The organism is Nonomuraea harbinensis (assembly GCF_019396385.1).
Classification (GTDB): Bacteria; Actinomycetota; Actinomycetes; order Streptosporangiales; family Streptosporangiaceae; genus Nonomuraea; species Nonomuraea ferruginea.
On the sequence record NZ_JAHKRN010000020.1, the window covers coordinates 1 to 55,634 of the forward strand.

At 70.7% G+C, this 55,634-nt stretch carries 54 protein-coding genes and 1 pseudogene (1 of these 55 running past the window's edge); 26 read left to right on the forward strand and 29 right to left on the reverse strand.

Annotated features, from left to right (window positions below):
- The first annotated feature begins 763 nt into the window (after window positions 1-763).
- From KME79_RS21165 to KME79_RS21185, 5 genes are all read left to right on the forward strand, one after another.
- Window positions 764-1,144, forward strand: a complete 381-nt coding sequence (locus tag KME79_RS21165) for a hypothetical protein (RefSeq protein WP_219545913.1) — start codon at window positions 764-766, stop codon at window positions 1,142-1,144.
- A 1,205-nt stretch (window positions 1,145-2,349) separates the two neighbouring features.
- A complete protein-coding gene (lanL, locus tag KME79_RS21170; protein ID WP_219545914.1) occupies window positions 2,350-5,154 on the forward strand; it encodes a class IV lanthionine synthetase LanL in 2,805 nt (934 codons plus the stop codon).
- Window positions 5,151-6,941 carry an alpha/beta hydrolase family protein gene (locus tag KME79_RS21175; RefSeq protein ID WP_219545915.1) on the forward strand — a complete coding sequence of 597 codons (1,791 nt, stop codon included), beginning with the start codon at window positions 5,151-5,153 and terminating at the stop codon, window positions 6,939-6,941. The genes lanL and KME79_RS21175 overlap by 4 nt, the downstream gene beginning before the upstream one ends.
- A 93-nt stretch (window positions 6,942-7,034) precedes the next feature.
- Window positions 7,035-7,151 carry an ALQxL family class IV lanthipeptide gene (locus KME79_RS21180; RefSeq protein ID WP_219545916.1) on the forward strand — a complete coding sequence of 39 codons (117 nt, stop codon included), beginning with the start codon at window positions 7,035-7,037 and terminating at the stop codon, window positions 7,149-7,151.
- Between the two features lie 160 nt (window positions 7,152-7,311).
- Window positions 7,312-8,400 (forward strand): radical SAM protein, encoded by a 1,089-nt coding sequence (locus KME79_RS21185; protein ID WP_219545917.1) that lies wholly within the window; start codon window positions 7,312-7,314, stop codon window positions 8,398-8,400.
- Between the two features lie 9 nt (window positions 8,401-8,409).
- Here the strand turns inward: KME79_RS21185 and KME79_RS21190 are convergent, their stop codons facing one another.
- Together KME79_RS21190 and KME79_RS21195 are read right to left on the reverse strand one after the other, a co-directional pair.
- Complete coding sequence (locus KME79_RS21190) at window positions 8,410-10,083, reverse strand: DUF2075 domain-containing protein (RefSeq protein WP_219545918.1); 1,674 nt, start codon at window positions 10,081-10,083, stop codon at window positions 8,410-8,412.
- Between the two features lie 87 nt (window positions 10,084-10,170).
- The gene (locus KME79_RS21195) at window positions 10,171-11,379 is read right to left on the reverse strand and encodes an ISAs1 family transposase (RefSeq protein WP_219545919.1); all 1,209 of its coding nucleotides are present in this window, start codon (window positions 11,377-11,379) and stop codon (window positions 10,171-10,173) included.
- A gap of 619 nt (window positions 11,380-11,998) precedes the next feature.
- Between KME79_RS21195 and KME79_RS21200 the strand changes: the two genes are divergently transcribed.
- From KME79_RS21200 to KME79_RS21210, 3 genes are all read left to right on the forward strand, one after another.
- Window positions 11,999-12,232, forward strand: coding sequence for a hypothetical protein (locus tag KME79_RS21200; protein ID WP_148028993.1), 234 nt, complete (start codon window positions 11,999-12,001; stop codon window positions 12,230-12,232).
- Entirely contained in the window at window positions 12,229-14,289 is a 2,061-nt protein-coding gene (locus tag KME79_RS21205) for a hypothetical protein (RefSeq protein ID WP_219545920.1), read from the forward strand. The genes KME79_RS21200 and KME79_RS21205 overlap by 4 nt, the downstream gene beginning before the upstream one ends.
- A 187-nt stretch (window positions 14,290-14,476) precedes the next feature.
- A complete protein-coding gene (locus KME79_RS21210) occupies window positions 14,477-14,872 on the forward strand; it encodes a hypothetical protein (RefSeq protein WP_219545921.1) in 396 nt (131 codons plus the stop codon).
- Between the two features lie 64 nt (window positions 14,873-14,936).
- Here the strand turns inward: KME79_RS21210 and KME79_RS21215 are convergent, their stop codons facing one another.
- Entirely contained in the window at window positions 14,937-15,890 is a 954-nt protein-coding gene (locus KME79_RS21215; RefSeq protein ID WP_219545922.1) for an HD domain-containing protein, read from the reverse strand.
- Complete coding sequence (locus KME79_RS21220) at window positions 15,887-16,180, reverse strand: PadR family transcriptional regulator (RefSeq protein ID WP_246640188.1); 294 nt, start codon at window positions 16,178-16,180, stop codon at window positions 15,887-15,889. The genes KME79_RS21215 and KME79_RS21220 overlap by 4 nt, the downstream gene beginning before the upstream one ends.
- A 571-nt stretch (window positions 16,181-16,751) precedes the next feature.
- Between KME79_RS21220 and KME79_RS21225 the strand changes: the two genes are divergently transcribed.
- A complete protein-coding gene (locus KME79_RS21225; RefSeq protein WP_219545924.1) occupies window positions 16,752-17,027 on the forward strand; it encodes a hypothetical protein in 276 nt (91 codons plus the stop codon).
- 39 nt (window positions 17,028-17,066) lie between these two features.
- On the opposite strand, the gene KME79_RS21230 is transcribed toward KME79_RS21225, so the two are convergent.
- Window positions 17,067-18,047, reverse strand: coding sequence for a hypothetical protein (locus KME79_RS21230; RefSeq protein ID WP_219545925.1), 981 nt, complete (start codon window positions 18,045-18,047; stop codon window positions 17,067-17,069).
- A gap of 178 nt (window positions 18,048-18,225) precedes the next feature.
- On the opposite strand from KME79_RS21230, the gene KME79_RS21235 reads away from it, so the two are divergent.
- Window positions 18,226-18,819: a carboxymuconolactone decarboxylase family protein gene (locus KME79_RS21235; protein WP_219545926.1), complete on the forward strand. Its 594-nt coding sequence runs from the start codon at window positions 18,226-18,228 to the stop codon at window positions 18,817-18,819.
- 3 nt (window positions 18,820-18,822) lie between these two features.
- A complete protein-coding gene (locus KME79_RS21240; RefSeq protein ID WP_219545927.1) occupies window positions 18,823-18,981 on the forward strand; it encodes a hypothetical protein in 159 nt (52 codons plus the stop codon).
- A gap of 64 nt (window positions 18,982-19,045) precedes the next feature.
- Here KME79_RS21240 and KME79_RS21245 read toward each other — a convergent pair whose 3' ends face one another.
- Entirely contained in the window at window positions 19,046-19,810 is a 765-nt protein-coding gene (locus KME79_RS21245) for a CPBP family intramembrane glutamic endopeptidase (RefSeq protein WP_219545928.1), read from the reverse strand.
- Between the two features lie 31 nt (window positions 19,811-19,841).
- On the opposite strand from KME79_RS21245, the gene KME79_RS21250 reads away from it, so the two are divergent.
- Entirely contained in the window at window positions 19,842-20,675 is an 834-nt protein-coding gene (locus KME79_RS21250; protein ID WP_246640189.1) for a TetR/AcrR family transcriptional regulator, read from the forward strand.
- On the opposite strand, the gene KME79_RS21255 is transcribed toward KME79_RS21250, so the two are convergent.
- Window positions 20,592-21,311, reverse strand: a complete 720-nt coding sequence (locus tag KME79_RS21255; RefSeq protein ID WP_219545929.1) for a hypothetical protein — start codon at window positions 21,309-21,311, stop codon at window positions 20,592-20,594. The genes KME79_RS21250 and KME79_RS21255 overlap by 84 nt on opposite strands.
- 163 nt (window positions 21,312-21,474) lie before the next feature.
- On the opposite strand from KME79_RS21255, the gene KME79_RS21260 reads away from it, so the two are divergent.
- On the forward strand, window positions 21,475-23,004 hold the full coding sequence (locus KME79_RS21260) for an FAD-dependent oxidoreductase (RefSeq protein WP_219545930.1): 1,530 nt from the start codon (window positions 21,475-21,477) through the stop codon (window positions 23,002-23,004).
- Between the two features lie 27 nt (window positions 23,005-23,031).
- On the opposite strand, the gene KME79_RS21265 is transcribed toward KME79_RS21260, so the two are convergent.
- Window positions 23,032-25,026, reverse strand: a complete 1,995-nt coding sequence (locus tag KME79_RS21265) for a hypothetical protein (protein WP_219545931.1) — start codon at window positions 25,024-25,026, stop codon at window positions 23,032-23,034.
- Between the two features lie 105 nt (window positions 25,027-25,131).
- Between KME79_RS21265 and KME79_RS21270 the strand changes: the two genes are divergently transcribed.
- The 3 genes from KME79_RS21270 to KME79_RS21280 are packed head-to-tail and all read left to right on the forward strand — an operon-like array spanning window position 25,132 to window position 27,827.
- Complete coding sequence (locus KME79_RS21270; RefSeq protein WP_219545932.1) at window positions 25,132-25,656, forward strand: ArsR/SmtB family transcription factor; 525 nt, start codon at window positions 25,132-25,134, stop codon at window positions 25,654-25,656.
- Between the two features lie 25 nt (window positions 25,657-25,681).
- Window positions 25,682-26,629, forward strand: coding sequence for an MFS transporter (locus tag KME79_RS45065; protein ID WP_219545933.1), 948 nt, complete (start codon window positions 25,682-25,684; stop codon window positions 26,627-26,629).
- Window positions 26,610-27,827 (forward strand): aminopeptidase, encoded by a 1,218-nt coding sequence (locus KME79_RS21280; RefSeq protein WP_219545934.1) that lies wholly within the window; start codon window positions 26,610-26,612, stop codon window positions 27,825-27,827. Before KME79_RS45065 ends, KME79_RS21280 begins: the two co-directional genes overlap by 20 nt.
- A gap of 103 nt (window positions 27,828-27,930) precedes the next feature.
- On the opposite strand, the gene KME79_RS21285 is transcribed toward KME79_RS21280, so the two are convergent.
- Window positions 27,931-28,803, reverse strand: a complete 873-nt coding sequence (locus KME79_RS21285; RefSeq protein WP_219545935.1) for a hypothetical protein — start codon at window positions 28,801-28,803, stop codon at window positions 27,931-27,933.
- A 351-nt stretch (window positions 28,804-29,154) separates the two neighbouring features.
- Here KME79_RS21285 and KME79_RS45070 point away from each other — a divergent pair, with 351 nt between their 5' ends.
- A complete protein-coding gene (locus KME79_RS45070) occupies window positions 29,155-29,613 on the forward strand; it encodes a hypothetical protein (RefSeq protein WP_246640190.1) in 459 nt (152 codons plus the stop codon).
- Between the two features lie 130 nt (window positions 29,614-29,743).
- Here KME79_RS45070 and KME79_RS46435 read toward each other — a convergent pair whose 3' ends face one another.
- The gene (locus KME79_RS46435; RefSeq protein WP_281429451.1) at window positions 29,744-29,872 is read right to left on the reverse strand and encodes a hypothetical protein; all 129 of its coding nucleotides are present in this window, start codon (window positions 29,870-29,872) and stop codon (window positions 29,744-29,746) included.
- Between the two features lie 49 nt (window positions 29,873-29,921).
- Window positions 29,922-30,041, reverse strand: a pseudogene (locus KME79_RS47440) (hypothetical protein); the annotation flags it as partial.
- A 248-nt stretch (window positions 30,042-30,289) separates the two neighbouring features.
- Between KME79_RS47440 and KME79_RS21295 the strand changes: the two are divergent.
- Complete coding sequence (locus KME79_RS21295) at window positions 30,290-31,027, forward strand: SDR family NAD(P)-dependent oxidoreductase (protein WP_219545937.1); 738 nt, start codon at window positions 30,290-30,292, stop codon at window positions 31,025-31,027.
- 3 nt (window positions 31,028-31,030) lie between these two features.
- Here KME79_RS21295 and hpnH read toward each other — a convergent pair whose 3' ends face one another.
- From hpnH to KME79_RS21330, 7 genes are all read right to left on the reverse strand, one after another.
- Window positions 31,031-32,035, reverse strand: coding sequence for an adenosyl-hopene transferase HpnH (hpnH, locus tag KME79_RS21300; protein ID WP_148034968.1), 1,005 nt, complete (start codon window positions 32,033-32,035; stop codon window positions 31,031-31,033).
- Window positions 32,032-32,928, reverse strand: coding sequence for a phosphorylase family protein (locus KME79_RS21305; RefSeq protein WP_219545938.1), 897 nt, complete (start codon window positions 32,926-32,928; stop codon window positions 32,032-32,034). The genes hpnH and KME79_RS21305 overlap by 4 nt, the downstream gene beginning before the upstream one ends.
- The gene (gene shc, locus KME79_RS21310; RefSeq protein ID WP_219545939.1) at window positions 32,925-34,793 is read right to left on the reverse strand and encodes a squalene--hopene cyclase; all 1,869 of its coding nucleotides are present in this window, start codon (window positions 34,791-34,793) and stop codon (window positions 32,925-32,927) included. Before shc ends, KME79_RS21305 begins: the two co-directional genes overlap by 4 nt.
- Complete coding sequence (gene hpnE / locus KME79_RS21315) at window positions 34,790-36,133, reverse strand: hydroxysqualene dehydroxylase HpnE (RefSeq protein ID WP_219545940.1); 1,344 nt, start codon at window positions 36,131-36,133, stop codon at window positions 34,790-34,792. The genes shc and hpnE overlap by 4 nt, the downstream gene beginning before the upstream one ends.
- Window positions 36,130-36,987 carry a presqualene diphosphate synthase HpnD gene (hpnD, locus tag KME79_RS21320; RefSeq protein WP_219545941.1) on the reverse strand — a complete coding sequence of 286 codons (858 nt, stop codon included), beginning with the start codon at window positions 36,985-36,987 and terminating at the stop codon, window positions 36,130-36,132. The genes hpnE and hpnD overlap by 4 nt, the downstream gene beginning before the upstream one ends.
- Before the next feature lie 8 nt (window positions 36,988-36,995).
- Window positions 36,996-37,838: a squalene synthase HpnC gene (gene hpnC / locus KME79_RS21325; protein ID WP_219545942.1), complete on the reverse strand. Its 843-nt coding sequence runs from the start codon at window positions 37,836-37,838 to the stop codon at window positions 36,996-36,998.
- A 216-nt stretch (window positions 37,839-38,054) separates the two neighbouring features.
- Entirely contained in the window at window positions 38,055-38,795 is a 741-nt protein-coding gene (locus KME79_RS21330) for a polysaccharide deacetylase family protein (RefSeq protein WP_219545943.1), read from the reverse strand.
- 23 nt (window positions 38,796-38,818) lie between these two features.
- Here KME79_RS21330 and KME79_RS21335 point away from each other — a divergent pair, with 23 nt between their 5' ends.
- Window positions 38,819-39,898 (forward strand): MGDG synthase family glycosyltransferase, encoded by a 1,080-nt coding sequence (locus KME79_RS21335; protein WP_246640191.1) that lies wholly within the window; start codon window positions 38,819-38,821, stop codon window positions 39,896-39,898.
- On the opposite strand, the gene KME79_RS21340 is transcribed toward KME79_RS21335, so the two are convergent.
- The 6 genes from KME79_RS21340 to KME79_RS21365 form a co-directional block, all read right to left on the reverse strand.
- The gene (locus tag KME79_RS21340; protein WP_219545944.1) at window positions 39,890-40,741 is read right to left on the reverse strand and encodes a DMT family transporter; all 852 of its coding nucleotides are present in this window, start codon (window positions 40,739-40,741) and stop codon (window positions 39,890-39,892) included. The genes KME79_RS21335 and KME79_RS21340 overlap by 9 nt on opposite strands.
- Before the next feature lie 113 nt (window positions 40,742-40,854).
- A complete protein-coding gene (locus KME79_RS21345; protein WP_219545945.1) occupies window positions 40,855-41,919 on the reverse strand; it encodes a vWA domain-containing protein in 1,065 nt (354 codons plus the stop codon).
- Window positions 41,920-42,870, reverse strand: coding sequence for a VWA domain-containing protein (locus tag KME79_RS21350; RefSeq protein ID WP_219545946.1), 951 nt, complete (start codon window positions 42,868-42,870; stop codon window positions 41,920-41,922).
- A complete protein-coding gene (locus tag KME79_RS21355; protein WP_219545947.1) occupies window positions 42,867-43,751 on the reverse strand; it encodes a DUF58 domain-containing protein in 885 nt (294 codons plus the stop codon). The genes KME79_RS21350 and KME79_RS21355 overlap by 4 nt, the downstream gene beginning before the upstream one ends.
- A complete protein-coding gene (locus KME79_RS21360) occupies window positions 43,751-44,734 on the reverse strand; it encodes an AAA family ATPase (RefSeq protein ID WP_246640192.1) in 984 nt (327 codons plus the stop codon). Before KME79_RS21360 ends, KME79_RS21355 begins: the two co-directional genes overlap by 1 nt.
- Before the next feature lie 13 nt (window positions 44,735-44,747).
- Window positions 44,748-45,488 carry a S1C family serine protease gene (locus tag KME79_RS21365; protein ID WP_246640193.1) on the reverse strand — a complete coding sequence of 247 codons (741 nt, stop codon included), beginning with the start codon at window positions 45,486-45,488 and terminating at the stop codon, window positions 44,748-44,750.
- A 207-nt stretch (window positions 45,489-45,695) separates the two neighbouring features.
- On the opposite strand from KME79_RS21365, the gene KME79_RS21370 reads away from it, so the two are divergent.
- From KME79_RS21370 to KME79_RS21395, 6 genes are all read left to right on the forward strand, one after another.
- Complete coding sequence (locus tag KME79_RS21370) at window positions 45,696-46,436, forward strand: hypothetical protein (RefSeq protein WP_219545949.1); 741 nt, start codon at window positions 45,696-45,698, stop codon at window positions 46,434-46,436.
- Between the two features lie 115 nt (window positions 46,437-46,551).
- Window positions 46,552-47,676 (forward strand): RNA ligase RtcB family protein, encoded by a 1,125-nt coding sequence (locus KME79_RS21375; RefSeq protein ID WP_246640194.1) that lies wholly within the window; start codon window positions 46,552-46,554, stop codon window positions 47,674-47,676.
- On the forward strand, window positions 47,673-48,281 hold the full coding sequence (gene prfH, locus KME79_RS21380; protein WP_219545950.1) for a peptide chain release factor H: 609 nt from the start codon (window positions 47,673-47,675) through the stop codon (window positions 48,279-48,281). The genes KME79_RS21375 and prfH overlap by 4 nt, the downstream gene beginning before the upstream one ends.
- A gap of 69 nt (window positions 48,282-48,350) precedes the next feature.
- Window positions 48,351-49,295: an RNA polymerase sigma-70 factor gene (locus KME79_RS21385; protein WP_148034984.1), complete on the forward strand. Its 945-nt coding sequence runs from the start codon at window positions 48,351-48,353 to the stop codon at window positions 49,293-49,295.
- An 82-nt stretch (window positions 49,296-49,377) separates the two neighbouring features.
- Entirely contained in the window at window positions 49,378-50,574 is a 1,197-nt protein-coding gene (locus KME79_RS21390) for an NAD(P)/FAD-dependent oxidoreductase (protein ID WP_219545951.1), read from the forward strand.
- 127 nt (window positions 50,575-50,701) lie between these two features.
- Window positions 50,702-51,331, forward strand: a complete 630-nt coding sequence (locus KME79_RS21395) for a TetR/AcrR family transcriptional regulator (protein ID WP_308248996.1) — start codon at window positions 50,702-50,704, stop codon at window positions 51,329-51,331.
- A gap of 12 nt (window positions 51,332-51,343) precedes the next feature.
- On the opposite strand, the gene paaE is transcribed toward KME79_RS21395, so the two are convergent.
- Genes paaE through paaA form a run of 5 tightly spaced genes read right to left on the reverse strand, consistent with a single transcriptional unit; the run spans window position 51,344 to window position 55,139 of the window.
- A complete protein-coding gene (paaE, locus tag KME79_RS21400) occupies window positions 51,344-52,429 on the reverse strand; it encodes a 1,2-phenylacetyl-CoA epoxidase subunit PaaE (protein WP_219545952.1) in 1,086 nt (361 codons plus the stop codon).
- Window positions 52,430-52,431: 2 nt separating this feature from the next.
- Window positions 52,432-52,977 carry a 1,2-phenylacetyl-CoA epoxidase subunit PaaD gene (paaD, locus tag KME79_RS21405; RefSeq protein WP_372452452.1) on the reverse strand — a complete coding sequence of 182 codons (546 nt, stop codon included), beginning with the start codon at window positions 52,975-52,977 and terminating at the stop codon, window positions 52,432-52,434.
- On the reverse strand, window positions 52,971-53,888 hold the full coding sequence (paaC, locus tag KME79_RS21410; protein WP_219545953.1) for a 1,2-phenylacetyl-CoA epoxidase subunit PaaC: 918 nt from the start codon (window positions 53,886-53,888) through the stop codon (window positions 52,971-52,973). The genes paaD and paaC overlap by 7 nt, the downstream gene beginning before the upstream one ends.
- Before the next feature lie 7 nt (window positions 53,889-53,895).
- Window positions 53,896-54,189 (reverse strand): 1,2-phenylacetyl-CoA epoxidase subunit PaaB, encoded by a 294-nt coding sequence (paaB, locus tag KME79_RS21415; protein ID WP_219545954.1) that lies wholly within the window; start codon window positions 54,187-54,189, stop codon window positions 53,896-53,898.
- A complete protein-coding gene (gene paaA / locus KME79_RS21420) occupies window positions 54,186-55,139 on the reverse strand; it encodes a 1,2-phenylacetyl-CoA epoxidase subunit PaaA (protein WP_148034991.1) in 954 nt (317 codons plus the stop codon). The genes paaB and paaA overlap by 4 nt, the downstream gene beginning before the upstream one ends.
- Window positions 55,140-55,235: 96 nt before the next feature.
- Between paaA and paaZ the strand changes: the two genes are divergently transcribed.
- Window positions 55,236-55,634 carry the 5' portion of a phenylacetic acid degradation bifunctional protein PaaZ gene (gene paaZ / locus KME79_RS21425; RefSeq protein ID WP_219545955.1) on the forward strand. It continues 1,647 nt past the right edge of the window, so the window shows 399 of its 2,046 coding nt (coding positions 1-399); its start codon is at window positions 55,236-55,238; the stop codon falls past the right edge of the window.

Sequence of the window (55,634 nt, forward strand, 5' to 3'; positions counted from 1 at the left end):
CAGGCGGCGTAGTTCGTGTTCGAAGGCGTTGCGGCCGCCGCGGCCGCCGGCCAGCCGGGTGGTGAAGACCATCCCGTTGTCGGTCAGTGTGGAGGCAGGAACGCCGTGAACCTTGACCGCGTGGCGGTTTTCGCCCGTTGACCTGCGGTTTTTCAGCCGCAGGTCTTTTGCGTTCCTAATCCTTCATAGGCCGCCGAAAGCACCCGTATGCAGCCGTAGGACCTTGTTGATTCCGTCGCCCCTCTCAATTCTTTCGGGGGCGCCGCCCCAGGCGTTCGACCAGATGCCGAGCACGACGCAGGCCAGGAACCCTGCGGTCAGCACAAGTCTGGCCCGACGGTCCGAGCCGTTCAATGTCGATCTCGTCGGCGACGCCGGAGTCACGGACCGCCTCCACCGGAGATCGGCACCGGCATCGACGGGGTGGACTCGCTTCCGAAGCGACATGCCGTACGGAGGTCGTCGGCGCGCACGCACAGGTGACCGAACAGCCCGCCCGGCACCGATACCGGTCTCCGTGTTCACATCGACGGAATCCCTGCGCGATCCACGCACATGGGGCCAGAATGACGGGCATGGAAACAAGATCTCATTAGAGGGGGTCTCATCTGGCGGCCGGAAGATCAGCAGCTATTGGCACTCATGGACCAGGTCGTCGCCGCCCTGGCTGTGGGCCTGGTGCTCGACGTACGCCGCTTGCTGTGCGACGTACCCGCGACGGAAGGCTTCGCAGCTTGATCAATTCGAAACGGGGAGTGGGCGCATGGCGGATGGCGCCGGCGAAAATTTAGATGAAAGCAAAAACGGTGTCCTGGACGTGATCTGGATGATCCTAGGGGCTATCGTCGGGGTGGTCCTGGTGACAAAATACGTGCAATACGCCCGGCTTGCCCATGGGGAGAAAGTGTCGGTTGAGCAGGGCATATTTGCTTTGGGAATATTTGTGGCTCCTTGCATTCTTTCCACTCGGATCGCAGAGATCTTTCGCATCGAAGCACTGCGAGGGAGAATGTCTTGGGGGACATATTGGACCGTGTTGTCTGGCATGGCGGCGTCCATATTCACATTCTTGGGCGTCACAGGCATCGATGACATTGTTCAAGTACTCGAGTACTGGTCCTCGCTGCCGAAGGGATCACCGTGAACCCGGCCGGGATGGGCTGCGACCGACGTAGAAGGGGACGCATTTAATCCGTCGCGAGCACGGAACCACTTCCGCCTGTGGCGGAGCCCTGTGGCCGGAGGCTCCGGCCGCCAGAAAGTCGATGGGGATGGACGGATCCGAACCGTCACCGCCGCCCCATTTCGCCCCGGAGGCCAAGCCGAGGGTGCTCGGGGGAAGAGTGCTGCTGCCTCACCCCACCCCCAGGGCCCTGCTGACCGCACGCCTGAGTGCTCACAGGCTTCCCGGGAAGCAATGAGTGCCGTAGCGGCGGCAGCTCGCGCTCCACTCCACTGCACAGCCGTGCGGCCTTCGCTCCCGGCCCACGTGATCGGCCGCACTTCGAGATCACGATCATGTTGAACCGGATGCGGGCCGGTGCAGGTGTCGGGACGCTGCTCTGTGTCGATCACGGAGCTGTTGGCGGTCGTGTTTCCGCATCTTGCCGCCGTTCGTGTCTAGCGGGTGCGTCGGATAGGCCGCCTGGGCCAAGCGCACCTTCGCCGAGCAGGTTCCCGGCCTGACCAGCAGGCACGGTGGGCGCGTAGTGCCACTGCCGTCCATGCTGCGGGTGGTGGCGCCGGCTCTGGGAGGTCGCCCCGGCGCCCGTTGGCGGGGTCAGGCCGCCACCATCCGGATACCGCATCCCACCGGCATGGTCACCGACCGGCCGAAAGGCACGCAATCACGCCGAGGAACCTCAACCTCTGTACCGAGATCCATGTACGTGAAGGCGCCTACAGACATTTGTGCCCCAGAGCGAATCCCGAGGCTCTTCGCCTGAAATGCGAGCACAGCATCCGCCTTTCGATGAACGCCTCCGGCCGCAATCACTCCACGTAATACTTCAATGACACTAGGAATCGACCGGAACGTCACTTAGAGCGACTTGTGAACAAGTTTGATAACTCACCGCTGAAGTCCCGTCGCAGGCTGTTGATGGCGAATGGCTCTGGCCTGGGCATTCACGAATCCGTCGGTGTTTACCAGTTGGACGACACTTGCAACTGACTGCCAAAAAACTCGCCGCCGACGCCATTCATCTCCAAGACAGTTCCAAGTCGCCGTACCTATACCTGAAGCCGGTCAGACATCGGGGCGTACCTGTCGATATCTGCGGTGGGCCGGCGGATTAACGCCGACGCCCGCCCCGCTTATCGTCCGGCGGCTTCGCCAAGGGATGACGCATGTGGGGGTACGGCATGGACGGGCGCAAGGCGCGTGAAGACGAGGTCGACGTCGATCGGCACGTGCTGGAGGACATCGCCAGAGCGGCCTTGGCGCGAGCGGATCTGGCGGCGGTGGACGGCGAGGAGGGCGCCGCCACTTGGGAGTTCCGTAGTCGCCGACCGTGGATGTACGTGACGCCGGACGGCGTGGCGCGCCAGGCGCAGGGCTGGAAGCTGCACGTCTCGGCGACGCCGCTGTCGGCTCCCGTGGTGCTCGCCCGCGTGGTGGAGGTGCTGGCGCGGCGCCGTTGCCCTTTCAAGTTCGCGGCGACGCTGGCCGAGCTGTCCAATCTGGTGTCCAGGGAGCAGGATCGCGGGGCGGTGGGCAAGTTCGTCACCGTCTATCCGCCCGACGACCGGGCTGCGACCGTGATCGCCGAGGAACTGCACGAGGCCACCATGGGTCTGCCCGGGCCGCGCATCCTGTCCGATCGGGTCTACAAGCCGGGCAGCCTGGTCCACTACCGCTATGGGGTGTTCTCGGCACCTCTCGTGCTGGACAACGACGGCTCCTACGCCTCCCGGCTGACGGCCCCCGACGGCACGCTGGTGACCGACAAGCGCAACGCCTGGTACTCACCACCGCCGTGGGCGTCCTGCCCCTTCGAGTCGGGCGGAGCTCCGGTCCGGTCGGCCGCGCCGGAGGCCGTGCTGCTCGCCGACCGGTTCGTGGTGCGCCAGGCCGTCCGGCACAGCGCCAAGGGCGGGGTGTTCCTGGCCGAGGACCGGGACACCGGCGGGACCGTGATCGTCAAGCAGGCCCGGCCGCATATGAGCGCCAAGATGAGCGGGCGTGACGAGCGTGACAACTTGCGTCATGAGTGGCGGATGCTGGGCCTGTTCGGACCGCTGGGCATCACCGCGCGCAGGGTGGCGCTCTTCGACAAGGACGACAGCCTGTTCCTGGTGCAGGAGCGCGTGGAGGGGACCGTACTCACCGCCTGGGCGGGCGAGCGCCCGCGCGAAACAGTGCTGCGCCTGGTGGGGCGGCTCGTCGACCTGGTCGCGACGGTGCACGAGCAGGGCTACATCGTGCGCGATCTGACTCCGAACAACATCATCGTCACCGAGGACGGCGACGTCCGGCTGATCGATCTGGAGACCGCGGCGGTGCCCGGCACTCCGGTCGGGCGGGCCCGCACCCGTGGGTACGCTCCCCCGGAGCAGGAGCGGGCCCCCGCCCATGGGCCCTGCCCCGGCGTCGAAGTGGACCTGTACGCGCTGGGCGCGACCGTGTTCTACCTGCTGACCGCATGCCAGCCGATGTTGGCGCCCGGCGAGGGAGAGCAGGCCAGATCGTGGGACTCCCGAGTCCGTACGCTGGTCGAGGTGGCCGTCTCAGGCGATCCCCTGGCCACTGAGCTGGCTCCCCTGATCCTGGGTTTGATGGCGGAGGATCCTGCCCGGCGGTGGGATCTCGCCAGGGTCCGCGCGTTCCTGTCCGATCTGGGTCCGCGGTCGCCCGCCGTGGCGGGAGGGCGTCACCGGCTCGGTACCCCCGAGCAGGGCCGGTTGCTGCACGACGGACTGGCGTACACCTGGCGCAGCATGTCCGCAGAGCCCCCGCACGGCGGGACAGGGCCGGAAGCGCGGCTGTGGCCCGTCGGCGCCGGGTACGGCGTCAGCGCCGATCCCTGGGGCGTCCAGTACGGTGCGGCCGGCGTGCTCCACCTGATGGCCTCCGTGGTAGGGCCCCATGCCGCGAGCCTGCCGCAGGAGCTGCGCGTCCCGCTGACGACGGGGCTGCGCGACGGCGCCGGCTGGATGATCGGCCGTCTCGCGGGTGAGCATCGCCCGTCACCGGGGCTGTATTTCGGCCGGGCGGGCATGGCCTGGACCCTGTACGAGGCGGGCAGGGCGCTCGACGACCACGATGTGCGCTCGGCGGGTCTCAGCCTCGCCCTCGAACTGCCGGTCAGCTGGCCGAACCCCGACATCTGCCATGGCCTGGCCGGGACGGGGATGGCGCTGGTGCACCTGTGGAACGCCACCGGTGACACGAGGTTCCGCGACCGGGCGGGCGAATGCGCCGACGAACTGCTCAAGGTCGCTCAACGTACTCCCGACACGGTGCTGTGGCCCATCCCGCGCGATTTCGACTCCGCGCTGGCGGGGGTGGTGCACTACGGGTTCGCCCACGGTGTCGCCGGGGTCGGCGCGTACCTGCTGGCGGCCGGCGTCGCGCTCGGACGCGAGGACTGCCTGGAAACGGCCGCCTTGGCCGGTCGTACCCTCATGGACGCGGCCGACCACCAGGGCGCGGCTGCCTTGTGGGCGGAGGGCCCTCGCGGCGGGGCGAAGCTGACCCACTGGTGCAACGGGTCCTCGGGGATCGGGACGTTCCTGGTACGCCTGCACGCGGCCACCGGTGACCGGCGCGCGCTGGAGGTGGCGCGGGCCGCCGCCGTCGCCGTGCACGGCCACCGGCTGCGCTCCGGCACCTCGGCCTGTCACGGACTGGCCGGGGACGGGCAGTTCCTGCTGGACATGGCGGATCTTACCGGCGAGCCGGTCTACCGCGAGCAGGCCGGGGAGCTCGCGAGCATGGTGTGGGCGCGCGCCACGATGCGCGACGGGCTGCTCGTGGTGCCCGACGAGAACGGCCTTGAGGTGACGTTCGGCTGGAACACCGGGCTGGCCGGCGTGCTCGCCTTCCTGTGGCGGCTGCGCCACGGTGGGCCCCGCCCGTGGATGGCCGACGCCGCGATCGGTACGGCCTCCGCTCGCGAGGCGTTCGCGGCCGCCGCCGGGAGGGCGTCATGACCCCTATGCCCGCGGAGCTCAGACGGATCAACTTCCGGTTCTTCGCCACCGGGGAGTACGCCGCCTGCCTGGCCGCCCATGGCCGCGCCCGGCTCATGCCGGAGTTGTGGGACCTCACCGGCCCCGCGCCACGGCCACGCCTGCTGCCCACCAGGGACGGCGAGGACTCCTGGACCTTCCCGCTGCCCGCAGGGGACGTCGGTGTGCTGCTCTGCCGCCACGGTAAGCAGTCCGCGCGGCTGCTGCTCGCCGTCCCCGGGACGGACGGGGCGCCGGCCGAGGAGCACGAACTGTTCGCCTCTCGCGGCCCGGGGCTCGGGCTCGTCGGTGGCATCGCGCCGGGCACCGCCGCCCTGCTGTTCGAGAACGGCGAAGGCCGCCGTACCAAGGTGTGGCGGGTGTCAGGGCATGCCGAACCTCCTGAGCCGGTCGCCGAGCTGACCGGCCCGGCCGGCGGCGGAGTCTGGCTCGACGCGGACGGCCGACGTCTCGCGCTGGCCCGTCCCGAGCCGGGGGCAGGTGGCACGTTCGTGCTCGACCTCGTCACCGGTCTCCCGGCGCCGCTCGAAGGAGTGGCGGACGGCGAACACCTGCTCATGGCCGCACCTCGTACCGGAGTGCTCCTCACCGCGGCACGGCGGGACGGCGCGTTCCGTCTCGGCGTACGGCACCGCGACGACCCGGCGCCGACGGTGTTCCCCGAGCGGCTGAACACCATCGAGGGCAGCGTCACCCCCTTGGCCCTGGATCCCGGCGGACGGTGCCTGGCCCTGTCGGTCGCCCGCCGGAGCCGCTCCCACCTGCTGCTGCACGATCTCGTGGCGGACGCCACCGTCGAGGCGGAGCTGCCGGCCGGGACCTTGCAGCCCACGGCCCGCTGGACCACCGGCGGACTGCACCTGCTGCACACCACGCCGGACCGCCCGCTCGGCGTGGTCACCCTGCCGGATCCGTTCCGGTCCCGGGTACGGGCCACCGCCGAGGAGCAGCCGGGACGTTGGATTGCTGCGCGAACGGTGGACTGTCCAGGGCCGGTCGAGGCCATCGTGTACGGCGATCCGGTGGCGAGCGAGCGGGTGGTCCTGGCGTTGCACGGTGGCCCGGAGGCCGCCTGGCACTTCGGTTTCGAGCCGTTGTTCCAGCGGATGGCCGCGGCGGGCATGGCGGTGGTCGCGCCCAATCAGCGAGGGAGCACCGGCTACGGCGCCGCGCACCGCGACGCCATCCGCGGCGCGTGGGGCGGCCCGGACCTCGCGGACATCCTTCATCTCGGGCGCACGCTGGCCGACGCCCGTGGCCCGGGCCGGCAGCCGCCCATGCTGTACGGCATCAGCTACGGCGCCTACCTGGCTCTGCTCGCCGTCGCCGCGGAGCCGGACCTGTGGGCCAGAGCCGCCGTCATCGCACCGTTCCTGTCCGGCGGGGAGCTGTACCGGGACGGGCCGCCCAGCGTACGCGCGCTGCTCGACCGCCTCGGCGGCCGGGTGGAGCTCGACGACGAGCTCGGCCCGCGCGACCTGGCCCGGCTGGCGGATCGCATGCGGCTGCCGATCATGATCGTGCACGGTGAGCAGGACCCGGTCATCCCGGTCGCCCACTCCCGGCGGCTGCACAGCCGGCTGCTGGCGGCCGCCCATCCGGTGGCACCGGTCTACCTGGAGATCCCCGGAGCCGGCCACGACCCGCTGGTCTCCAGCGAGGGACACCTGGTCGCCGACCGTCTCATCGACTTCCTGAGCGAAAGGGCCACTCGAATCCTGCGCGAGGGCACGTCCGTACCCGCCTAGCAGGCCCACAGGCTCCGGCCTCGTCGTTGTGACGAGGCCGGTGGACAGGCCGTCTCGAAACGAGCGGCACAACGGTTAGGGAAAGGAAACACGATGGAGCTCAACATCGACGCCCTCGACATGCTGCCCGCCGACCAGGAGTCGGAGCTGTACCCCTGTGTCAGCACCTGGCTCTGCGACTGGACCTGCTACGCCACCTTCACCTCCTGACGAGGCGGCGGTCGTGACCAGCGTGCTCGGCCCTGATCGGGGCTGAGCACCGGAGGTGGTCCCGTTCCTGGACGTTCGTCGTCCCGGAACGGGACCACCGTTCATCGAACCCTCGCGAAGAGAGCAACGCCGCGTCAGGCGACGAGGAAAGGACCACGCCATGAGCACCCCACAGGGGCCCAGCGACGTCATCTGGGACATCACGTACGCCTGCCCGCTGCGCTGCGTGCACTGCTACTCCGAGTCCGGCAGACGCCCGGCCCGGCAGCTGAACCGGGACGAGATGCTCAGGGCCGCCGACGCGATCGTGTCTCTGCGCCCGCAGGCGGTGGAGTTCGCCGGTGGCGAGCCGCTGCTGGTCAGAGACCTCCTGGAGGTCGCCGAGCGGATCAGCGGAGCGGGGGTGGCGGTCAACCTCTACACCGGCGGATGGACGTTCGACCGACGGTGGGCCGAAGAGGCGTCCCAGGTCTTCTCCCGGATCACCGTGAGCGTCGACGGGGCGAGCGCAGGGGTGCACGACCGGATCCGCGGACGGGCCGGTTCGTTCGAGCGGGCGATGCGTACGCTGGCCATCCTGGACGAGGTCTCCGGGGAGCGCGGTGCCGATCCGGTGGAGTTCGGGGTCGACTACGCGGTTGTGCGGTCCAACCTCGATGAGCTGGAGGAGTTCTGCCGCGTGGTCGCGCCCCGGTTCCCTCACCTGCGCTTTCTCACCTTCGCCGCCGCGGTGCCGTCCGGACTCGCGAGCAGGAAGGAATTCGCCGAACACGAGCTGCTGGACTTCGGCCAACTGCGCACCCTGGTGAGCCGCGAGCACGTCGAACGGCTGCGTTCCCTCGCCCCCCGCTCGGTGCAGCTCATGACGTCGAACAACATGATCTTGATGATGCACCCGGACCTCGTGCAGCGGCACGGCTTCCCCATGCTGCAGGTGGAGCCGGACGGCGAGGTACGCGCGATGCCGATCTACGAGGGCACCGTCGGCAACCTCCTCACCGAGGACGCCGGCACACTGTGGGAGCGCGTCAAGGAAAGATGGAGCGACCCGTTCGTGGTGGAGGCCCTGTCGGCGGTCCGCTCGATGGAGGACTGGGCCGAGGCGACCCGGCGCATCGACTACCACTTCGGCACGGACGAGGTCCGCCGCCGCATCGACCGCCGCCCGCTGTACACCTTGGACGACCGGACGAGGGGCCGAAGGCACATCGCGTCAATGGCCGGCCCTGCCTCTGGTCACCAGCTTTGAACAAGCGCCTCACATGGTGACCAGCCCCGAGAGGAACTCCTGCGTCTCGGGATCGACCGAGTACACGGCGGTGCCCATCATGCCGCGGGTGAGCAGCACCTTGTAGGTGTTGCGGATCAACTGGTCCGCCTGTTCGTCGCTGACGCCCTTACGCGTCAGCGCCGGGTCCTTGCTGGCGCTGCGTACGGTGACCAGCCTGCCGTCACGGTAGACGAGATCCGGGCCGAAGATCACGCCGTTCCAGTCGTACTCGAAGCCCTGCGCCGTGTAGACGCACCCCACCTGTTCGAAGCCGCCAGGTGCGGAGGCCCACAAGGCGCTGGCCGGTGCGTTCCCCACAGCTCTGTCGCCCTTGACGTTCCACGGTCGTGCCCAGTCACCGATGCGCACGTCGGCGACCAGACTGTCATCGCCGTTGGGGCTGCTCCAGGGCCAGCAGAATCCTGCTGTGATCCGTGCCGAGAACCCGGCCGCGAGCCGGGCCCGTAGCTGGGCCTCCAACTCGTACGGAGACTCGGTGAGGGAGACGGCGAAGTGGTCGTCGCCCTTCCACACTTCTGGAGCCTCGCCGTCCAGGCCCAGCAGGCGTAGCACCCACTCCTCGTACTTGCGGCTCCCGCCGCAGCGGAACTGCGCGTCCAGATCGACCTGGTGCACGGCAAGGCCCAGGGATTGAGCGTAGGCGGTGATGTCGGCCACGCGTCCCATCTCGCCCGGCCGTACGACCTGATGCTCGTCCAGCAGGAAGACCGGCACTCTCGCCGCGTTGATGAGTTCGTCCACCTGTGGCCGGCCCGTGCGCTGAGCCGCTCTGGTGAACCTGTTTTCCGAGGTCTCGCGAATACGGTGCGCCTCGTCGCAGATGAGGACATCCAGATCGTTCGGCTTGACGGCCATGAAGTTGTTGAAGTACTTGAACATGGCCTTCATCCGGGTCGACCCCTTGGCGACGACCCGCCTCATCGTCTCGGTGAAGGAGCGTGAACCAGTGGCGTGCAGGACCGTGTATCCGCGGTTGGAGACCTCGCCGAGCAGGGACAGCGCGATGACGCTCTTGCCGGAGCCGGGCCCGCCGGTGATGATCACGACCTGCTTGGAATTACTCGCACGGGCCTTCTCCACCGCGTGCATGACCATCTCGAAGGCCAGGCGCTGCTCGGCCAGCAGGACGAACTGGTCACGGTTCTTGATCTCGCCGGCAGCGGCCTTGAGCAGCTGCTTGGACGGCCGGATGGAGCTGGAGAGCAGGCGATCGGCCGCGTCGGCGCCCGACTCGGGCGCGAACTGCGCCTTGAGGTAGTCGACGAACTGGCCGCGGCGCGTCTTGCTGAAGAGCCGGGTGCGTTCGTCCTCGACCTGGTCATAGAGATCATGGATGTCCAGGTCGCTGGCGTTGTGCAGGTAGGCCACCCCGCGTACCGCGTTCCGGTGCTGGTCCAGGGCTCCGACGAAGTCGGCCAGGTATTCGCAGTAGCCGCGCACCTGCACGACCGGGTGAAGCTTGGGCCGCTCCCCCATGCCGGACACCAGGACGAGATCAGCGTCCTCCTCGTACCGCTCGGCCTGGCTCCACTGCTTGAGCTCGACGATCAGGTAGGAGTCGGCGCCCGTGCGCCGGTCACGTCCGGCGAGGATGACGTCCGCCCGCTTGCTGGTTAACGGCAGTTGGTACTCGATGAGCATCTCGACGCCGCCCAGCCCGGCTTCGACCAGATCTCGGGCCAGGATCGGGAGGCTCCGGTCCCAGGACCTGCCAAGGCCGAAGCGTTCTCATGTGGTGAAACCGAGTAAATGAAGGCCGTCGGCCGGGTGGCTGCGGTAGTGGTCGGTGGCGGCGGCGATGTTGGTCCAGCCGATCAGACGGGCCAGGGCGATGGCCAGGTTGCGCAGGCTGGCCATGATCCGGGGTGCGGTGCCGGTGCGGACTCTGGAGGCGTCCTCGCGGTAGGTGACGTCGCGGATGTGGTGCAGGGCTTCGATGCTCCAGTGGCCGCGGATCAACGCGGCGAGCTGGGCGTGGGTGATGCGCCCGGGTGGCAGGCTGGTGACGGCGTAGACGGTGACGATGGTGGTCTTGCCGGTCTTGTGGTTGGTGCGGCGGCGTTTGACCTGGATGGCCTGGGCGGCGTGGGGGAAGGGCAGTCCGGGGCGGGCGGTGCAGATCTTCATGCGGCGGATCTCTCGGCGGCCGTGCCCGGTCTCGTCGGTGCGGTCGTTGAGGATCGCTTCTCGCCAGGGCAGGGTCTTGAGCCGGCGGTGCAGGCTGGGCTGGTTCCCCTTGACGAGGAACAGGTAGTGACCGCCGTCGGTGACGACCTGGCGGGCGTTGTCGTGTTGGGTGTGCAGGGCGTCGGCCGTGACCACCAGGGTCGACAGGTCCAGCTTGGACAGCAGGGGTGCGAATGCGGGGATCTCGTTGCTCTTGGCCTGGACCTGCTGCTGGGCCGTGACGGTCTGGGTGTCGTGGCGGGTGGCGGCCAGCAGATGCACGGTGCCGTCGCCGGTGCGGCTGCCGCGCAGGGTTTTGCCGTCCACGGCCAGGCCAGTGAGCGGAGTGCGGTGCGGGGCCGGGCTGCTGGTGGCGGGTGGGTCGGTGGTGAGAGCGGTCAGGTAGTCGTAGACGGCGGTGTCGAAGGCGTCGCCGTCGAGACGGGCGAGCAGGCGTCCCAGGGTGCTGGCGGCCAGGCGTGTGGTGCCGGGCAGGCCGGCTCGGGCGCGTAGACCGGGGTCGTATCCGGTGATGATGCGGGTGATCTGCTTGAGTGAGGTTGCTCCGCCGAGCACGGCGAGCAGGGATAACGTGAGCAGCGGGCCGAGCCGGTAGCGGCGTCCCCGGCGGCTGCGTGGGTCGGGCAGCGTGTCCAGGACTTCGGCCAGCGTGGGCAGGTCGATCAGGTCGGCGGGCGGGCTGGCGAACGGGTCGGCGGGGGTGACGTGCTCCAGGTGGCGGGCGAGCACGTCGATCGGGGATGATGGCACGCGAACGCGGCCCCTGTTCTTGATCGACTGGCGTAGACAACCAACGATCATCGGGGGTCGCGTTCGTCATTTGCGCCCCGGGGGTGTTCCCGTCACCTGCTACCTCATCCCGGCAACGACCTCCTCAGCCGAGAACGCTTCGGCCCTGCAGGACCTGCGCTCCCCCTTGCCGGGATTGATGCCTTGGGTCGCCCGCAGGTTCTCAGCGATCACCTCGCTGAGGACGCGCTCGGGCACCGACTCAGACACCAACTGGACCAGGCTTTCCGCCGAATGCCGGAAAACGGCCACGGATGTACCCCCAGGCAGCACGAAAGACTCGTGCGGTATGGGGGCGTGTCCGCTATCGAGGCGGAAGCCCGTCGGGCCGCATCACCGATACGTCCAGAAGATTACCTGGATCTTCGTCGGGCCGTGGGGTTCGCTGAGCGGCATCGCCTGGGCTTCGACGCGGAACCAGCCTTGCCGGATGGTGTGCGACGGCCTACTTGTACGTATGGCATTCGCTCCTTGGGTCAACGCATTGGGAGGAATCGCAAGAAAGTTGGTTACCGGGGCAATTGGCCCGTGCGGGGTTATCGTCAGTTGGGGCCCTTGACAGCTGTACGAGGAGATCGGCATGCCTGGTCCTGATCGCGAGCTCATGCAGGCAGCGGTGCAACGCATTCAGAAGCTGTCCGACGACAACTGGTGGGCTCTGCACGCTTCCTGCCAGCTCATGGAAGCCGACGCCTGGGTGGGGCCGACGGGCAGCCGATTCGATCAGTCGGTGCACAACTCTCAGCGGGAACTGCATGCGATGCTCGCCCAGGCCGTCGCCATGGCCAGGGATGAGCTGGTGAAGACGAGATGAGCTTCAGCGGAGTCAAGCTGCCGGAGTTCGACATGCTTGTCACCCGTCACACCGCAGCCGCCGCGCAAATGGAAAAGCTGGCCTCCCTGTTATACGGAGAGCTCACGAGCGCAGGGCTCGACACCACTCCCGCGGAACGAATCAGAAAGCTCGCGGCACAGGTCGGCCAGGAAGCAGATGATCTTCGCAAACGGCAGCGCATCGTCCGTGAGATCGAGCGGCACAAAATCACCCTTGGAACGTCCGTAGCGACGGGATCCCTTATCGCGGTGCCGGACTCGCTCCGCCAGGCCCAAGGACAGCTCGACGGCACACTGGCTGCCAAGGCGGCGGCCGCCGCCGGCCGCGGTGACCGCAAGGCGATGGCGGAGCTTCAGAAGTACGCGGGAAGGGTGAACGATCCGGAGTTCGTCAAGACCTTCCTCGCCAAGCTGGGAGCCAAGGGCATCACCGAACTTCCGGCCGCGCTTGGCCTGCAGGTGCGCGCCAATGTCAACTCCACGCGTGATCCACAACAGGTGAAACAAGTCCAGCAGGTCATGAAACTGCTGGCCACCACGCTGGCGAAGGGGACCAACCCAAAAGACGAGGCGTTCATGGGAGAGGCCTTCCTGAATCAGTTGGTCGAGGAAGGGCGGGCCGAGCACAAGGCGCTCGAAGTGACCTACGTCGGCTACCAGGCTCAGGCGCTGATATGGAGAGCCAGCGACGGCAAGCCGCCCTTCTCCAAGCGGTTCATGGAAGTGGTCGGCAGGGACGCCATCGTGCACCAGAAGGAGCTGTCCGACTCGCGAACTCCTTACGCCAACAGCATGGACCTGGCCACGGTGCTCGGCATCAGCGACTCCATGCAGCCAGGTGGGCCGCGGATGGGGCAGCCGGGAGAGCCGATCAAAGCGAGCGTCATCGATGACCTGGCCCAGGCGGCCCAGTATTCACTGCCGGCCGCGCAGGCATTGCTCTTCCACACCCCGAAGGGCTGGAACAAGTCGATCATGGCGTACCTGCTCACCGACCGACTGGACGGCTTCAACAAGACGGGGAACCACGCCCCGTTCGCAGGGCTGCTGCGCACGGCGTTGAGCAGCAAGGACAAGGAGTCGCTCAAACACACGAACGAGGCGCTCATCATTCTCAAGAACGAACTCGATGGCGTCTTCGGACGTGGCGGCGACGGCAAGCTTCAGATCACCGACACAGAGAAGCTGAAGCGACTGTCGTTTCTGGCCGGCCCGATCGGATCAGTTATGGCCGCGCACATCGACAAGGTTTTCACCGTTTTCGATGAACGCAAGCCAGACCTGAAAGGCATCAATCATGCTGAGATGGATCGGCTGCTGGCCTTCGCGGGATCCGACGCAGCTGCCACGAAATCGTTGGTGGAGGCCGAGGTCCAACGGATGCTGAGCATGGTCCACGAGTCCTACCGGCGGGACGGCGGGGAGCAGATAGAGGACGTACTCATTCCGGAGGCGCGCTTCATGGGCCACATCCTGGAGACCCGGCGACTGTACTTGTTGGCCCAAGCCAAGACTGATGAGCAGGTCAAAGAGGAGATGAAAGGAATGATCAACAGTGTGCTGAGCGAGCTGACCGGACCGGCGGGGAAGTTCGCCACTCGCTTCGGGTTCTTGGGCGACAAGGCGCATGAGAAGCTCACCCCGATGGCGTTCGAGAAGCTCTCGGCGTTATTGGTTGACCGGATGCTGCGGGACGGCATGACCACAGGGTCGGCCATGCAGCAGGCGAGCAACGATCGCACGATGACCATGTCGATGATTGAGACAATGATGCTCAGCGCCAGGATCGCACACGGTCAATGGAACACCGAGGCCCGAGCGGATCTCAAGGGAAAAATATTCGCCACAGACGGCCAGCCTCCTGCTCTCAAGCCGCTCGACGAGATCGTGGCGGACCCGGCCATGTTCGATCAATTCATCAAGTGGGCACGCTGGCACGCCAAGATCGAGAGTGATTTGCAAACCGTGAAAGAGGCGATGGACAACAGTGCCGGCGTGGATGTTCACGAGAACCTCGGCATCGACCGGAACTACTGACATGTCTACACGTACTCTGGCCACGATCCTCGGCACCCTGCTCGCGCTGGCGCTGACATCCGGCTGTAGTAAGCAGAGCGGTCCCCCATCTCCGCCCCCGGCGACGGCGGACCTACGCCCGGTGAGTGCTTCAGGTCCTTACTGGTGTGATGTCATCCCGCAGCAGGCAGTGCGCCTGATCAGCGGCTTGTCCATACCGCTGGAGGAGAACAAAGACGGCGTGCCGACCACCCATGGTGGATGCTTGCTGAGGAATGAGTACACCCGCTTCTCCCTCAACTGGTCGATCCGTGGTGGCGATAACGCGCTTGACCTCGCACAGGAGAACTTCGGTCGCCGTCGACTGGCAGACCTACCGCCTGACCTCGGAAAAGGGCTGATTGCCTACACCGAGGGCGAGCCCAGGACAGGCCCTTACGTCGCCTTCATACTGTTCCGATGCGGCGACAAAAGACCCTGGATGGGCATCGACTTCTCAGAGGTGGCCAAGGGCCGGAACGTGGTCGCAGACCTGGTCGCGTTGCTCCGCATAGCGCGCGACCGATTTGGCGAAATACATCGATGCAGCCCCGAAGCGATGTAGTGCAGGACACTGGCCGACCAGACGCGTAGAACAGTCCAACCAGCTTAGGAACACGATGCGGAGGCTACTCGTCCGATGTGCTGAGACCCAACTTCGCGCGAAGGTATCCGACACCGGCGTGGAAAACTGGAGGCACGGTTATCAGGGCCACGATTGCGTCACCGAGACTGTTCCGTGCGATTTCCATGACCACCCAACCCAAGAACAGGGCCAGCGGGGCCCATGTGCGGGAATTTGAGCGCAGTATCCAGTGTGACACCGCCAACAGCCAGGTCTTCGATGTCCGCCCTGGCGAGCGGCGTAAGGCCAAGGCGAGGGCGGGCATGCCATACAGGAGCCCGACCGCGAACCATGCACGAGCCCGGCGGCCCCGTAACTGTTCGAGATCGCCGAGCCATTCCTTCCGATAGCTCGCTCTGAACGCCGCAGGGAGGATCATCGACGCGAGGGCGAGAACGCGGCCCGCCAGGCCGGTGTCACTCGGTAGGTGTTGACGAGCGATCGTTTCGAGTTCATCCGCAATAGCTTGCAGGCCGAGACGTCTTGCGACCGGTGCTACGAGATCCACTGTTTCCCGGCTCTTGCGCTGTCGCTTGGCCAGAGGCAAGGGCTGAAGTGTCCGCATGTTGTGCAGTCGATCGAGCACTTTCAGCGTGAGGACGCGATCGTCAGCGCCGTCGATGGCGGCTTGATCGTACTGACGGTCGAGATCGCTCATACCCTGGACCAGGCCGGTGATCTCGTCACCGAACTCGGCGCGGAGCCGCGCGGAGGTGCATTCTGTGTCCGTGATCACGTCGTGGAGCAGAGCGGCGCAAACGCTGTCGCAGTCCAGACCCAACTCGGCGACGATTTCCGCGACGGCGACCGGATGGGTGATGTACGGATCGCCGCTCTTGCGCACCTGGCCCGCATGGAAATGGGCGGCAAGTTCGTAAGCGCGCTGGATCCTGCCGAGTTCCACGGCCGTGAATCCGGCGCTCAGCTCGGTCGACAGCGGGGTTACCGGGTGAGTCATGACGTCGCCGTCCGGAAGCTCACGGCCATGCGCGACCGCTCAGCCCGATCGAGCGCAGCGCGCGCCTTCACCGCGCCTTTGTCGGTCAGCAGGTAGTAGTGGCGGGCACGGCGGCCTTCGGCCAGGTGCTCGGCCGGAGATTCCTCGTGCCGCTCAAGCCAGCCGAATTCACGCTCCAGCCTCGCCAGGATCGGGTAGACCGTACCGGGATGCTGCTTGGTCTTCTCGCACAGTTCCAGGCCATAACGGCGCTTGGCCGGATCGGAGAGCAGCACTTGCAGCACCAGCATCGTCGGCAAGGTCATCCGAGGGCTATCAGCCATGTATCGAACTCTAAATATCGAGTACGGAGTGTGACATTACTTCAGCGGTGACACCAGTCTGACCTGCCGTTCCCGGGCACCGACCGGACATGGATTCCGTCCATGGAATTGGCACGTCGGCATTCCACCATCGAAAGCAGCTCCAACGAGTTGGCGAACACCGTGCACACGGCCCGTGACAATACGCACGACAACCTCAACATCACTGGATACTGACATGCCGTTTCGAGCTGCCCGACAGTCCCGCAGCGCCGTAGCTGGCCTGACACTGTTATTTGCACTGGCCGCCGGCTGTACCGATGCCCCTTCGCCGCCGTCGCCCGGTCCAGAGGCCAAAGCTTCGACCAGTCCTGTCGTCGACTCCTCACCCTACTGGTGTGACTTCCTCCCCCAGCAGGCAGTCCGGGCGATCACTGGCCTTACTGTGACGGTCGAGGAGCGCAAGACCGGTGTGCCCACGACTCATGGGCAATGTGCGCTTCGCAATGATTATGACCGACTCTCCCTCGTGTGGTCGGTAAGAGATGGTGACGGCGTCTTGGACATCGCACGCGAGAACTTCGGCAAGAGTCAACTGGCTGCACTTCCGGAGGATCTCGGCACCGGGCTCATCGCTTATACCGCTCGATTGCCGCGCACCAGACCGTACTACACGATGATGTTGTTTCGATGCGGGGATGAACGACCATGGATCAGCGTTGATCTGTCGGAAGTGGCGAAAGGGCGTGACCCGGTGAGCGACTTGACGCAATTGCTCACCATTGCCCGCAAACGCTACGGCGAACTACATGAATGTACTCCCAAGCCCAACTAACATTACAGGTGCGCATGCTGACATAGGCGACGCAATGGATCAACGTGATGAGTTGATCAGGCCCTGGAGCTCGTTCCGAACCAGCATCTCGTTGGCGAACATCACGGTCTTGGTGCCGCTCAGCGTGAGGACGGCCCTCAGCACCACGTGATCGTCCGAGGTGATCCGGTCGTGCGCGATCTCTGGGGCGTACGTACCGAAGGTCCCGCCGTCCCGCATCTTTCCCTCTGGGGTGAGGCGGGTTGTCAGCGCGCGTTCGACGTCGGCGGCGGCGGGTGCTGACGGCAGCACGCAGATGACGTTGACCGGCCGGTCGTTCAGGCTGGCCGGGCGGCGCAGCCCGACGCCGTACAGCGTGACCGCGCCGGGAGGGGACGGGGCCATGATCGTGGCGGCGGCGACGTCGCCGAGGCAGGCGGCCATGGCGGCATGCGCGGGGTTGTCGGCCAGAGTACGCTCCCCGCCCAGAACGGCCTCCAGCGGGCCGGGGGTGGAGGCCGCCGCTGCCAGGGAGTCGGTGACCACGACCTGGTTGAGCTGGTTGGTCAGCCCGGGAACGATCAGGCGGGACAGGTCTATCTCGGCTCCAGGGGAGAAGGAGAGCCCTTCGTGGCCGCCCATGGTGCGGGGCTTGGCGCCGAGAGCGGTCAGCTTCGTCCGTACGGCGTCCGAGTCGACGTCGCCGTCGAACCGGAACGCCTGCTGCGGGGGCACGCCGATCGAGATCGCCCGGGTGGCGGTCGCGGGAGCCATGCCGGTGGCCTGTGGCAGGGTCTGCCAAGCGGCGCCCAGGCTTCCGAGACCTGAGACCGCCGCGGGAAGCCAGCGGCGATCCCCGCCGGAGCCGGCATCGACGCCGAGGTCACGCCACCAGGCCGGTTCGCCGTATTCGAAGTACGCCGCGGCGGGTCCCTCCCCCGAGACGCTGGCCATCGCGTCCAGCAGCCCGTCTTCACCAGCCTGCTGCGTACAACCGGTCAGGACCAGCAGCGCCATCAGCGCCACGCTCGTTTTCCGCACGAGCGTGAGCGTAGACGGCATCCTTCGGATTCCGTGCATGAATGGGCACCTTAGTTGATCCACCCTGAGGAACCGGCTCACCCACCGCCGGCATGCCGAGCCCTCTTCGGCTATGAGCGGTTGGCAAGCGTTTGGCAAGTACGCTCGACCACTCTTCCTGCGGAAGGGAGAGAACTTCATGAGCGGATTCCTCCAACCTCCGGAGATGACTTCGGAGGTACGGCAGCTGTTCGACGATGACCTGGCCGAGTGCGGCTATGTCATGAACCTCACCAGGCTGTGGGCCCACCAGCCGGACACCATCGCGGGACTGTTCGACCTGCTACGGCAGTGCGTCGAGGCAGGTGGGCTCGACCTGCGCACCCGCGGCATCCTGGTGACCGCCTGCGCCTCGGCCATGGGGGACTCGTACTGCTCGCTGGCCTGGGGCAACAAGCTGGCCGAGGCCGCCGACGCCCGTGTGGCGTCGGGAGTGCTGCGGGGCGACGACGACGGATTGACGCCCCGGGAGCGAGCGCTGGCGGGCTGGGCGCGGAAGGTGGCACGCGATCCCAACGGGATCGGTCAGACGGACGTGCGCGCGTTGCAGGAGGCGGGGTACGACGACGGTCAGATCTTCGCGGTCACCGTCTTCGTGGCACTGCGCAGCGCGTTCTCGACCGTCAACGACGCGCTCGGCGCACGTCCCGACGCCGCCCTCCGCGACACGGCGCCGCGATCCGTGCGGGAGGCCGTCACCTTCGGCCGCCCGATCGAGGATCAGCCAGTCTGACCTGTGGTTTCTCAGCCGCAGGTCTTCACCCTGTGGAGCACCGGCTTCCGGGTGCTCCCGTACGTCGACCGGCCCGGCGCTCCGGCATCCACCCGAGCCACGTACGTCGTCGAGAACGGCCGCCCCGGCGTCCAGCTCGCCGGCGAGGGTCCGATCGTCTGACACCACCCGCACCAGGAGGGGGCCCACCTCCTGGTGCATTCGACGGATGAGGCCTCGGACCGCTTCAACGACGCGGTCGCGCGGACGCTGCCTTCGCTCTACTGAAGTCCAGCACGACGATGGTCACCGCCACGATCGTCATCAGCACCGCCACCAGCGCCACGGGGAAATGTGATCCGTCGACCGGGAACAGCTGCCAGGCCAGGTTGAGTGTCATGTGGAACAGCGCCATGGCCAGGACGCTGCCGCCCATGTGGGCGAACAGCCACACCATGATCACGCGGGCCGCGACGGTGCCGAGCGACCACCAGGCGATCCAGGACACCGGGCGGCCCACCTGGAGCAGCGCCGGCCAGTGCCAGACGGCCCAGGCCGACCCGAGGATCAGGGCCGCCCACGCCGGTCCCCAGCGGGCTTGCAAGGGCCGGGTGGCGTAGCCCGACCACCCCAGTTCCTCGCACAGCGCGCCCACGAAGAGCGCGGCGGCCAGCGACAGCGCCGAGGCCAGGGAGAAGTGCGCGTCCGGCAGCGGGGTGCCGGACAGCCGTAACAGCAAGTACGACAGGGCCACCACGGCCGGGTACAGCAGCAGAGCGGGCACGAACCACGCCTTGCGGCGAACCCGGCCGGCGTCGAAGGCGCGTCCGGCAAGCGCTCGCACCCCGTCCATCCCGCCCTCGCGGTGGACGAGCACGGCCGCGGCCAGAGCCGGGCAGACGAAGGCCAGCCCCGACAGAGGCACGCCCGGCACGATCTGCGCGCCCGACAGGGACCCCACCACCACGAACGGGACGCTGAACAGGAACACCAGCGGGAAGAACACCGCCACGCTACTAATAGAACTTGGGATACCATGTCTCATGGCTCGAAACTACCCGCCGGACCACGACCCGTCGAGGCCCACAGGCCCCGCCCGGCGCCGCGCCCGGCTCAGCGACCAGGAGACGGAACGGCGGATGCTCGACACGGCCGTGGCGATGGTCCACCGCGACGGCCTGACCGTGGGGCTCGACCACCTGGGTTTCGAGGACGTCATCCGTGACGCCGGGGTATCCAGGACAACCGTCTACCGCCGCTGGCCGTACAAGGACCTGTTCTTCAGCGACCTGCTGCGCGAGCTGGCGCGCGGCGCCGCGCCCGCCTCCGCGCCGGCCCTGGAGACCACCGGGGAGGTGCTCAGTGAGGTCCTGTCCAGCCGTTCGGAGGACCTGGCCTCGCCTCAGGGCCGCCACGACCTGGTCACCGAACTCCTGCGGCTGACCGCGGTCAGCGACTTCGAGGCGGTCCACGGCTCCCCGGAGTGGCGCACGTACCTGGCCTTGCAGGCCACGTTCCTGAGCCTGCCGGAAGGGGACCTGCGGGCCGACGTGCAGGCCGCGCTCGCCCGCTCCGAGCAGCGGTTCGTCGATCGCGTGGCGCGCGGCTGGGAGACGGTGGCGACGGCGCTGGGCTACCGGCTGCGGCCGGAGACGGGCGGCAGTTTCCCGCTGATCGCGACCCTGGCCTGTGCGGCGATGCGCGGCCTGGTGCTGATGTCACTGTCCGACCCGGACCTGCTCACCCGGCGCGTGCCCGCCAATCCCACCACGGCGAGCGCCGCCTCCGACTGGTCACTGCTCGGCATGGCGGCCGCGAGCATCGCGGTCACGTACCTCGAACCCGATCCGGACGTCACGTGGGACGACCTTGCGTGAGCCCTGCCAGGAGAGCACGCAGTCCTTGAGCCCGCCGAACGGTACGGGGACGGGAACGATCGTCCGCAGTGCCGCCAGCGAGATCTGCGTCCGGTCGCCGAACGCCGCCTCCAGCGCCGCCGTCGAGGTGACGTAGAACTCCCACTGGTCCAGGTTGAGCGGGTCGATCGTCCGCTTGTCCGTGTGGTGAAGGAGGCAGAAGACGTACACGTCGCTGGGCCGCTCCGGCGTGGCCGCCACCACATCCGTCCGCGCGTCCCAGCCCTTGGCACGGGCGATGGTGAACTTGATGGCCGACGGCTGCCGCTGGCTCCATGACCGCAGGTAGGCCGCCGACTTGACCTCGACCTTCAGCTCGCTGGGCAGCACCAGGTCGACCGCGTCCCACTCCGTACGGACACCGTCATGGACTTCCAGGGCCAGGGCGACGATGTACTCGGCGAGGACGCCGCGCAGCCTGTTGCCGACCACGTCGGAGCACGCCCATCCCCAGAAGTCGGCCAAGGTGGCACCGGCCGGGGCCCCGGCCTCGGTGAACGGCTCGGCACCCGACCTGCGAGGGACGTCCAGCGCGTCGAGCGGCACCCTGCCGGAGGTGGCCACGTCGGCCGGTGTCGCCGAGGCTTCTGACGTCATCTCCGTGCTCGCCCCTGGTCTCGTCCGGAACTCGGCCCCGAAGTACGATCTACGCCACACACTATGCGGCCCGCCGCGTCACCGCCATCGGCGTCTTCGAGGCTCTTGGTGCGTCTAACCGGTGGTGCGTCTAACCGGCGGGCGCGAGGGCAGGGCGTCCGTCATGGCAGCGCTTCCGGGAGTGCCCGAGTCGTACTGGGTCGAGTCGACCCCCACCACCTCGTTCCCCTCGCTTGAGCAGGACATCACCGCCGATGTCGCCGTCGTCGGCGGTGGGATCGCCGGGTTGTGCGCGGCGTGGGAGTTGTCGCGGACGGGGCGCTCGGTCGTCGTGCTCGAAGCGGACCGCGTCGCCGGGGCCGTCACCGGCTACACCACCGCCAAGCTGTCCGTACAGCACACGCTCATCTACGCACGGTTGCGCAAGTCGCACGGGGAGCAGGCCGCCAGGCTGTACGCGCAGTCGCAACAGGACGCGGTCGAGCACGTGTTCGCGACCGCGGCCGAGCTGGGGATCGACTGCGACCTGGAACGCCTGCCCGCCTACACCTATGTGGAGTCCGGCGGGGAGACCGAGCAGATCACCGCTGAGGTGGAGGCGGCCCAGCAGGCCGGCCTGCCCGCCTCCTTGGTGACCCGGACGGGCCTCCCGTTCGACGTCGCGGCGGCCGTCCGGGTGGAGGACCAGGCCCAGTTCCACCCTCGTAAGTTCCTTCTCGCCCTGGTGCGGCGGATGGCCGACGACGGCGCCCGGGTGTTCGAACGTACCCGGGTGATGGGGCTGGAGGAGGGGCGGCCGTGCCGGCTGGCGTGCGAGAACGGCACCACGGTCACCGCCGGCGATGTCGTGGTGGCCACGCACTATCCGATCTTCGACCGGGCGCTGATGTTCTCCCGGCTGGAGCCGCGGCGTGAGCTCGTGGTCGCCGCGCCGATCCCACCTGAGCAGGACCCGGGCGGGATGTACATCACCTCGGAGCACAACACCCGGTCGATCCGGACCACCCCGTATCGGGACGGGCAGCGCCTGCTCATCGTCACAGGGGAGACCGCCGACCCCGGCTCCGGTGACGCCGGCGAACGATTCCAGCGCCTGGCCGCCTGGACCCGCGACCGGTTCACCGGCACACAGATCAGCCACCGGTGGGCGGCACAGGACAACACCAGCACCGACCACCTGCCCTACGTGGGCCACTTCCACCCCGGCGCCAAGCACGTCTACGTCGCCACCGGATTCGGCGGCTGGGGCATGAGCAACGGCGTCATGTCCGGCAAACTCCTCTCCGCTCTCATCACCGGGCACGATCTGCCGTGGGCCGAGCTGTACGATCCCCGGCGGCTTCACCCGCTGCGCGAAGCCGGCCCCATCGCCAAACTCCAGGCCAAGGCCGCACGCCACCTGATCGGCGATCGGCTGCGCCCCTCCCACGCCGATTCGGTCGACGACGTCGCTCCGGGATCGGGCGCCATCGTCCGTATCGGCGGGCGGCGGTGCGCGGTCTCCCGCGACGCGGCAGGCGTCGTCCACGCGGTCTCCGCCACCTGCACCCACCTCGGCTGCGTCGTCGCCTTCAACCAGGCCGAACAGACCTGGGAATGCCCCTGCCACGGCTCCCGATTCGGACCCGACGGAGCCGTCCTGCACGGTCCAGCCACTAAGCCCCTGGAACCGGTCGACCCGGACAACCCGTAACCTGGCCGCGCAGTTCAATGATCAAGATCAGCGTTTACGCTTCTTCCGGCGACCTCGGGCTCCCGGCGGCCGGGTGGGGACGAGGCGGAGGGGGTGGCGGGCGGTCCTGCGGAGCGGCTCGGCCACCAGCTCGTGTAGCTCCCGCAACCCCACGACATCAGGGTGCCCCGACGCCAGGATCGCCTCCAGGAACTCGTCCGCGTCCCCGCCCCCCATTCTCCTGAGCTGCTCGACAAGCCCCTCAGGCCCCGCGAGTTCCAGCACCGACAGAAAGTTCTCCGCCCCCAGCAGCAGGTTCTCCCGCTCGCTCAACGACCCGGGCCTCATCTCCCCCGCATCGATGAGCTGCGTCCACACGGCGGGCCCGAGGATCGGGTCGTGCCGTAGGTCCTGCAGCAGCCGCCTTTCGGGAAGGGCCCCGGCCAGCACGCGCAGCATCGCCCCCACCCGCGTACGGAACGGGCAATCCCGTACGGCCTGCACCAACATCTCGACGTCCTGCCCCGGCCGGGCCAGCCACCCCTGGAGCTCCGCGACGGCGTCCTCCGGTGGATAGTGCTGGGCGAGCACCCCGAGCAGCTCGGCCGGCGGGGCGGTGGCCAGTTCGCCGACGAGGGGAGCGTCGCGGCCCTCGGCGAGGAGGCGGTCGCGGACGCCGCGCACGCCGAGTGGAGTGAGGCGGACCAGCGGGAGGTCGGACTCGGAGAGGGCGGCGCGCAGGCGTTCGACCGCGTCCGGCGGCAAGGGCTGGTCGTCGTGGTCGAGGTCGCTCGCGTAGAGGGGGTCGGCGGGGCCGCGGGTGAGCTCCACGGCCCCGAGGTCGGACAGGACCTCGAACATGCGCCCCAGGTCCCGGGCGACCTCGCGGCGCAAGAGATCAAGCCGGTGCTCCTCCTCGTCGAGAACGAAGTACTCCTGGCAGGCCAGCCACACCGTCTCTTCGAGCCGGACCACAGGCATCTCGTCCAGCCCGTACATGGAGTTGAGCACGTCCGGGAGAATCTCGTCGAAGATCTCGGCCAGGATGGGCTCGGGCCGCCACGTCGCGACGGGCACGGTGACCACGCGCCCCAGCTCCGGCAGGAGCTCGAACGCGCGACCCCACAGCGTCTCCGGGTCGCGCAGCAGGGGTACGGCCTTGGCCACGCGGAGCAGCCGCCCCTTGCTGGTGCGGGTCAGCCGCAGCTTCCTGGCCCAGGCGAGCAGCAGGTTGAGCTGCGGCAGATCGGCGGCGCTGCGGACGCGCAGCTGGTCCTCGCCGGTGCCCAGCAGGGCCGACACCTCGAGGGCGTCGGCGACGCGGAGGTTGCCCGCGTCGGTGAGGGCGCGGCCGTCCTTGCCCACCCAGTCGGCCAGGGTGATGAGGCGCTGGACGGTCCGGCTGCGCCCGGCGGCCTCCGCCAGCTCGGACGCGGGAGGCAGGGAGACAGGCGGCTGGGGGAAGGCGCGTTCCTCGTCGATGCCGCCGTACACCAGGCGGTTCTGCATGATCTTGTCGAGCACCTGCTGGTCGTACGGGACGCGACCGGCGTCGAGATCGCGCTTGAACCGCTCGAACGCCCCCGGGACGGTGAGATCGAATCCCTGGTCGAGAGCCGTGTGCGCCCAGAACGTCGCCAACCCTCGCAGCGTGGGATCGTCGAGCGCGGACGCGTACTCCGCCTGCGCCCCGGCGATGATCTCCGCCGCCTCCGCGAGCGTGGCGCCGCGCGGGTCGCGAAGGCCCGTGACGTCGAGATAGCGCAGGTAGGTGCGCAGCACCTCCGGAGCGAGGCCGAGCACCTCCCGCGGGGCCGTCACCTTGTACGGCACGTACCGCAGCAGGAAGAACCTGATGCGCGCACCGTCCCAGTACGCCAGCCGGCCGTCACGGCTCCCATGCCGCGCGTCGACGGCGGCGGAGAGCAGCAGGTCATCGACTGGATGCCCGTGCTCCTTCGCCCAGGTGACGCACCGCCGGATCAGCAGGTCCTTGGTGGCCTCGAACTCCTCGGCCTCTTCGGGCTCGAACCAGGTACGCACCGTCCAAGCCTCCCATCCCCGCAGGGTCGCCGTCTCGCCTGTCAGAAATCTCGGCGGCCCGACGGACCTCTTTCCCAAGAGATGTTGGAAAGCTATGATCCCAACATGTCTTGGGAAAACGACGACGATCTGGTACCCCTGCGAGCACTGGCCAACCCGCTCCGCATCCGCATCGTCTCGCTGCTCACCGGCACGTCCATGTCGGCCACCGATGTCGCGGAGGAGCTGGGGATCGCCCACGCCTCGGCCAGCTACCATCTGCGCCAGCTCGCCGAGGCGGGTTTCCTGGAGCACGTCGACGAGCAGCCGCCGCGAGGAGGCAGAGGCAGACCCCGGAGGCGCTACCGTTACGACCCCTCCAGCGGAGCCCGCCTGGATCGGACGCAGGGGCGGCAGCTCCTCCACGAGGCGCTCAGCGTCGACCTGTCACGACGTCTCACCCAGGCTCAGGCCACGCGCACGTCGATGGACGCCGAGGTGTGGCTGGACCGGTCCGTGTGGGAGGAGGTCGTGGGGCTGGTCGACCAGGCGGTCGCTCTGGTCCATGGCAAGGCGGGGCCGCCCCGGTCCAGCGACAGGATCAAGGTGAGCATGACCGCCCTGCTGCTGGAACTCGACGACGCGCGATGACCCGCCTGCTGCTGTGCACAGGAGCGTGCTTCCTGTCGCTGGGGCTGCTCATACCCGTCATCCCGAGGTACGTCACCGGCCCGCTGGACCAGGGCCCGGTCCTGGTCGGCGTCTGTCTGGCGATGACCTCCATGTTCGGCCTGCTCGCCCGGCCGCCTCGGCCAGCGACCACGAACGGCGCGGCACGGCGATCAACCACTTCTCCGTCGCGGTCAACGCCGGTCTGCTCGCGGGGCCGCCCCTGGCCGAGGCCGTACGCGTCGCCGCCGGTCTGTGGGCCGTGTGGGCGTTGTCGGGAACGGTGGCCGTCGCGGCCTTCGCCGGGTGCCTGTTCCTGACCGGGCCCGCGGCCGGCGAGCCGTCCCGCACGAGGAAGGCCGGGCCGCTCGTCCACCGGGCGGGCCTTGCTCCCGGATTCGCCTACTGGGCGTCGGTGTGGGGATACACGGCCTTCAGCGCCTTCCTGCCGTTGCACGTCGCGGCGCTGGGCGGCGACGACAGCGCCATCCACTTCCTGCTCTACGGCTGCGTGCTGCTCACGGTACGGCTGGCCGGTCATCGGCTGTCGACCCGGATCGCCCCGCGCACGATGGCGGCGGCCTCGCTCATCCTCACCGCGGCAGGGCTGGCCATGCTCATCGTCTGGCCGTCCGTCACGGGAGCGCTGTTCGCGGCGGCGGTGCTCGGTACCGGGCAGGCGCTGGGCCTTCCGGCGTTCCTGACCATGGCGGTGACCGGCCTGCCCGCCGAGCAGCGCGGCTCGGCGCTGGCCACCACGACGGCGTTCTTCGACCTCGGGTTCCTGACGGCCGCGCTCGCGCTCGGCGCCATCGCGCAGCCCCTCGGGCTGACGTACGGGTTCGCCGCCGCGGCCGCGGTGGCGGCACTGGCGCCCCTGCTGTTCCTCCCCCTCGGCCGCAAGCCTCGTGAGGCCTCCCCCCAAGGAGACATCCATGACCATTCCCCCCGCTGAGCTGGCCGGGTACGCCGACGTCGTCTTCGACATCGCCGTGCCGGTCGACCGCGACGACCGGGTCCTGATCAACGCCGAGATCGAGCATGCCCCGCTCGCCCGCGCCCTGGCGGAGGCCGCGTACGCCCGAGGCGCTCGCTATGTCGACATCTGGTACTTCGACCCGTACGCCAGGCGGTCACGGGTCCAGCACGCGGACGAAGCGACGCTGGGCGAGGTTCCTTCCTGGCTGGACGCGCGCAATGAGGAGCTCGCCCGCCACTGCGGCGTCCTGGTCAACATCCGGGGCACCGCGACCCCGGACCTCCTGGTCGGGCAGGATCCGGTCCGGGCGGGTCTGGATCGGATGCCCTACCTCACGTCGAGGCAGCGGCTCCAGCTCGGCAACCTGGTCCGCTGGGCCATAGTCCCCGGTCCGACGGCGGAGTGGGCTCAGGCGATCTTCGGGGTGCCGGACGAGGCCCGGTTGTGGCAGCACCTGCGCCCCATCCTCCGGCTCGACCAGCCCGATCCCCGGGCCGCCTGGGAGCGGCGGATCGCCGAGCTGCTCCGCCGCGCGGAGGTGCTGGAGGACCTGCGCCTCGACGCCGTACGGTTCGAAGGGCCGGGGACCGACCTGACCATCGGCCTGCTGCCCGACGCCCACTGGACCGCGGCGCGGCTCGAATCGGTCAAGGGGCACGTCTTCCAGTGCAACCTCCCCACGGAGGAGGTGTTCACCACTCCCGACCACCGCCGGGTGGACGGCACGGTTCGCTCGACGCGTCCGCTGATCCTCAACGGAACCGTCATCCGCGACCTCGAACTGACCTTCACCGCAGGTGTGGTGACCGAGGTACGAGCGAGCAGCGGCGCGGACGTCGTCCGCACCCACCAGGCGACCGATGCCGGGGCCGCCCGGCTCGGTGAGCTGGCACTCGTCGACGGCTCCTCACCAGTCGGACGATCGGGGATCACGTACCTCGAAACGCTGCTGGACGAGAACGCCACCTGCCATCTGGCCTGGGGCGCCGGGCTGCCTCCCGGCGTGCCCGCGCACCTGCGCGCGCGGGAGGCCGCCGACCTGGACGCGGCCGGGGTCAACCGTTCCCGCGTGCACGTCGACTTCATGGTGGGCGGCCCCGACGTCACCGTCACCGGAGTCGGCCACGACGGCGGCGCGGTCGAGCTCCTCCGCGACGACGAATGGCAGGTCTGACCGGCATCGAGGCCCCCGGGGCCGCAGCCGAGAACGTCGAGCCGGCGTGACGGGCCGCCGCCGCCGGGTCGTGAGAGGTCCGGTAACGAGGATCCCGCCTGGGTCAGAGCTCAGCCGCGTCGTGCGGCGGGGGTGGGGTGACGCCGGTGGAGAACGTGAGCCCGCCCCCGTTCGCCGGCTGGAACCCCAGTCCTCGAAGCTCGGGACCGTCGATCGCGGTGACCACGCGCAGAGCACCGGCCTCGGTCACCACGCGGACCGCCCCGTGCGCCAGCGCCGCCCCCACGTCCGACGGGACGCCGGGCTGGAGGTGCACCAGCTCCAGCCGTGCGACGGTGTGCCGCGCGTCCTCCCAGGACGCGACGGCGTGTCCCACGTGGGGTTCTGCGCGGGCGTTGTCGACGTAGGCCTGCACCCAGCAGGCCAGCCTGTCCTCGACGACCAGCTGCCGGGGAAGGCTCACGTCCATCCCCTCCTCGGCCAGCCAGGAGCCCAGCTCGGACGGAGGCAGCGGCACCAGCGCCTCCGGCGACCCCCACGTGAAGAAGGTCCCCTTCCGCTTGGGCCCCGACGAGCGGGGCACGCCGACGAGGGGAACCGACGCGACGTAGTATCCGGCGGGAACGACGTCCACGGGATGGCGCGAGTCCAGCACGACGTGGCCATCGCGGATCGTCCGGCCGCCCCAGCCGACCAGCCCGGTCGCGAGGTTCTCCGAGAGCCCGGCCATGACGTCCGCGGCCCACTCGTACGCCGAGGTCACCGCCAGGCCGGTCCACGGACTGGCAGGCTCCGTCGGGAACGCGACCTCGACGGCGTAGACGTTCGGATCGAGCCGCCAGCGGAACGTCACGAGCATGGTGTCCGGCTCCGCGATGACGTCGAGCCCGGAGTACCCGTCCTCCGTCCCGTCTATCCGGAGCGCGCACGTTCTCAGCGCTTCGACGATCTCCGCTCGCGACCACTCCACCGCCATTCGTCCATGCTGTCATGCCCTTCCCGACCGGGACGACGAGGGCGAGCCGCAGGGAGTCCAGCATCGCTTCGGGCGTTATAAACCTGCAAACGCCTGTTGATCGAGCCGCTGAGCTGGCGGAAGTTTCCGAAATTGCACCCTGCGAACGGTGCAGCACATGAGACGGCCCAGCACAAGAGGTTGCTCGCCGGTCATCGGCGTGAGTGACTCCCCCACACCGGCGCGGAAGACGACCACCGCCACGTACGGCGTCCGGCGGAAGAAGACCACGTTTGTCCCAAAAGAAGCGAAGCGTGACCGCGTGGACCCCGTGGCGCGTTGGCTGGTACATCAAGCAAAGGTGATCCGAACATGACGATCCGACAGGTGGCGCCTCTCCTGATCTCCAGCACCCTCGCACTTTCGGCGGCGGCCTGCGCGGCATCACCTCCAGCCGATCCGGTGACGGAGCCGCGAGGCGCCACCTCGTCGGCCGCCCCGGCCGGGACCGCGGTCGCCACGCCATCACCTCTCCGCCTGCCGGGCATGGACACCGGCACGAAGACCGTCCTCAAGGCGGGGCCGAGGAAGGGATCCATGGTCGTCGGGGACATCCCACCCGGCAAGGACGAACTGTGGGTGCTGTTCAAGTGCCGCGGGCAGGGCAAGGTGGAGATCGTTCTGGAGCCGGGCATCAACATGCCCTTCACCTGCCTCGACGACGTGGTCAGCCCCATCATGAACCGCCTCGACCTCGGCGAGAGAAAGACCCTGACGGTACGGATCCAGGCCACCGACGCGGTCGAGTGGGCCCTTCGCATCACTCGTTGAGACGTGCCGGGAGCCTGGAACCCAGGGTCAGAAGGCCGGCGCTTCGGTCGAGGGCTGGTCGGTCTCGGTGCCGTCCGGGGCCAGGGCGACCTCGGGGGAGCCGAAGGAAGAAAGGCCGCGCCAGACCCAATCAGCGGGCGCCGAAGGCCTGGTACAGGGCGCCGGCGACCACCGCCCATGCCACGGTCGCGATCCCCAGCACCAGTGGAGCGGGCAGCCGGAGGGCCAGCGCCCATACGCACGCGGCGAAGGCGATCATGCCCCTCGTGCAGCACCGTCACCGTCATCCCGGCTATCGCCACGGCCGGAGCGGCGGCGAAGATGCCGGCGAAACGCTTGGGCGTCATCATCTCGCCTATTACCGCGAAGACCATCACGAGCAGGCCTCCGAGCAGTCCACGCCCCGCGATCCACCACAGCTGGCTCATCGAACGCCGGTCCGTCGACCCGCAGTCTCATCCCCCATGAATCATCAATACCACCGGGCACCTGCGGTAACGCGCGAGTTCGCCGCGGGTGGTCCTCGACCTGGGCGCCGTGCCGAGCATGCCGGAGCCCGGAGCCGCCGCTGAGGGCCGAGCATCTTCCCGAAGAGTCCGGTCGTCACGCCGCGATTCCCGCGCCTGCGGAGCGTCCTCCCAGTTCGAGAACGCGACGCGCACTAGCGTCGGATGCCATGAGGATCGACGGGGCCCGTGTCCTGATCACCGGTGCTTCCTCGGGCGTCGGCGCGGCGACCGCGCGGGCGATGGCCGCCGCCGGGTCGCGGCTGGTGCTGGCCGGACGTGACCGGCAGCGGTTGCACGCGGTCGCGGCCGAAACCGGCGGGCGGGCCGTCGTCGGCGACCTCACGACGGACGCCCCCGTGCTCGCCGGGCAGGCCGCCCCCGTCGACGTCCTGGTCTGCAACGCCGGAGCGGGGTGGGCGGGAGCCTTCGCCGGGATGCCGCTCCGGGACGTGAACGAGCTGGTGGCGGTCAACCTGACGGCGCCGATGGAGCTGGCGCGGCTGCTGCTGCCCGGGATGATCGAGGAGCGCCGGGGACACGTCGTCTTCGTCTCCTCGATCGCCGGCGCCGTCGGAGTGGCGGGTGAGGCGGTCTACTCGGCCGCCAAGGCCGGGCTGGTCGTCTTCGCCGAGGCACTGCGGGACGAGTTGTCGGAGTTCCCCGGCATCGGGGTGTCGGTGGTGTTCCCTGGCGTGGTCGCCACGCCCTTCTTCGACCGGCGCGGCGTCCCGTACGACCGCCGGTGGCCCCGGCCGATCCCGCCGGAGCGGGTGGCGCGCGGCATCGTGACGGCGATCCGGCGCGGCAGGTCCGAGTGCTACGTGCCGGGCTGGCTACGCCTCCCGGCGCGGCTGCGCGGCGCCGCGCCCGGCGCGTTCCACCGGCTGGCCCGGCGCACGGGCTGACGGTCAGTGGTCGCGTACGGCGCGGAGCGACTGCTGGAGCGAGCCCAGCGTGGCGAAGATCGCGGTGGGCTCGTATCCGCAGTGGGCCATGCAGTTGGCGCACCTGTCGTCGCGGCCCCGGCCGTAGGCGTCCCAGTCGGTCTCCTCGACCAGCTCACGGTAGGTGCGGGCGTATCCGTCGGCCATGAGGTAGCACGGCCGCTGCCATCCGTACAGCGAGTACGACGGGATCGCCCACGCCGTGCACGGGAAGTCGACGCGGCCTTCGAGGAAGTCGAGGAAGAGCGGCGAGTGGTTGAATCGCCACCTGCGGCGGTTGCCGTCGGCGAAGGCCTGGCGGAACAGGTCGCGGATCTCCGCGACGCCGAGGAAGTGGTCCTGGTCCGGCGCCTTCTCGTAGGCGTACGCGGGAGAGATCATCATCTGGTCCACGGCCAGGTCGTCGTTGAGGTAGTTGAGCACCTCGATGACCGTCCGCGGGCTGTCGGTGCTGAAGAAGGTGGTGTTCGTGGTGACGCGGAAACCCCGCCGCTGGCATTCGCGGACGGCGGCGACCGCCTCGTCGAACACGCCTTCCTTGCACACGGCCGCGTCGTGACGCTCTCTCAGGCCGTCGATGTGCACCGTCCAGGCGAAGTACCTGGACGGCTCGAACTGGTCGATCTTCTTGGGGATGAGCAGCGCGTTGGTGCAGAGGTAGACGTACCTCTTGCGCGCGGTCAGCTCCCGGACCATCTCCGCGATCTGCGGATGCATGAGCGGTTCCCCGCCGGCGATGGACACCATCGGGGCGCCGCTCTCCTCGATCGCCGCGACCGCCTGCTCGACGGGCATCCGGCGGCGGAGCACGTCGGCCGGGTGCTGGATCTTGCCGCAGCCGGCGCAGGAGAGGTTGCAGGCGAACAGCGGTTCCAGCTCGACCAGCAGCGGGAACTTCGAGCGTCGCCGGAGCTTGTTGCTCAGGATGTAGCCGGCGACACGCAGACTCTGGCGGATCGGGATCGTCATGGCTGGGCGTCCTTCGGCAGGGTGAAGGTGATGGATTCGGTCGTCACGGGGCCGAGCCCGCGTAGCGCGTTCTCGGCGGTGTCGACGAGCGAAGGCGAGGTGGAGGCGCCGGCGGTGAGGACGACGGTGCGGGCCCCGCGGAGCCAGGCGAGCTCGATGTGCTCCGGCGTCTCGACGAGCCGGGCCGGTGCGTGCCGGGTGGCGGACTCCACCAGGTGCCTGGTTTCCGGGGAGCCGGTGGGCCCGATGACGAGGACGAGGTCGGCCCGGCTCGCGGCGCCGTCGAGGTCCGGTGACGCGCGGAGCACCGTCCGGGGCGCGGTCGCCGCGGCCCAGCGGGTGAGTGCCGGGCCGACGCGGCGCAGCACGCGGCGGGCCGTGAGCGCGTTGCGCAGGGTGGCCGGGCTCAGCAGCGGGGCGGCGGGCGTGTCGACGACGACCCGGACGGCCGCCACCGGCCGGCCGGCGGCCGCGCGGGCCAGCGGGCCCGTCTCCATGTCGACGGCGTGCGCGCCCCGCTCGGCGAGTTCGCGCCCGCGGGCTCCGGTCACCACGTGGTCCACGGTCAGCAACGAGCCGGTCCGGGCGCGCAGACCGGCGCGCGCCAGTTCCCCGGCGAGCAGCGGCGCCGACGGGCAGGCGAGAACCCGGTCGCCGTAACGGATCTCCTGGGCCACCAGGACGTCCCCCGCCCGCAGGCCGGGGACGAGCGACCCCGCGAAGCCCGTCACGGCCAGCGCGTCGAACTCCGGCAGGGTGGCCGCGACGCGCGCGGCCCGGCGTGGCCCGAGCCCGGTCCGGCGCAGCCGGACGCGCACCGGGGAGCGGGAAAGGCCCCGCCTGACGGCTCGTGCCTCCATGCCCAGGGCGGTGCAGATCAGCAGGGCCGTCATGGCGCCTGCCCGCAGGCCCGCAGGTAGCGCCCGAGGGCGTTGACGGGGAAGACGAGCCGGTACAGGTGGTAGTTGATGGAGAAGTCGCCCGGGAATCCCGTCCCGGTGAAGTGCGGTTCGTCCCAGGTGCCGTCGGGGCGCTGGTGCTCGACCAGCCAGCGCACGCCCGCGTCCACCACGGGCGACCGCTCCCCGGCGGCGAGCAGGGCCATCAGCGCCCACGCCGTCTGCGAGGGCGTGGAGGCGCCGCGTCCGATCCACGCCGGGTCGGTGTAGGAGCGCAGGTCCTCGCCCCAGCCGCCGTCCTCGTTCCGGTGGGACTCCAGCCAGGCGACCGCCCGGCGGACGCATGCCGCGTCGCGACGTACGCCGGCCGCGACCAGGGCGGGCACCACGGCGCCGGTCCCGTAGACGTGGTTGGCCCCCCAGCGGCCGAACCACGACCCGTCCGGCTCCTGCGCCTTGAGCAGCCAGAGCACGGCCCGGCGCAGCTCCGGCGAGCCGGGCGGGGACTCCTGCGCCAGCGCCTCGACGACGTGCGCGGTCACGTCGGCCGACGGCGGGTCGATCACGGCCCCGAAGTCGCAGAACGGCAGTTTCGTGCAGAGCGTCCTGGTGTTGTCGGCGTCGAAGGCCGCGAAGCCTCCGTCACGGGAGGCCATGCCGGTCATCCACCGCACGGCGCGGCCGATGGCCGGTCGCGCGTCCGGCCGGCCCGTCCGGCCCAGGGCGAGGACCACCTCGGCCGTGTCGTCGATGTCGGGATAGAGGTCGTTGTCGAACTCGAACGCCCAGCCGCCCGGCGCCAGCCGGGGCCGCCGCACCGCCCAGTCGCCCGGCCCTCTGATCTCTTCCTCCAGCAGCCAGTCGACGGCCTCGGCGACGGCCGGATGGTCGTGGGAGACACCGGCGTCGAGCAGCGCGTTGACGGCGAGCGCGGTGTCCCATACCGGGGACTGGCACGCTTCGAGCCTGCGGCCCCGCTCGTCCCGGATGGTGAACCGGTCGAGGCCCCGGAGCCCCCGCCGCATGATCGGATGGTCCAGGTCATAGCCGGACAGGTTGAGCGCGATGAGCGAGTACACCCAGGGCGGCTGGATGCCTCCCCAGGAGCCGTCGGCCTCCTGCCGCGCCACGATCCACTCGGCGGCCCGCCTGATCGCCGCCTCGCGCAGCCCTCGCACGGGCCGTCGTTCGTAGCGGACGAGCAGCCGGTCCAGGCCGTGGAAGAACCCGTCCCAGCCCAGCCCGCCCCGCCTCGGCACGGGACGGCCGGTGCGGAGCTCGGCCAGGTCGAACGGAAGCGGGCGGACGGGCCGGCGCGCGCTGACGATCGTGAGCGGGACGATCGTCTGCCGTGCCCAGCAGGCCCAGTCGTAGACGTTCAGCGGGAACCACGACGGCAGGAACATCAGCTCGGGCGGCAGGACCGGCAGCCGCTCCCAGGGCCACTGCCCGAACATGGCCAGCCAGATCCGGGTGAAGACGCGTGCCGACTCGATCCCGCCGGATTCCCGTACGAATGAGCGGGCGGCGCGCATGTGGGCCGCCTCGACGGGGTCGCCGGCGAGCCGGAGCGCGGTATAGGCCTCGACCGTGGTGGAGAGGTCGGGCGGGCCGCCGTGGAAGGTGGCCCAGGTGCCGTCCGCCCGCTGTTCGGACCGGATCCAGTGGGCCGCCTCGGCCGTGTCGTCCTTCGCCCGGATGCCCAGGAACTCCCGGAGCAGCAGGTCCTCGGCGTCCATGGTGACGTTGGTCTGCAGTTCGCCCTTCCACCAGCCCTGCGGTGACCGGAGCCCGATCAGGTGGTCGCGGGCGGCGTCGAGGGCCAGTCTCGTGGATCGGAGCGTGTCGGCCGTGCTCATGACCGGCGACCCGGTGTCGTGACGAGCTGCCGCCGGACCAGGCCGGCGGCGTGAAGTCCGCTGCGCACGGCGCCCTCCATCGTGTCGGGCCAGCCCGTGTCGGTCCACGCGCCGGCGAGGTACAGCCCCGGCCACCGGGTCCGGGCATAGGGCCGGCGCGCACCGCTGCCGGGCCCCTGGAAGAAGGTGGCGTGGCGTTCCCTGGTGACGAAGAAGTCGGTGAGCCGGGCCTGCCGGGCCGCGGGGAACAGCCGTTCGAGCGCGGGGACGAACGCCGCCCGGATCTCCGACGTGGGCAGGTCGATCCACCGCTGCGCGGCCGACACCGAGACCGTGAGGTACTGGCCCTCGCTCAGCCCCGCCACTCCGGTCTTGTCGAAGACCCACTGCACCGGCGAGCCCACGGCGGCGGCCGACGGCAGTTCGGTGACCGTCCGGTCGTACACGGCGTGCACGTTGACGATCGGGCTCGCGCCCAGCTCATGCCAGGCGTCCCGGCCGGGCGCCGCCCCGGCGGGCACGATCCTGGCGGCCTGCCCGTGCGGCACGGCCACGATCACCGCGGCCGCCGGCACCAGGGCGCCGTCCACGACGACCGCCGGCCCTTCGGCGATCCCCGTCACCTTCGCGGACAGCCGCACCTCTCCGCCGCGCCGCTTGATGGCGTCGTGCGCGGCGGTGCCGTGCAGCTCGCCGAGCGGCGCGTCGGGGACGCCGATGTCGGCGGCGTCGGACCTGCCGAGCAGGGCGGTCCTGAACACCTTCACGGCGGGCCCGAGCGCCGCCTGCTCGGCGCCGACGTTCAGGGCGGCCTTCGCGAGGAGGTCCCAGAGGGCCTCGCGGACGGGCTCGGGCTGACCGTGCGACGCCAGCCAGCGCTCCAGGGTGATCCGGTCGAGCGCGGGGTCGGCGGGGTCCAGCCGGGCCAGCGCCATCGCGCCCCGTACGGCGCGCAACCGGTCGGCCGGACCGAGGAGGGAGTACGTCGCCAGCGCGGGAAGCATGTGCAGAGGGCCGGGAAGCGCGGTCCGGCGCAGCCGCCCGCCGCGCCCCCCCGGCGTGAGGACGCGGACGTCGAACCGCTTCTGCAGCCGGACCTTGTCCGAGACGCCCATCCGGTCGAGCAGGCCCATGTAGGCGGTGCAGCATCGGAGGAACACGTGCTGCCCGTTGTCCACGGCCATCCCGTGACGTTCGAACGAGTGCGTGGCGCCGCCCAGCCTGGGACGCGCCTCGTACAGCGTCACCGCGTGACCGGCCTCGCCCAGGGCGACGGCGGCGGCGATGCCCGCCAGCCCGCCCCCCACGATCGCGACCGGCGCCGCCGGTGAGCCGCTCATCGGCGGGGTCCGGCCACCGCGCGGACCGCGATGGCGGTCTTGCGCCAGGTGGGCAGCGACGACCGCGCGGCCAGCGCCCGGAGCGGGTCGGCGGCGATCCGGTCCAGCAGGGACCGGTAGATGCCGGCCATCGCCATCGTGCAGGCGGCGCTGCGGCGGTCGAGCAGTCTCACCAGCCGGGCCCCTTCCTCGTACCAGTCACGGGCGCGGGCCGCCTCGTGCCCGACGAGCGCGGCGAGCCGGTCCGGCGGGTCGGTGAACCTGCCCCGGGCGTCGAGGTCCAGGGTGCAGCCGAAGCGTTCGAGGTCTTTCGACGGCAGGTAGACGCGTCCGGAGAGCCGGTCCTCGCGCACGTCGCGCAGGATGTTCGTGAGCTGCAGCGCGACCCCCAGGGCGTCGGCCAGGGGCTCGGCCTTCCGGTGGTCGTCCGCGCCGAAGACGCCGAGTGACAGCCGCCCGACGGATCCGGCGACGCACCGGCAGTAGCCCAGCAGCTCGTCGAAGCTCTGGTACGTGGTGCCGCGCACATCCGCCGCGCAGCCGTCGATCAGCTCGTCGAAGGCCGGCAGGGGGATGGGATAGCGGCGTGCCGCGTCGTCCAGGGCGAGCAGGACGAGGTTCGTCTCGCCGGGGCCGATGCGGCAGAGGGCGTCGCGTACCTCCGACAGCCCTGTGAGCCGCTGCTCGCTGGGACCCTCCGTGTCGCCGATGTCGTCGATGCGGCGGGCGAGGGCGTACACCGCGCTGAGCGCCTGGCGCTTCGGCTCGGGAAGCAACCGGATGCCGTAGGAGAAGTTCCTCGCCCGGGTGCGGACAATCTGTTCGCAGAGCCGGTATGCGTGGGACAGGGTCATCCGGTTCTTCACCTCCAGGTAGTGAGAATGCGGAGCCAGGCGGCCAGCAGGCGGCCGCGACGCGGGCGGACGGCGCGGCGCAGGACGTCATGGCCCGCCCGGTCGAGCGCGGCGACGGTGGCCAGGCCGCCGGCGACGTATCCGGCGACCGCCGGCCGGGCGTATCCGGACAGCGAGGCGACGAGCGGGCGTCCCTCGCGCAGCATCTCCGCGGCTCGCACGGCCTGCAGGGCCACGACGCGGCGCAACCTCCCCGGAGTGGCGCGGGAGGACAGGTCGGCCTCGACGCACCCGAACCGGCGCAGATCCCGCGCGGGCAGGTAGATCCGGCCGCGCGCGTGGTCCTCGCCGACGTCCTGGCAGTGTTCGAGGATCTGCAACGCGGAGCAGACGCGATCGGACCAGGCCAGCCGCGGCGGATCCGCCGAGGCGAACACGTGCAGGACGATGTGCCCGACGGGGTTCGCCGACAGCTCGCAGTAACCGAGAAGGTCGTCGAAGGTGTCATACCGGGTGACCGTCTGGTCGCGCCGGTTGGCCTCCAGCAGCCGGCGGAAGGGCTCGGCCGGAACCGCGCAGCTCTCCACCGTCCGGGTGAGCGCGCGGACCACGGGCAGGCGCGGTCCCGATCCCTCGTAGAGGCGGTCCAGGTCCGTCTCGACGTCGTCGAGCAGCCGCAACCGGTCGCCCGGCTCCCCCTCGTCGCCCAGGTCATCGACGAAACGCGCGAACCCGTACACGGCTGCCAAATGGTTCCGGTAATGGACCGGCAGCATTCTCAGTGCTACTGGAAAGTTCTCCCGGCCGGCTTTCGACATGAAATCGTACGTACCGGTCCCGCGCGACGCCATTGCCAACGAATGCCCGCCGCGCGCTGCCCAAAACGAGCCGAAGTAACTTGTCCGGGCACTTATTAAGCCGCCACGATCCCCGTTTTACTTTTTCAGCGGAAGTCCACGGAGAAGCTCCGGTCAATCAAAATCTGGGAAACTCTGGTTTCGCCGTTCCAGGCATCGGACACACAAATATCCGCACTTATATCGAGGATGGCCGCTGTGTCCTGCCTGTCACGACATCCGCACGTCACCGCGCCCGCTGCCGACCTCGTGGTCGCGCAGCGGCCCGACCCGCAGCCCCGCCCGGCGGCACTGGCCGACCACCTCGGGCAGCGCGCCGAGCGCCGAACGCCAGCAGCCGGCGGCGGACGTGTGATCGGTGTCGTGCAGCACGACGGTCGCGCCGCCCCCCAGCCCCGGGCGCAGTCGCGCCATGACGGACTCCGGCGTGGCCGAAGCCGTCCAGTCCTGGCCCGACACGGTGCACAGCACCGGGCGGAGCCGGTGCAGCCGGGTCGCGACCAGCGCCTCGGCGCTGAGCACCCCGTACGGCGGCCGGTACCAGACGGGCCGGACCCCGGTGAACGACCGGACGAGATCGGCTGTCCGGCCCATCTCCGAGGTGACCGCTCCGGGACGGGTGACGAGGGCGTTGGTGTGCCGCCAGCCGTGCACCGCCATCTCGTGCCCCTCGGCCACGATCCGTCGCCCCACCTCAGGATGGCGTTCGAGCATCTCCCCGAGGACGAAGAACGTGGCCCGGCAGCCGAGCCGGCCGAGTTCGTCCAGGAAGAACGGCGTGGAACCCGGATCGGGACCGTCGTCGAAGGTCAGCGCGACATGGTCGTCGCGGCCCGCGCCCGCCAGCCGGGGCAGCCGGCGCCGCGCCGTGGCCAGCCAGGTGGCGCCCGGACCGACGTGGACGAACGCCAGCCCCGCCAGCGCCAGCGGCAGCGCGGCCCGCTTGATCATCTCGTCCCCCCGCGGGCCGGACGATGAGCGCCGAGGGCAGGCGTCTGCTGATCATCAGCGCCGCCATGGGCGCCGGGCACGACGCCGTGGCGGCGGAACTGGCCCGCCGCCTCACTTCCCTGGGCGCCGACGTGCAGGTCGTCGACGTGCTTCATCTGCTCCCCCTCCGCCTGGGCCGCCTGTTGCGCGGGTCGTACCGCTGGATGATCAGGCGTGCTCCGTGGCTGTACGAGGTCATCTACCGGGTATTCTTCGCGGCCAAACGCGCCCCCTCGGTCTCCCCGCTGACGGCGCTCGCCGGGGTTCGGCTGCTGCGCCTGGTCTCGCACCGCCCACCGGACGAGGTGATCTCGACCTTCCATGTCGCGGCCCAGGTGACCGGGACGCTGCGGCGGCGTGGCCGGCTTCCGGCGACGAGCACCGTGCTCGTGACCGACTTCGCCGTGCACCGGCTGTGGCTGCATCCGGGCAACGACCGGTATCTGTGCCCGAACCCGGCGACGATCCCGCGCATCGCCGCGCTGACGGGCCGGCCCGCGTCCGTGCACGCCCCGGTCGTCCGGCCCGCGTTCCTCGACCGTACGCGGCCGGCGGCCGGCGACGTCCGGGCCCGCATCGGCGCCGCGCCCGGCGACCGGCTGGTGCTCATCTCCTCGGGATCGTGGGGAGTGGGACACGTCGCGGAGACCGCCCGGATCGTGGCGCGTTCCGGCCGGTACGTGCCGGTCATCCTGTGCGGGCGCGACGCCGGGCTGCGCCGCCGCCTCGCCGGCGCCCACGGAGGGCTGGCCCTCGGCTGGCAGGAGGACATGCCCGCGCTCATGTCGGCGGCCTACGCCCTGGTCGACAACGGTGCGGGGCTGACCTGCGAGGAGGCCTTCGCCGCGGGACTGCCCGTCATCTCCTACCGGCCCATCCCGGGACACGGGCTCGACGGCGCGCTGGCCATGGCCCGCGCGGAGGTGACGGTGCACGCGCCCGACGCCGCGTCTCTCGTACGCGCGCTCGATCAGTTGCGGGACGCGCGCCGGCGCGACCGCCTGCTCGCCCGGGCCTCGGCCCTCTTCGACGCCGCGCCGGCCGAGGCGGTGCTGCTACGTTGACGGCGAGTCCTTGAGCAAGGGCGTTCTCGCGAGCATCACGGTGCCGAGGAAGATCACACCGATGCCGGCCGCCTCAAGGACGATCCACGGCCCCGTGCGGACGTCCTCCCCGAACATCAGGGTGCCGTACAGGATGCCGGCGACGGGGTCGCTGATGGTCAGCGCCGGCTGCGCGACCACCAGCGGCCCGCTCCGGAACGTGAGCTGCAGGAGGAACAGGCTGCACAGCCCCGCGACCACCATCGCGTACGGCTGCCACGAGGTCACCAGAGACCCCGGATCGCTCTCCAGGATCATGGTGCTCTCCTTGATGAGCGCGGCGGTGAAGGCGAACCCGAAGCCCGTCGCCACCCCGAACAGCGCGGGCCGGCCACGGCCGCCGAAGAGGTACGCGACCGCGCAGAGTCCGAAGATCGCCCCGACCGTCGCGGTCGCCGCCAGGGCCCACACCTCCGTGCTGGGACGGTCGTGGCCGACGCCGGGCGCCGCGCTCAGCAGGAAGATCGCCAGCCCGCCGGTCATGGCCGCGACCGCGAGCCACGGCCGCCGCCCCACGTGCCCGCCCAGGATCAGCGGGATCAGGACCAGCGTGAACGGCAGCTCCGTGACGAGGACCGGCTGGACCAGCGCCAGGGGTCCGGTCGCCAGCGCCGCGGCCTGGAAGACGAAGCCGCCGATGAGCGCGGCGATCCCGGCCAGCCAGACCGGACGCCGGACCAGCGCCAGGACCTGCCGCGGCCCGAACTGCTCCTGCTGGGGCAGGGACAGCGCCGCCTGACGCTGGAGGTTGGAGGCAGCGGCGTTGGAGGCCGCGGCCAGCAGAGCCAGAACCACCGAGATCATCGACACCGCACAGTCAGCCGGGGAGGGGGTGACCGAGATCTTCCACATGTCCCCTGCCGGAAACGGCGTTTTACGATCTCCCGGCCTTGGTGTGGGAGTTCACGGAAGGCCCGTCAGCGGGCCGGAGTCCGGGGGCGGTTCCACCAGAGGGAGAGGGACAGGGCGGCGGTGATGAGGACGGCGCCGCCGGCGGCGAAGGCGGCGGCCGTGTCGACCCGCTGACGGACGACGGTGAAGGTGCCGGGGAGGGCGTCGAGGGCGCTCTGGAGCTGGTCGGCGTTCTCGGCGCGGTGGTAGGCGCCGCCGGTGGTCTCGGCGATCTCCTTGAGCGCGGGCTCGTCGATCAAGCGGACGTTCCGGCCGCCCCGGTCGAATCCGCCCCGGCCGCCCCAGCCACCGCCCCAGCCGCCGCCCCAGCCTCTGCCGTCGAACTGCGAGTTGTCGCAGACCATCGGGGCCGGGTTCGTGGTGCCGAAGCCGATGGGGAAGACGCGGACGCGGCGCAGGGCCGCTTCCCTGGCGGCGGTCTCGGGGTCGACGCCCTGGGTGTTGGCCCCGTCGGTGAGGACGACGATCGCGGCGCCGGCGTAGCCTTCCCCGGCACCGCCCGGGTCGGCCCCGGTGGGGGCCACCGACGGGTCGACCTCGGCGATCGCGTCGATCGAGGTGAGCACGGCCTGCCCGATGGCGGTGCCGCGGGCCACGGTGAGTCCGTCCAGCGCCTCGATCAGCGCGTCGGTGTCGTCGGTGGGCGGGACGAGCAGGCCCGCGGTGCCGGCGAAGGTGACCAGGCCGATGCGCGGGCCGCCGCGCTGCGACTCGATGAACTCCGCCGCGGCTTTCCTCGCGGCGGTGATGCGGTTGGGGTCCACGTCCGTGGAGCACATGGAGCCGGAGGTGTCGAGCGCGAGCAGGATCGTCGCCGACGTCTGAGGCACCGGCACCGACGCCTGCGGCCGCGCCGCCCCGACGACCAGCAGCACGAGCCCGGCCACGAGCAGCGCCGGGGGGATCTTGCGGGTCCAGCGGGTGCGGCCGGGCAGGGCGGTGCGTACGAGCGCGATCGAGGTCACGCGCACGGCGGCGCGCCGGCGGCGGCGCAGCGCCCACCAGCGGACGGCGAAGATCAGCGGGATGACCATGACTGACAGGAGCGCCCACGGCCACGACAACGTCATTCAGATCACCCGTCCAGACCGGAGCACGGTGAGCGCCGCTCCTGCGGTGAGCAGCGCGAGGGCGAGCCCGATCAGGCCGCCGGCGAGGGGCAGCGGCTCGTCGGAGACGGTGAGCCGCAGGTCGATCGTGTCGGCGACGCCGTCGAGCCGCGCGGCGTCGGAGGCGGGGTGGTAGGCGCCGCCGGTGGTCCGCGCGATCGCGGTGAGGGTGTCCTCTTCGAGCGAGCTCTGCAGGTGGAAGCCGTCGACCTTCACCGTCGCCCCGGCCGCGGTGCCGATCCCGACGGTGTGGACCTGGACGCCCGCCTTCTGGGCCACGGCCGCGGCCTGTTCCAGGTCGCCGCCCCGGTGCTGGCCGTCGGAGAACATCACGATCGTGGCCGACGGCCAGTAGCCGATGTCGGGCGCGGCGCCGTCGCGGCCGACCGCCACCTGCTTGCCGGTGATCGCCGAGAGCGAGGCGGTGATGGCCGTCCCGAGCGAGGTGCCGCCGGTGACCTTCAGCCGGTCGATGGCCTTGAGCGCGATGGAGTGGTCGGCGTCGGGCCGCGCCGTGGTGAGGGCGCCCCGCTCGAACGCGACCACGCCGATGTCGACGCTGTCGGGCTGGGCCGCCACGAACGCGCGGGCCGCCCGCTGCGCGGCCGCCAGCCGGGTGGGCGCGACGTCATCGGCGCTCATGCTGTTGGAGACGTCGATGGCGAGGATGACGGTGCCGGCGGTCCGCGGCACCGGCACCATGGCCGCCGGTCCCGCGGTGGCGATCGCGAGCACCCCGACGCCGGCGATCGTCAGACCGGCTCCGAGGTACGTCCCGCGCCCGCCCCGCGCGACGACCCCGGCCGCGGCGAGTGCCGCCGTCCGGCGGCGCGCCGAGACGACGGCCGCCCAGGCGAGCGCCACGGTGACGACCAGCCCGAGGACCAGCAGCAGCGGCGACGACAGGGTCATGGCGACCGGTCCCGGGTGCGGGCGACGACCTCGACGAGCGCCTCGGCCAGGTCGCGGTCGGTGTCGACGCGGTGGACGGGCACCCCGGCGCGGCGCATGCCCGCCGCGAGCCGGGCGTCGCGGTCGTCGACGGCCTGGCGGAACCGTACCCGGAGCAGCGGGTCGGCGGAGTCGACGACGAGTTGCTCGCCGGTCTCGGCGTCCTCGACGACGATCAGCCCGGCTTCCGGCAGCACGTCGTCGGCGGTGTCCGCGATCCGCAGGGCGACCACCTCGTGCCGCCGGGCCAGGCGCTGGAGCGAGCGTTCCCAGTCGCCGTCGCCGATGAAGTCCGACAGCACGACGACGAGCGCCCGGCGGCGGGCCAGCCGTCCGGCCGCGTCCAGCATCTCCGCCAGGTCGGTGGTGGCGCCGCCGCGGGCCTGACCGGTGCGGGCCAGTTCGGCGCCGATCCGCAGCGTGTGCCGCCGGGAGGTGCCGGGCGGCACGACACGCAGCACCCCGGTGTCGAACAGCAGGGCGCCGACGCGGTTGCCGCCCCGGCCGAACAGCCGGGCCAGGACGAGCGCGAGCTCGGCCAGCACGTCGTGCTTGCCGCGCCCCGGCCGGCCGGCCGCCATCGACGCCGACCGGTCGAGCACCAGCCAGACCGTCAGCTCGCGGTCCTCGGTGAACACCCGCAGGTGCGGCTCGTCCAGCCGCGCGGTCACGTTCCAGTCGATGTGCCGGGCGTCGTCGCCTTCTCCGTACGGGCGCAGGCCGGTGAAGTCGATCCCGGAGCCGCGGTGCGCGGTGCTGTGGGCGCCCTGGAGCCGGCCGTCGAGCCTGCGGACGACCTTCCACTCCAGGCGGAGCAGGAGCTTCTCGGGGGCGGTGGCCATCAGCGGTTCTGCAGGACGACGTCGGGCGTCCAGACGGCCCCGAGCACCCTGGTGATGATCGTGTCGGCGTCGACGTCGTCCGCGAGCGCCTCGTAGGACAGCACGAGGCGGTGGCGGAGCACGTCGAGCGCGAGCTCGGTCAGGTCGTGCGGCAGGACGTAGTCGCGGCCGCGCAGGAACGCCAGCGCGCGGGCGCCCGTGACCAGCGCGATGGACGCCCGCGGGCTCGCCCCGTGGGTGACGTACGGTTCCAGCTCGCCGAGCCCGGCCGTCGCGGGGGAACGCGTCACGGCGACCAGCCGTACCGCGTAGTCGACGATCGCCGGGTCGACGTAGACCTGCTGGGCGCGGGCGCGCATGGCCATCAGGTCCTCGGCCGTGACCATGGGCTGCGGCGGCTGGGGCGGGCGCAGCGCCCGGCTGACGATCGCCTGCTCCTCGGCCTGGGTCGGATAGTCGACGACCACCTTCATCATGAACCGGTCGACCTGCGCCTCGGGCAGCGGGTAGGTGCCCTCCGACTCGATCGGGTTCTCCGTCGCCATGACCAGGAACGGCTCGGGCACCCGGAACGTCTCGCGGCCGATCGTCACCTGGTGCTCCTGCATCACCTCCAGCAGGGCGCTCTGCACCTTGGCCGGGGCGCGGTTGATCTCGTCGGCCAGCAGCAGGTTCGCGAACACCGGGCCGAGCTCGGTCCGGAACTCGCCGGAGTGCTGGTGGTAGACCCGCGTGCCCACGAGGTCGGCGGGCACCAGGTCGGGGGTGAACTGGACGCGCTGGAAGCTTCCGGCGATCGCGGCGGCCAGCGACCGCACCGCGAGCGTCTTGGCCAGGCCGGGCACGCCCTCGACGAGCAGGTGCCCGTCGGCGACCAGCGCCACGGCCATCCGCTCCAGCAGCACGTCCTGCCCGACGATGGTGCGTTTGACCTCGAACAGCACCTGTTCGAGCGGGTGGGCCGGGTCGGGGGAAGAGGTCATCGCATTCCTTCGGTCAGATCTGGGGTCCGTCGCCCGGCGGGCCGTCGCCTTCGTCACCGCCCAGGGCGGCGCCGATCGGCACCGCGAACGCGATGCCGGCGAACGCCTCGTCGCCTCCCGGGTCGGCGATCGAGACGACGATGCCGATGACCAGGCCGCGGGCGTCCAGGAGGGGGCCGCCGGAGCTGCCCGGGTTGACGGAGGCGTCGAACTGGATGAGCCCTCTCAGGCCGCCCTTGTCGGTGCTGCGGTTCAGGCCCGACACCACGCCGGTGGAGACACTGTGGGCCAGGCCCAGCGGGTTGCCGATCGCCACGACGGGCGCGCCCACGGCCGCGGCGCCGCCGAGCGTCGCCGGGACGACGATCTCCGGCAGCTTCGCGGGCTTGAGCATCGCGATGTCGAGCTTGGGGTCGGACGACACGACGGCGGCCTTCGCCCTGGTGCCGTCGGCGAACGTCAGGGTGACGTCCTTCGCGTCCTCGACGACGTGGTGCGCCGTCAGGATCGTGCCGTCCTCGGCCGCGATCACCCCGGTGCCGAGCGACTTCCCGGCGCGGATGACCACCACCGACGGGCCGACCCTGTCGAAGACCTCGGGCACCGTGAGGGTCGCGCTGGGGGTCGGCGTCGCGCTCGGCGCGGGCGCGGCTTCCTCGCCGTTCCCGCCGCTGCTTCCCAGCCAGTACGCCAGCACGGCCACGACGACGAGTGCCACTCCCCCGACGACGAACCACCGAGCCCTACCGGCCATGGCTCCCTGAGTTCCCTGAGCCTCGGCCGCACCCGTCTTCTGCGGCACGTGCTCCATCGCCCCATCGTCATAAATTTCAGGCGAAAGTGCTACAAACTCCGCCTGAGAACTCCATGAGAACCGAGCGAGTCCCATCAGGCATCGATCCGTGACGTACCGGCGCATCCAACGGAGTAGGACTTCCCTGGAGAATCCGGAGATGACGGGATGACCAGATTCCTCGTCGCGCTCGCCGCCGTACTGACACTCACCGCCTGCGCTCCGCCGTCCCCCGACGTGGCGGCGCTCGACCACGAGTTCGCCCGGCGGTCCACCGTACGCGTGGACGTCGAGCTCACCGTCCGGGCCGACGACGCGCCCGCTGGACACACCTTCCGCCAGCGCGGCGTGCTGAAGCTCAGCCCGTCGGGAGCGGACGGTGCGGACCTCGTCCTGGAGTCGTCCCACGACGGGCCGCGGTCCCTGCACTCGATCCAGACCGGTGGCCACGTCTACTACGACCGGCCGCCCTGGTCACGGATGCCCCTCGTGGCCGACGAGGTCACCTGCGACGTGCCGTCCTACATCGGCTGCCTCGTGGACGTGCTCCGGCCCGGGGTCGCCGAGGCGCTGCTCGCCGCTTCCGTCTCGACGGCGCCGGACGGGGCGGGGACCGTACGGCACAGCGGTGTCATCACCGGCGATAGGCTCCATCAGGCCGCCGGGAAGAGACTTCTCTCCCTGCCCATGAGCGTGGTCCCGGCGGCCCTGTCCGGCGACGCGGAGCACTCCTGGTCGATGTGGATCGGCGCCGACGGGCTGCCGCGCCGCGTCCAGGCGTCCGGCCCGATGAGCTCGGTGGTGCCCGAACCGGTGAGCGGTCTCTTCATGACCGTGGACATCCGCTTCCACGACTGGGGCGGGTCCCGGACGATCAGCGCCCCGGCCGGCTACATCGACGTCGGGTGACCGTACGGCCGAAAACCGGTTGCCTCGCGTGATCATCGTCCGGGAATGTGGTGTCCATGATGCTTTGACGGACAACGCCCCCTGATCCCCCATCCTGTTCAGCGAAGAGAGCGTCTTGTCTCAGCAAACCTCGGCCACCGTCGCCGTGTTCGCCTCCCCCACGAGCTGGATCGAGTCCGACGCCCTCGACCAGTGTCACCAGGTGGCCGCGCTCGACGGCATGATCCACGTCGCCGCCATGCCTGACCTGCACCCGGGCAAGGGCGCCCCCATCGGCGCCGCCATGACGTCGGCCACGCTGTACCCGTTCCTGGTGGGCTCCGACATCGGCTGCGGCATCGCCGTGTTCCCCATCAGGCTCAGGCGCGCCGACCCGGCCAGGCTCGCCGCCCGGTTCCCCGACCTCGACCACGCACCGGACGCCGACGACCCGGCGTGGGACGTGGTGGAGGGCGACATCCCCGCCGGTCACGTCGAAGGGCTCGGCACGGTCGGCCGGGGCAACCACTTCGTCGAGCTGGCGCGCGTCGGGACCGTCTTCGAGCCGGACCACGCGAGCCGGCTCGGGCTGGCCGCCGGCGACCTGGTGCTCGTCGTCCACAGCGGCTCGCGCGGCCTGGGCGAACGGATCCTGCGCGCGCACACCGAGGTCCACGGCGCCGGCCCCGCCCCCGATCCCGCCGCCTACCTGGCGATGCACGACGACGCCGTACGGTGGGGCTCGCTCAACCGGCGGCTGATGGCCGCCCGGGTCGCCCACGCCCTGGGCACGGAGCCCGCCGAGCCGGTCGTCGACCAGTGCCACAACCTGGTCGAGGTCCGCGACGGGGTCTACCTGCACCGCAAGGGGGCGGCGCCGGGCGACGGCCGCGACGTCCTCATCGCCGGCACCCGCGGCACCCCGTCCTATCTCGTGGCCGCCCACGCCGGGCCAGAAGCGAACCATTCCGTGGCGCACGGCGCGGGCCGCAAGATGTCGCGGGCGGACGCCCTGCGCCGGGGCCGGGCCAAGCACACGGTCGAGGAGCTGCGCCGCACCCCGGTGGGATCGCTGGTGGTGTGCGGCGACCGGCAACTGCTCTTCGAGGAGGCGCCGACGGCCTACAAACGCATCGAGCAGGTGATCGCCGACCTCGTGGAGCACGGCCTGGCCACGCCCGTGGCCACCACGGTCCCCCTGGTCACCTACAAGACAGCCGACATCGGAAGGGACCGGCGCCGTAAGAGAGGACGGTCGTGAGCGTCCACCTGCTCCTGTCGGCCGGGCGTGGCCCGCAGGAGTGCGCCTGGGCGCTGGCCCGGCTCCTGCACCGCCTGGAAGCCGACGCCGCCCGGCGGCGTCTGGAGACCCAGCGCGCCCAGGTCGTGCCCGGTGACCGGCCCGGCACGTACCGATCGGTCGTCGTCCGGATCACGGGAGCCGACGCGGAGACGTTCGCCGCCTCCTGGACCGGGACCCTGTGCTGGCAGGCCCCCAGCCCGTACCGGGCCCGCGCGGGCCGCAAGAACTGGTATGTCATCGCCCAGCCGTGTGAGGTCGAGGCCCCGTCCACCACCTTCGCCGAAGCGGACGTCGACGTCGTCGCCTGCCGCACCGGCGGGCCAGGCGGGCAGCACCGCAACAAGGCGAGCACCGCGGTGCGCGCGACCCACCGGCCCACGGGTCTCGTCGTGGTGGTCGACACCGAGCGGCTGTTCAGCCTCAACCGCCGCCTCGCCATGCGCCTGCTGCGCGAACGCATCGAGCGCGGCGACGAGGCCGCGGCGCGCGACCTCACCACCGCCCGCTGGCGCGTCCACGACGAGCTCGTCCGAGGCGACCCCACCCGGGTCGAACGCCCGTGACCGCCCAGCTCACCGGACCGGCGACGCCTGCCTCCCCGCGCGGCGCGGGCACGCCTTAGGATCAGGGCCATGGCCTTGACGGTGAGCGACGTCGACCGGTTCGAGGCCTCCAGGCCGCGTCTGGAGGCCATCGCCTACCGCCTGCTCGGCTCCGCCGGTGAGGCCGAGGACGCCGTGCAGGAGACGTTCCTGCGCTGGCAGGCCGCCGACGCCGAGCACATCGAGGTGCTGGAGGCGTGGCTCACGAAGGTCCTCACCAACCTGTGCCTCAACCAGCTCACCTCCGCGCGGGCGCGCCGCGAGACCTACGTGGGCCGATGGCTGCCCGAGCCGCTGCTCGCCGGCGACCCGATGCTCGGCCCCGCCGACACCGCCGAGCAGCGCGAGTCGGTCTCGTACGCGGTGCTCGCCCTCATGGAGCGCCTGTCCCCCGGCGAGCGGGCGGTCTACGTGCTGCGGGAGGCGTTCGACTTCCCGCACCGGGAGATCGCCGAGATCCTCGACATCTCCGAGGCCGCCAGCCAGCAGACCTTCCACCGCGCCAAGAAGCACGTCGCGGCCGGCAAGGCGCGCGCCGAGGTCGACGAGGCCGCCGCCCGGCGGATCATCGAGGAGTTCCTGACGGCCGCCGCCACGGGCAAGACCGAGCCGCTCGTGCGCCTGCTCACCGAGGACGCCGTCTCGGTCGGCGACGGCGGCGGGAAGGTCCCGGCCCGGGTCAAGCCGTTCGAGGGCGCGGTCGCGGTCGCCAAGTTCGTCCGGGGGCTGGTCAGGCCCGCCGCGGCCAAGCGCGCGTTCACCGGCGGCGCGCCCGAGGTCTACGCCTGGACCGCCAACGGCGGCCCCGCCGTGGTGGCCGTCGTCGACGGCCGGGTCGTCGGCGTCATGTGCCTGAGGGTCACCGACGAGGGCATCGCCGAGCTCTACAACCAGGTCAACCCCGACAAGCTCGAACGGGCGACCGCGCGCTGGGCGGCATCCGATCACGGGGAACCCCTGTTCACCATTTTGTGAGGCGCTTCACACCGCGTTCCTGTCAGGAAACGGCGGGCTGTCCGGTTCAAAGGGCACATCCGCGTAAGACAGGAGCGAGGAAATGCAGCATCGCGTCATCGTCCTCGGCGCCGGCTACTCCGGGGCCATCGCCGCCGGCCGTCTCGCCAAGCGGCTCCATCGCGAGGACGTCGCCATCACTCTCGTCAACTCCGAGCCCGACTTCGTGGAGCGGATCCGCATGCACCAGCTGGCGGTGGGCCAGGACCTCAAGCCCCGGCCGTACAGCGAGATGTTCGCCGGCACCGGCGTCGAGGTGAGGATCGCGAACGTCACCGGCGTCGACGTCGACGGCAAGACCGTCACCGTCACCGGCCCGAAGGGCGCCGCGCAGCTCGCGTACGACACGCTCGTCTACGCCCTCGGCAGCGGCTGGAACCCGCAGGGCGTCCCGGGGACCGCCGAGCACGCCTATGAGATCGCCGGCCGCCCCGGGGCGCTCAGGCTGCGGGAGCGCCTGGCCCGTCTCGGCGCCGGGGAGAGGGTGGTGGTCGTCGGCGGCGGCCTCACCGGCCTGGAGGCCGCGACCGAGATCGCCGAGTCCCGCCCGGACCTCGACGTCGCCCTCGCCGCCGACGGCGGCCTCGGCGACGGGCTGTCGCCGAAGGGCCGTGCGCACCTGTGGAAGGTCTTCGGCAAGCTGGGGATCACCGTGTACGAGCACGCCGCCGTGACCCGCGTGGACGAGGACCGTGTGGCCACCGCCGACGGCAGGGACATCCCGGCCGCGGTCACCGTGTGGACGACCGGCTTCGCGGTCCACCCGATCGCGAAGGCGACCGCCCTGAAGGTCACCGGCACCGGCCAGATCGTGGTCGACGGGATGATGCGCTCGGTCTCGCACCCGGACGTGTACGCCGTCGGCGACGCGGCCTTGGCGATGGGCGCCGGGGACAAGCCGCTGCGGATGTCGTGCGCCTCGGGAGGGCCGATGGCATGGCAGGCGGCCGACGCCATCGCGGCGGGGCTGACCGGCGGGAAGCTCCCCAACGCGCCGCTCCGCTACTTCAACCAGTGCATCTCCCTGGGCCGCAAGGAGGGCCTGATCCAGTACGTCACCGCCGACGACCGCGCGAGGCGGGCGGCTCTGACCGGGCGGATCGCCGCCGTCTACAAGGAAGTGGTCTGCAAGGGCGCCGCCTGGAACGTCGCCAACCCGACATTCGGACTCCCGGTCCGCCGCCGCCGCGTCACCCCGGAGCGGGCCGCCAAGGCCTCGGCCGCCAGAGCGTCCGCCTAACGTGCGGCGACCTCCAGGCGGGGCGGCGCGCGAAGCGACGTCCGTGCGGGACGCACGAATCTCCCTGTCATCACCCCCGCACGAGGCAGCGTGCGGGGGTGATGACGCCGCGTGAGATGCTGCATCGGTGTCCACGACCGAGCAGGCCGAACCGGCCCCGCGCCGCCGGCGGGGCCGTCCCGGTTATGACCAGCCGGCGATACTCCGGGCCGCGATCGACCTGTTCAACCGGCGGGGGTACGACGCCACCAGCATGGGCGACCTGGCCAAGGAGCTGGGGCTGACCAAGCCGGCCATCTACCACCACGTCACGAGCAAGGAGCAGCTGCTCGGCCTGGCGCTCGACGACGCGCTCGACGAGCTGACCGCCGTCGTGACCGAGGCGTCGCGCGAGCGGGCCGGCGTCGGCGCCTACGAGCGGCTGCGCGAGGTGGTGCGGCGCAGCGTGGAGGTGCTGGTGGCGCACCAGCCGTCCGTGACGCTGCTGCTGCGGGTGCGCGGCAACAGCGAGGTCGAGCTGGCGGCGCTGGAGCGGCGGCGCTGGCTCGACGACCGGCTGGCCGCGCTCGTCGCCGAAGCCGCGGCGGAGGGCGCGCTGCGCGACAACGTGCCGCCGGCGCTGGTGAGCCGGTTGCTGTTCGGGATGGTGAACTCGCTGGTCGAGTGGTATCGGCCGGACGGCGCCTACGACCCGGTGATGGTGGCCGACGCGATCACCACCGTCGCCTTCGACGGGCTGGCGAAGCACGAGGCCTGACGTCGTACGGGCTCAGGCGTCGTAGTCGACGGTCACCTGCTCGCCCGCCGGGAACGTCTGGCAGGTCAGCACGAATCCGGCCGCGACCTCGTACGGTTCGAGCGCGTAGTTGCGGCGCATGTCCACCTCGCCCGCGCGCACGACGGCGCGGCAGGTGCCGCAGACGCCGCCCTTGCAGGCGAACGGCAGGTCGCCGCGGGCGGCCTGGGCGCTGTCCAGGAGGGTCGTCTCCCGGGAGACGGTCGAGGTGGTGCGGCGGCCGTCGAGCACGGTGGTCAGCTCGGTGGTCGCGCCTGACGGGATCCCGTCGCCGGTCCGCCTCGGCGCGGGCGGCGGGGCGTCGGCGTAGAACAACTCGACGTGCACGCGTTCCGCGGGGACGCCCAGCTCGGCGAGCACCGGGCGCGCTTCCTCGATCATGCGCAGCGGCCCGCACAGCCAGACGTGGTCGAACACCTCGACGGGGACGAGACCGCTGAGCAGGCGGCGCAGCCGGTCGCCGTCGAGCCGCCCGGACAGCAGCTCGACCTCGCGCGGCTCGCGGGAGAACGTGTGCACGACCTGGAGGCGGGGGCCGTAGCGGTTCTTCAGGTCGCCGAGCTCCTCGGCGAACATGACGGTGCGGCTGGTGCGGTTGCCGTACAGGAGCGAGACGTGGGCCCCCGGGTGGGTGAGCACGGTCGAGGCGACCGACAGCATCGGGGTGATGCCGGAGCCGGCGGCGACGCACAGGTGCCGCTCGCCCGGGTCCGGGTCGGCCCGCCAGGAGCCGGTGGGCGGCTGGACCTCGATGGCGGTGCCCGGCCCCACCTCGCGGACGAGCCAGGAGGAGAACAGGCCGCCGGGGATCTCGCGGACGCCGATGCGCGGGGCGGCGCCGGCGGGGGCGCAGATCGAGTACGAGCGGCGGTGCTCGTGCCCGTCGATGACGCGGCGCAGGGTGAGCGACTGCCCGGCCCGGAAGGCGTACGCGGCGCGCAGCTCGTCGGGGACGGCGAACGTGATGGCGGTGGCGTCCTCGCACAGCCGGTCCACCGCCGACACGGTCAGCGGGTGGAAGACGGCGGCCCTGGACGGCGCGGGCGCGAGCGTGGTCATGGTCAGATCTCCTTGACGTGCTCGAACGGTTCGAGGCAGCCGGTGCAGCGGTAGAGGGCCTTGCAGGCGGTGGCGCCGAACTCGGAGGTGAGCCGGGTGGCCGCCGACCCGCAGCGCGGGCACGGTGGGACCGACCGGGGCGGGCCGAGCGTCAGCGGGACCGGCCCGGTGCGGCGGGGGGCGGGGCCGGGCGCGGACAGCCCCGCCGCGCGCAGGGCCGCCCTGCCGCGTTCGGAGATCCAGTCGCTGGACCACGGCGGGTCCAGCACGACCCACACCTCGACGCGGGCGAACCCGGCGTCGTTGAGCCGGTGCACGAGGTCGTCGCGCATGGTCGCCATGGCCGGGCAGCCGGTGTACGTCGGCGTGATGGACGCGATCACGACCTCGCCGCCTTCCGCGTCCCGCACCACCTCGACACCGCGCAGCACCCCGAGGTCGGCGAGCGTGAGCATCGGCATCTCGGGATCACGCACCCGCCCCGCCACCTCGACAGCCCGCCGCGCGGACGCCGTTCCCCCGGTCGCGGGCCGTCGGGTGGTCACCAGCGCCCCATGGGGTGGGCGCGGGCGACCACCTGCATCTCGGCGAGCAGGAGGCTGAGGGCCTCGGTGTGGAGGCCGTCGCGGCCGGTGCGGCCGCCGACGCCGGCCAGGGGCGCCCGTTCTGGACGGTCGAGGCCGGCTGCGGTGAGGACCTGGCCGAGGACGGCGTCCACCGGATCGCGCAGCGACGCCGGATCGACGCCGACCCCGGCCAGCGCCAGGGAGTGTTCGAGCGGGTGCGGGGCGACCAGTTCGGCCTGCAGCAGCCACAGCGCGTCGAGGGCGGCGAGGAGCCTGCGGCGCGACTCCTCGGTGCCGCGTGCCAGCGTGACGAACCAGCGCCCGGCCCAGTCGCGGTGGTAGGCGACCTCCTTGACGCCCTTGGCCGCGACGGCGGCGAGCACGTGGTCGCGGCTGACGCACAGCCGCTCCAGCAGCGCGAGCCGGGCCGTCGAGAACATCAGCAGGCGGACGACGACGTGCGCGAAGTCCCCGTTGGCCACCTCGGCCAGGCGCACGTTGCGGAAGTCGCGGTCGTCGCGGAAGAAGGCGAGCGCGTCCTCCGGCGGCACCGGCGACCCCTCGGGCAGGCCGGGCACGACGCGCGGGTCCGCGGCGGCCGCCCGCGCCAGCAGCAGGCGCGCCTGCCCGAGGAGGTCGAGGGCCATGTTCGCCAGCGCGATGTCCTCTTCGAGGTCGGGGGCGCGGCTGCACCACTCCGACAGGCGCTGCGACATGATCAGGGCGTCGTCGCCGAGCATGAGACAGTACGCGGCCAGCTCGGCGGGGTCGACACCGTCGGGCGTGGTGGTGTCGACGCCGGCCAGCGGGTCCTCGAAGTCGGTGCCGAAGGCCCACTGGGAGGAGTCGCCGCCGAGCAGGCCGTCGAAGATGCTGCCGTGGTCGTCGTTCATCCTGCCCTCACATGTGCGGGACGTCGTCGGGGATCTCGTAGAACGTCGGGTGCCGGTAGACCTTGTCGCCGCTGGGCGCGAACAGCGGGTCCTTCTCGTCCGGGCTGGAGGCGGTGATGGCGTCGGCGCGCACCACCCAGATGCTGACGCCCTCGTTGCGCCGGGTGTAGACGTCGCGGGCGTGCCGCAGGGCCATCGCGTCGTCGGGGGCGTGCAGCGATCCGACGTGCACGTGGTTGAGTCCGCGCTTGCCCCGGACGAACACCTCGTAGAGCGGCCATTCCCGCCGGTCGCCGCTCATCGGGCGCCCTCCCGTTCCGCGAACGCGGTCGCCGCCTCGCGCACCCAGGCGCCGTCGTCGTGCGCCGCCCTGCGGTGGGCCAGCCGCTGCGCGTTGCACGGCCCGTCGCCGCGGATGACGGCGGCGAGCTCCCGCCAGTCGGGCTCGCCGAAGTCGTAGTGGCCGCGTTCCTCGTTCCAGCGCAGGCCGGGGTCGGGCAGCGTCACGCCGAGCGCGTCGGCCTGCGGGACGGTCATGTCGACGAACTTCTGGCGCAGCTCGTCGTTGGAGTTGCGCTTGATGCCCCACGCCATCGACCGCTCGCTGTTGGGCGAGTTCGCGTCCGGCGGGCCGAACATCATCAGCGACGGCCACCAGAACCGGTCGACCGACTCCTGCACCATGGCCCGCTGCTCGTCGGTGCCGCGCATCATCGTCATCAGCAGTTCGTAGCCCTGCCGCTGGTGGAAGGACTCCTCCTTGCAGATGCGGATCATCGCGCGGCCGTAGGGCCCGTAGGAGGTGCGGCAGAGCGGCACCTGGTTGCAGATCGCGGCCCCGTCGACCAGCCAGCCGATGGTGCCGACGTCGGCGTACGAGAGGGTCGGGTAGTTGAAGATCGAGGAGTACTTCTGGCGTCCGCTGAGCAGCAGGCCGGTCAGCTCGGCGCGGGACACGCCGAGGGTCTCGCACGCCGAGTACAGGTAGAGCCCGTGCCCGGCCTCGTCCTGCACCTTGGCCAGCAGGATCGCCTTGCGGCGCAGGGAGGGCGCGCGGCCGATCCAGTTGCCTTCCGGCTGCATGCCGATGATCTCGGAGTGGGCGTGCTGGGCGATCTGGCGGACGAGCGTCTTGCGGTAGGCGTCCGGCATCCAGTCGCGCGGTTCGATGCGGTCGCGGCGGGCGATGGTCGCGTCGAACCCGGCCTGCAGCCGGGCCTCCAGGTCCGGCTCCGCTGGGATGGTCGTCATCTTCCCTCCGGAACGGGCTCATTTACTTATCGCTCGGTCAGTAATAAGGTCGCACACGAGTGGGCATCGACGCAACGGGGCGCGAGAGGAGACAGGGTGAGCACGCTGCTGGAGAGCTACGCAGCCGGACGGTGGTTCCGCGCGGCCGACGACGGGGAGCCGCTGCTCGACGCGGCCACGGGCGAGGAGGTCGCGCGCCTCTCCAGCCGAGGGCTGGACATCGCCGCGATGGTCCGCCACGCCCGCGAGACCGGCGGCCCCGCGCTGCGGTCCCTGACCTTCCACGAGCGGGCCGCGCTGCTCAAGGCGCTGGCCAAGCACCTGTCGGAGCGCAAGGAAGAGCTGTACGCGCTATCGGTGCGTACCGGCGCCACCTCGCGCGACACCGCCGTGGACGTCGACGGCGGCATCGGCACCCTGTTCAGCTACGCGAGCAAGGGCGTACGGGAGCTGCCGAACGACACGGTCTTCCTGGACGGCGGCCTGGAGCGCCTG

Bases quoted from the DNA above. Each gene is read 5' to 3' on its own strand.
- KME79_RS21165 (WP_219545913.1), top strand. From the start codon at position 764: ATGGCGGATGGCGCCGGCGAAAATTTAGATGAAAGCAAAAACGGTGTC.
- lanL (WP_219545914.1), top strand. From the start codon at position 2,350: ATGTGGGGGTACGGCATGGACGGGCGCAAGGCGCGTGAAGACGAGGTC.
- KME79_RS21175 (WP_219545915.1), top strand. From the start codon at position 5,151: ATGACCCCTATGCCCGCGGAGCTCAGACGGATCAACTTCCGGTTCTTC.
- KME79_RS21180 (WP_219545916.1), top strand. From the start codon at position 7,035: ATGGAGCTCAACATCGACGCCCTCGACATGCTGCCCGCCGACCAGGAG.
- KME79_RS21185 (WP_219545917.1), top strand. From the start codon at position 7,312: ATGAGCACCCCACAGGGGCCCAGCGACGTCATCTGGGACATCACGTAC.
- KME79_RS21190 (WP_219545918.1), bottom strand. From the start codon at position 10,083: ATGCTCATCGAGTACCAACTGCCGTTAACCAGCAAGCGGGCGGACGTC.
- KME79_RS21200 (WP_148028993.1), top strand. From the start codon at position 11,999: ATGCCTGGTCCTGATCGCGAGCTCATGCAGGCAGCGGTGCAACGCATT.
- KME79_RS21205 (WP_219545920.1), top strand. From the start codon at position 12,229: ATGAGCTTCAGCGGAGTCAAGCTGCCGGAGTTCGACATGCTTGTCACC.
- KME79_RS21215 (WP_219545922.1), bottom strand. From the start codon at position 15,890: ATGACTCACCCGGTAACCCCGCTGTCGACCGAGCTGAGCGCCGGATTC.
- KME79_RS21220 (WP_246640188.1), bottom strand. From the start codon at position 16,180: ATGCTGGTGCTGCAAGTGCTGCTCTCCGATCCGGCCAAGCGCCGTTAT.
- KME79_RS21235 (WP_219545926.1), top strand. From the start codon at position 18,226: ATGAGCGGATTCCTCCAACCTCCGGAGATGACTTCGGAGGTACGGCAG.
- KME79_RS21250 (WP_246640189.1), top strand. From the start codon at position 19,842: ATGGCTCGAAACTACCCGCCGGACCACGACCCGTCGAGGCCCACAGGC.
- KME79_RS21255 (WP_219545929.1), bottom strand. From the start codon at position 21,311: ATGACGTCAGAAGCCTCGGCGACACCGGCCGACGTGGCCACCTCCGGC.
- KME79_RS21260 (WP_219545930.1), top strand. From the start codon at position 21,475: ATGGCAGCGCTTCCGGGAGTGCCCGAGTCGTACTGGGTCGAGTCGACC.
- KME79_RS21270 (WP_219545932.1), top strand. From the start codon at position 25,132: ATGTCTTGGGAAAACGACGACGATCTGGTACCCCTGCGAGCACTGGCC.
- KME79_RS21280 (WP_219545934.1), top strand. From the start codon at position 26,610: ATGACCATTCCCCCCGCTGAGCTGGCCGGGTACGCCGACGTCGTCTTC.
- KME79_RS21285 (WP_219545935.1), bottom strand. From the start codon at position 28,803: ATGGCGGTGGAGTGGTCGCGAGCGGAGATCGTCGAAGCGCTGAGAACG.
- KME79_RS45070 (WP_246640190.1), top strand. From the start codon at position 29,155: ATGACGATCCGACAGGTGGCGCCTCTCCTGATCTCCAGCACCCTCGCA.
- KME79_RS46435 (WP_281429451.1), bottom strand. From the start codon at position 29,872: ATGATCGCCTTCGCCGCGTGCGTATGGGCGCTGGCCCTCCGGCTGCCC.
- KME79_RS21295 (WP_219545937.1), top strand. From the start codon at position 30,290: ATGAGGATCGACGGGGCCCGTGTCCTGATCACCGGTGCTTCCTCGGGC.
- hpnH (WP_148034968.1), bottom strand. From the start codon at position 32,035: ATGACGATCCCGATCCGCCAGAGTCTGCGTGTCGCCGGCTACATCCTG.
- KME79_RS21305 (WP_219545938.1), bottom strand. From the start codon at position 32,928: ATGACGGCCCTGCTGATCTGCACCGCCCTGGGCATGGAGGCACGAGCC.
- shc (WP_219545939.1), bottom strand. From the start codon at position 34,793: ATGAGCACGGCCGACACGCTCCGATCCACGAGACTGGCCCTCGACGCC.
- hpnE (WP_219545940.1), bottom strand. From the start codon at position 36,133: ATGAGCGGCTCACCGGCGGCGCCGGTCGCGATCGTGGGGGGCGGGCTG.
- hpnD (WP_219545941.1), bottom strand. From the start codon at position 36,987: ATGACCCTGTCCCACGCATACCGGCTCTGCGAACAGATTGTCCGCACC.
- hpnC (WP_219545942.1), bottom strand. From the start codon at position 37,838: ATGGCGTCGCGCGGGACCGGTACGTACGATTTCATGTCGAAAGCCGGC.
- KME79_RS21330 (WP_219545943.1), bottom strand. From the start codon at position 38,795: ATGATCAAGCGGGCCGCGCTGCCGCTGGCGCTGGCGGGGCTGGCGTTC.
- KME79_RS21335 (WP_246640191.1), top strand. From the start codon at position 38,819: ATGAGCGCCGAGGGCAGGCGTCTGCTGATCATCAGCGCCGCCATGGGC.
- KME79_RS21340 (WP_219545944.1), bottom strand. From the start codon at position 40,741: ATGATCTCGGTGGTTCTGGCTCTGCTGGCCGCGGCCTCCAACGCCGCT.
- KME79_RS21345 (WP_219545945.1), bottom strand. From the start codon at position 41,919: ATGACGTTGTCGTGGCCGTGGGCGCTCCTGTCAGTCATGGTCATCCCG.
- KME79_RS21350 (WP_219545946.1), bottom strand. From the start codon at position 42,870: ATGACCCTGTCGTCGCCGCTGCTGCTGGTCCTCGGGCTGGTCGTCACC.
- KME79_RS21355 (WP_219545947.1), bottom strand. From the start codon at position 43,751: ATGGCCACCGCCCCCGAGAAGCTCCTGCTCCGCCTGGAGTGGAAGGTC.
- KME79_RS21360 (WP_246640192.1), bottom strand. From the start codon at position 44,734: ATGACCTCTTCCCCCGACCCGGCCCACCCGCTCGAACAGGTGCTGTTC.
- KME79_RS21365 (WP_246640193.1), bottom strand. From the start codon at position 45,488: ATGGCCGGTAGGGCTCGGTGGTTCGTCGTCGGGGGAGTGGCACTCGTC.
- KME79_RS21370 (WP_219545949.1), top strand. From the start codon at position 45,696: ATGACCAGATTCCTCGTCGCGCTCGCCGCCGTACTGACACTCACCGCC.
- KME79_RS21385 (WP_148034984.1), top strand. From the start codon at position 48,351: ATGGCCTTGACGGTGAGCGACGTCGACCGGTTCGAGGCCTCCAGGCCG.
- KME79_RS21390 (WP_219545951.1), top strand. From the start codon at position 49,378: ATGCAGCATCGCGTCATCGTCCTCGGCGCCGGCTACTCCGGGGCCATC.
- paaE (WP_219545952.1), bottom strand. From the start codon at position 52,429: ATGACCACGCTCGCGCCCGCGCCGTCCAGGGCCGCCGTCTTCCACCCG.
- paaC (WP_219545953.1), bottom strand. From the start codon at position 53,888: ATGAACGACGACCACGGCAGCATCTTCGACGGCCTGCTCGGCGGCGAC.
- paaB (WP_219545954.1), bottom strand. From the start codon at position 54,189: ATGAGCGGCGACCGGCGGGAATGGCCGCTCTACGAGGTGTTCGTCCGG.
- paaA (WP_148034991.1), bottom strand. From the start codon at position 55,139: ATGACGACCATCCCAGCGGAGCCGGACCTGGAGGCCCGGCTGCAGGCC.